Here is a 57438-nt window from a genome sequence, read left to right as displayed (position 1 = left end):
TCGCGAGTCGCGCCGGAAAGCGCGATCACCGGCGTCGAAAGCGCGGTATCGTCGAGGTATTTCGGCCCGGTTTCCGGCTGCTTCTCCTCCGGAACAAGCTTTTCCATAAGGAGTGACAGTGGGCTGGAAAGCGGCCAGAGCACCAGTGCGACGGCGATGTTGAAGACGAGATGCACGTCGACCGGCAGTTTTGCGGCGGGGACCGGCAGCATCGCCAGCAGCCCGGCTACCTCTCCCGCGAAGGGAAGCACGACAAGACACCCCACGCCGCGAACCAGAAGATTGCCAAGCGTGACCCGGCGCGCGGAGGCTGCGGCCTTCAGCGTCGCGATGACCGGCGGCACGGCGCCGCCGAGATTGGCGCCGAGCACGAGGATGACGGTCAAGGCGGGGGAAAGGATGCCCATGGATGCGAGCGACAGGATCAGCACGACGACCGCAAGGCTCGACGAGGAAATGATGGCCAGCACGGTAGAGAAGGCGAGCGCTGCCGGCCAGGCGCCGTCGAGAAGCTTCAGGAATGCGGCGAGCGCTGGCGACTGGCGCATCGGCTCCGTGGCAAGGCCAAGTAGATGCAGGGAGAGCAGCATCAGGCCAATGCCGACAAGCGCCGAACCAAGGCCCTGCCGCGCGGTGGAGCTGCTCGATTTATAAAGCACGACGCCGACCAGGATGATCAGCGGTGAAATCGATTCGATGCCCGTCGCCACCAGCCAGGCGGTGACGGCCGTGCCGACATTGGCACCGAGCAGCACGATCTGCGCCATCCGCGCCCGCACCAGATTGCGCTCGACGAAAGAGGCGATCATCAGGGCCGTTGCCGTAGAACTCTGCAGGGCGACCGTCGCGACGAAACCGGCAAAAAAGGAGCGGAACGGCCCGCGCGTGCCAAGCGCCAGCCCGGAGCGCAGTTTGACGCCGAAGGCCCGCGTCATGCCGTCCTTCACCTGCGCGAGACCGAACAGGAGCAGCGCGACCGCGCCGAAAAGGTTGATCATGACGATTGTAGATTCCACCTTTGTTATCCTCCTCCACACCCCGGTCGCGAACGGACTCACGGCGGTGATCACGCATCCGAGCATGAATTTTCAAATTATGACAGTGGAATTCGTCGGAAATCTGCCAATAATTTCAAAAAAATTTGGTTTGCCGGCAAAGGAAATCGAAGCAAAGCCCGCTTGTGTGCGAGCGGTTATTTTGCGCAGCATTGCAAGCACGTTGCGCACTTCAATTCCCGTGAACTTTCCTTTAAGAGACGATTTCCGGCCGCATGGCCGCGTTCATGAGGAAATTTAGACGATGCTCGAAGCCCTGAGACGCGCCTCCCAGACCTGGGTGGCAAAAGCCCTGCTGATCGTACTGGTCGGTTCCTTCGCGGTTTGGGGCGTTTCGAGCTCGCTTGTCACGGGCGCGTCCAACTCCGTCGTCACGGTCGGCGACGTCAAGGTTTCGCCGACGGACTTCCGTCTGGCCTATGAGCGCCAGATCGCGACGATGTCACAGCGCATCGGCATGCGGATCAACGCCGAACAGGCTCGCGCCTTCGGTATCGAGAACCAGGTTTTTGCCGAACTCGTTGCCGGCGCCGCCCTCGACCAGCTTTCGCGCGACATGAACCTGGGTCTTTCCGAAGGCCGCCTCGCCCAGCTGATCGCCGACGATCCGGCCTTCCGCGGCGTCAACGGCCAGTTCGACCGCATGGCCTTCTCGTCCGTGCTTCGCAATGCGGGCCTGCGCGAGAACGACTATATCAACAACCGCAGCCAGGTGGCGATCCGCACCCAGGTGGTGGAAGCCGTTTCCGACGGCTACAAGGCCCCGGTCGTGCTGACCGAAGCGCTCCGCCAGTACCGCAACGAAGCGCGCACCATCGACTATCTGCTGCTGAGCAACGCCAATATCGACCCCGTGAAAGCGCCGGGCGACGACGTGCTCGCGCCCTGGTTCGAACAGAACAAGGCGAAGTACCGCGCACCGGAATACCGTAAGTTCATCTATCTCGCGCTTGAGCCGAAGGACATCCTGGACACGGCCGCCATCACCGACGAGGCGCTTCAGGCCGACTACGAGAAGAACAAGGAAAAGTACCGCACGCCGGCGACCCGCACGATCGAGCAGCTGACGTTTGCCGACCGCGCCGCAGCCGATGCCGCCGCCGCAAAACTCGCCGCCGGCACGACCTTCGACGCGATCATCACGGAACAGGGCAAGACCCCGGCTGACGTGCTGCTCGGCGATTTCACGAAGGCGAGCGTACCGGACCAGAAGTTCGCCGAACCCGCTTTCGCCGTTGCTGCCGACGGCGGCACGACGCCGGTCATCGACGGCACCTTCGGTCCGATCATCCTGCGTGTGACGAATATCCGCCCGGAAGTGCTGAAGTCCTTCGATGACGTGAAGGAAGAGCTTCGCAACGAGCTGGCGCTTTCCGAGGCCGCCGACGGCATTCTCGCCGTGCATGACCGCATCGAGGACAGCCGCGCCGAGGGCCTCAGCCTTGCCGAGGCTGCAGAAAAGAACAACCTGAAGGCCGTGACGATCGATGCGATCGACGCCCAGGGCAACGACCAGAAGGGTGAGGAAATCAACGGCCTGCCGGAAGAAGCCGCGCTTGTCGGTGAAATCTTCAAGACCGAAATCGGCACAGAAACCCAGCCGGTCAATGTCGGCCGTGAAGGTTATGCCTGGTTCGAAGTGCTCGACGTCATCCCGGATCGTGACCGCACACTGGATGAAGTGCGCGATCGCGTTGTCGCCGACTGGACGGCCGAGCAGCAGCGCCAGGCGCTTGCCAAGAAGGCAGACGAACTGGCTGAGCGTGTCCGCAAGGGCGGCGACCTCGCCGCTATTGCCGGCGAACTCGGCATTGCCGTTGAAAACAAGATCGGCCTGCATCGCGGCGCCCAGGATCCGGTGCTCGGCCCGGCGGCCGTTGCCGCGGCCTTTGCTGGTCCGGTCGGCCATGTCGCCAACACGCCAGGCGTTGATGGCGAAGGCCAGATCCTGCTGAAGGTTACGGAAGCAAACGCGGATACGGCAACCGACGCGCTCTCCAACGACGAGCAGCAGATCGCCGCCGTTGCCCGCGCCAGCGGGGACGACATTCTCGACCAGATGGTCAGCGCGCTGCAGACGGCCTACGGCGTCTCCATCAACCGCACGCTCGCCGAACAAAGCATCGCGCGGTAAGGGAGACGGGAAATCCATGTCCGACCTGAAACCCTATATTGCCAAAGTCGCGGCGGGAAACCATCTCGACCGCGAGGAGGCGAGAGGCGCTTTCGAGATCATCATGTCCGGCGCCGCCACACCCTCGCAGATCGGCGGTTTCCTGATGGCGCTGCGCGTGCGCGGCGAGACGGTGGACGAGATCTACGGTGCCGTCGGCTCGATGCGCGCCCGCATGCTGCCGGTCACCGTGCCGGCGGATGCGATGGATATCGTCGGCACTGGCGGTGATGGCGCCGGCACCTACAACATCTCGACACTCGCCGCGATCATCGTTGCTGGCGCCGGCGTCCCCGTCGCCAAACATGGCAACCGTGCGCTCAGCTCCAAGTCGGGCACGGCCGATGCCCTCTCCTGCCTCGGCGTTAAGCTCGATATCGGCCCGGCCGAGATTGCCCGCTGCGTCCACGATGCCGGCCTCGGCTTCATGTTCGCCCAGTTGCACCATCCGGCCATGAAGCATGTCGGCCCGTCGCGCGTCGAACTCGGCACGCGCACCATCTTCAACCTGCTTGGCCCGCTGTCCAATCCCGGTGGCGTCAAGCGCCAGCTCCTCGGCGTCTTCTCGCCGCATTGGCTGGTGCCGATTGCCGAAGTGATGCGTGACCTCGGATCGGAAAGCATCTGGGTCGTGCACGGCGAAGGTCTCGATGAGATCACCACGACCGGTACCACGCAGGTCGCAGCGCTCGAAGACGGAAAGATCCGCACCTTTGAACTGACGCCGGCCGATTTCGGCCTTCCGCAGGTGAAACTCGACGACATCCGCGGCGGTGACGGTGCGCACAACGCCGCCGCCCTCCTCTCGGTGCTCGGCGGCGCGCACATGCCCTACCGTGACATCTCACTTGCCAATGCCGCAGCCTCCCTCGTCGTAGCCGGCAAGGCAGAAACGCTGAAAGACGGTATGACGCGCGCAACCGAAGCGCTCGAAAGCGGCCGCGCCCGCGCTGCATTGGAGCGTCTTGTCGCGGTTTCCAATGAAGGCCAGGCGGAGTAGGATTGGCCATGACCGACATTCTGAAGAAGATCGAAGCCTACAAGCTGGACGAAATCGCCGCCGCCAAGGCGCGCATCGCACCCGCCGAGCTTCGTGCCCGTATCCGCGACCAGCAGCCGCCACGCGGCTTCTTCGCGAGCCTCAAGGACAAAAAGGCAGCAGGTCACTTCGGCCTGATCGCCGAGATCAAGAAGGCAAGTCCCTCGAAGGGCCTTATCCGCCCGGATTTCGACCCGCCGGCACTCGCCAAGGCCTATGAGGCCGGTGGTGCCGCCTGCCTTTCCGTGCTCACCGATACGCCGAGTTTTCAGGGCGCACCGGAATTCCTGATCGCCGCCCGCGAAGCCTGCGCCTTGCCCGCCCTGCGCAAGGATTTCATGTTCGACAGCTACCAGGTGCTGGAAGCCCGCGCCTGGGGTGCGGACTGCATCCTGCTCATCATGGCTTCGCTCAGCGACGACACCGCGAAAATGCTGGAAGATTCGGCCTTCTCGCTCGGCATGGATGTGCTGATCGAGGTGCACGACGAGGAAGAGATGGAGCGCGCGCTGAGGCTGAAATCCAAGCTCGTCGGCGTCAACAACCGTAACCTGCGCACATTCGAGGTCGATCTCGCCGTTTCGGAAAAGCTCGCCGGCATGGTGCCGGACGACCGGCTGCTCGTCGGCGAAAGCGGCATCTTCACCCATGCGGATTGCGAACGCCTCGGCAAGGTCGGCATTTCGACCTTCCTCGTTGGCGAAAGCCTGATGCGCAAGGATGACGTGGCGGCAGCGACGCGCGAACTCCTCACCGGTTCGGCCGGCATGCTGGCGGCGGAATGATGGCCGAGACGGCTGACACGCTCACCCATATCGACGCGTCAGGCGAAGCCAACATGGTCGATGTCGGCGACAAGGCGGAGACCGTGCGCATCGCCATCGCCGAGGGTTTCATCCGCATGGCGCCGGCGACGCTCGACCTGATCCTCAAGGGTGACGCCAAGAAGGGCGACGTGATCGGCACGGCGCGCCTTGCCGGCATCATGGCCGCCAAGCAGACGTCGAGCCTCATCCCGCTCTGCCATCCGCTGATGCTGACGAAGGTCGCAGTGGACATCCGCGAGGATCGCGCCCTGCCCGGCCTGCGCATCGAGGCCATGGCGAAATTGACCGGCCGCACCGGCGTCGAAATGGAGGCGCTAACCGCCGTCAGCGTCGCCTGCCTCACCATCTACGACATGGCAAAGGCCGCGGACCGCGAGATGGAAATCGGTGGCGTCCGGCTGCGCGAAAAATCCGGCGGCCGCTCCGGCGATTACAAACGCAGAGACAGCTGATGTCCCTTCTTCCTGTTGCCGATGCCCTCGATCGCCTGCTCTCCGGTGCAAGGCCACCCCATCGGACGGAACAGGTTTCGCTGCACGACGCCCAGGGTCGCGTGCTCGCTGAAGATATCGCAGCACGGCTCACCCAGCCTCCCTTCGACAATTCGGCCATGGATGGCTATGCCGTCCGTCATGAAGACATCGCCGAACTCGGCTCCGTCCTCAAGGTCGTCGGTACCTCCGCCGCCGGGCACGCTTTCGGAGGTTCGGCCGGTCGTGGCGAGGCCGTGCGTATCTTTACTGGCGCGCCGCTTCCCGCTTTCGCCGATACCGTTCTCCTGCAGGAAGACGCCGAGGTGCTGGAGGGTGGCCGCATCCGCACGACCTTCCTCACGCCGAAAGGCCGCCATATCCGTCCACGCGGCCAGGATTTTTCCGAAGGCGACGTCGTGCTCAAAACGGGCGATCTGCTCGACGCCGGCCGGCTGACGGTCGCCGCGGCGATGAACCATCCGCAACTGACCGTCTACGCTCGCCCGCGCATCGCCGTACTTGCCACCGGCGACGAACTCGTGCCGCCCGGCACACCGCCCGGTGCCAGCCAGATCATCGCCTCCAACACCTACGGTGTCTCCGCGCTCGCCCGCGAGGCCGGCGCGGAGGTGATCGACCTCGGCATCGTCCGGGACGACAAACAGGCGATCCTCGACGCCGTGCGCAACGCTTTGTCGCTCGACATCGACGTGCTCGTCACGCTCGGTGGCGCGTCCGTTGGAGATTTCGATCTCGTTCAGCCCGTGCTTGGCGAAGCCGGCATGGAACTCGACTTCTGGCGCATCGCCATGCGCCCCGGAAAGCCGCTGATGGTGGGCCGCCTCGGTGCCATCCATGTTGTCGGCCTGCCTGGCAACCCCGTCTCCAGCCTGGTTTGCTCGCTGCTCTTCCTGGAACCCCTTGTCCGCCATCTCGCCCGTCTGCCCGCAAAGAACCGGCAGCGCCCGGCCCTTGCCGCTGTCGCGCTCAAGGAGAACGACCAGAGACAGGATTATGTGCGTGCGCGCATCCACCGTGCCGCCGACGGGACGTATCGCGTGACGCCGTTTGCGAAACAGGATTCCTCGATGATGAAGGTCTTCGCCGAATCAGAAGGCCTGCTCATCCGTCCGCCGCATGCGCCGGCAGTGCCGGAAGGTGCTGCTTGCGAAATCCTACTGATTCGAGAGCCGCAAGACTGAGCAGTCGCCTACAGGTGACTTCAGCGCCACCGCTCGTTCAATAGACCGTATATTTCAGCAGCCCGAGCGACCAGTTTACGCCACGGTTTTCCGTATCGCGCGTCCAGGTCTGCTTCAGCGTGCCGGCAATCTCGGCGATCGTGGTGCGCGCATCCAGTTCCTTGGTCAGCCCATAGTCGTTGGGCGCAACCTTGGTGAGGTCCACGTCGTCGGCGACGACGATCGCCACCAGCACGTTTTCGCTTGGGCCGTCGGCCTCGAATTCAAAGCCGTAGTAGTCATCGGGAATGGTGAGCGGCATGTTCGGCGTCAGTGGGGTGATCTTCTGCGCCGCTTCGTTCGGGAAAATCTGCGTCGCCTTGCCGTCCTTGTCGACGTCGTAGAGGATGAGATGCCCGCCCGTGCTGCTCGTCACGCTGATCTTGAAGGCGTCGCCACCCTTCAGGTGGTCGGAGGAGAGCGCCACCTTGACGTCACCCGTCTGCGGCTTGCCGAGAATGTCGCCAACAGCATCCATCGGGTCCGCGGCCACATAGGCCGTCTGTTGCGTGTTCTCGACCTTGACCTCCTCGACCTTGCCATAGTCGGGGTTCTGCTGCGTTTCGCCGCCGGTCTGCGGCTGCTGGTACTGCTGCCCGCCCTCGGCGGTCGGCGTGACGGCGCTGGCGCCGAGCAGGGCGTAATTGACCTCCAGCTGCGGATCGAGGCCCTGGCACTGTGTTTGCGCCGAGCAATAGGTCTGCGACTGCTTCTTCACATATTCGAGCAGTTCGGCATTGGAGACGATGCCGTTGCCATTGCTGTCGGCTGCGGAAATCTCATGGCCATTGACATAGGAAAGGGTGAAAACGCCGTGCCGCTCTTCCGGCGGCAGGCGCGTATCATCCCAGGCAACCTGATAGGAGGAGGCAGCACTCCAGGCCTCCACGCCGTTCTGCTTGGCGATCTCCGGCTTGTCGACCACAGCGACGTCGATGCGCAGCCCGCGCATCTTCACCGCATCGGCCGGCTTGGCGAAGGGGCGCGGCAGGAAGCGCGCGCTTTCCAGCGCTTCGCCGACATCCGTCGAGAGCGAGCGTGAAATCGTACCGGAATGGCAGGCGTCGATGACGATGGACACGGCGCGGTCCTTCAACTTCGCCAGCATCGCGTCGATCTCGTCGTCCAGAATGACATTCGACCAGTCGCCATCGCCGGCGGCGATGTCATAGGTCGAGAGCGCTTCGTCCAATCCGTCCTCCTCGTCACCGCTCGCATCCTTCACCTGAAGGCCGTGACCGGAGAAATAGAAATAGACCCGGTCGCCCGGCTGCGTGCCGTTGACCAGCCATTCGTCGATGCTGGCGAGGATCGAGGCGCGGCTCGCATCCTTGTCGAGCAGGACCCGGATCTGGTCCGCCGCATAGCCCTGCTTTTCCTTCAGCAGCTTTTCGATCAGCGGCACATCGTTCTTCGGCCCTTCGAGGAACATTTTTTCAGGCAGCGACGCATAGGTACCGATGCCGATCAGGAGCGCCCGGTCGGCGGCCTCCGCGGCTGAAAACATCCCGAGCGACAACAGAAGAGCGGCGGCGTAACGGATCATCAGAGCGTTTCCCGCGTGTAGAGAGGTTGGATAGCGACACTGGCTTCCTTGCCGTCGAGACGGGTCGTGAGGGCCTGCAGCACGGCTTCGGCGGTCACGTTCTTGCCGGCCAGCACCGCGCCGATGGCATCGACCGGCTCGGCGGTCCAGATCGTGATGAGGTGATCGGCCCCAAAAGGTTTGACGACCTCCACATCCGACAGCTTGAATTCGGAACTGTTCGTGCCCGCCGCCTGCATATCGAGGAACTGTACCTCGCCCGTATTGGCGAGGTTGAAGACGAGCATGTTCGGATAGCGGCCAGGGGGCGCATCGAAGCGCAGGCGATCACCGGCGGCATAGATATCCTTGGTGGGCGTCAGCGAAACGGAGCCCGGGTTCTGGCTTGCCATGGCCTTCAGGAAGTCGAGCAGCACATATTTGTCCACCACCGACTGGATACTGTCCGCGCTGACACTTTCGGCCGCGACATCGCCGTTTGGCGTGTAGAAGACGCCGGTCGCCACATCCCAGCGATAGGGCGTTCCGGTGCCGTCGGTGTTCTTCGGCTTGTCGGCCGTGCCGTCGATCTGAAGGGCGATGTTGCCGGTCCAGCCGAGATCCTTCGCCGTTTTGATCGCCTTGCCGGTGTCGGCTGCACCATTGTCGCTGGTGTCCGTTGTCGTGGTATTGTTGCTTGCGACCGGGATACCGCGCGTCAAGGTGACGACGACCTCGCCATCCGAACGCGCCACCTGCGGCGTGAAATTCGGCACTTGCAGGGCTTCCGAGCGGTTCTTCACATTGCTGAAGACGTAGTCCTCAAGCTCGATGCGGGTAATGATGCCATTGCCGTCGCGGTCGGCGCTGCCTTCCACGGCGCGGGCGAAACTCCAGCTCAGCGCACCGCGCGGCTCGCCATCGATGATGACCTCCGGCGTCGGCTGGCTTTCCAGCGAGGCGGCCAGCACCGTCACTTGCTTGAAGCTGATTTCCTTGAGATTGGCGCCCGCAATAGCCTCCTGCGAAGGCGGCGCAAGCTTGACCTTGACGGCCGGAGCCAGGCGGCTCTTGCCCTTGATCGACCGGCTCATGCCACCGGAAAAGCAGCTGTCCGAAACGAAAAGCACATGCACGCCCTTGCCCTCGGCCTCGGCAAACCAGGCATTCATCTCGTTGTCGACGATGATCTCGTTGGATGTTTCCTCGTGGCGGTTGCGGTCAAAACCCGGCAGCTGGAGAAACTCGTCGAGGCCATCCGCCTCATCGCCGGCGACAAGCTCGGGCATCTGCGCCCCGTGGCCAGCATAGGTGAAGATGATCGTATCGCCGGCGGCGGCCTGCGCCACCATGTCGGTCCAAGCCTTGCGGATATCGTCTTTGCGTGCCTGCTCGTTGGTGAATTTGGTGGGGGTGAAGCCCGCTGCACTCATCGAGCGATAGACGTCTTCCGCGTCGCGCACTGCGCCGTCGAGACTGACATCGTTGGGATATTGATCGACGCCGACGACGAGCGCATAGGTCTGCGCCGCGAAAACCGGCGCCGGCAGCGCGACGGCAAGAGAAAGGGCCAGGAGGCGGGGCAGCGTCTTCATCATTATTGCACGTCCACTTCCACGCGGCGGTGCAACTGGTTCAGCGTTTCCGTATCATAGGCGCTGGCATCATCCGGCTTGAAGGGTTGGTCTTCACCCTTGCCCTCGGTGGTGATGGTGCCGGCATAACCGGCATCGTAGAGATAGGTCTTCAGCGTTTCGGCGCGTGCAAGCGAGAGCTTGTAATTCGCATCCGCGGAGCCGACGGGATCGGTGTGGCCGATCAGCTTGATCGAACCGGGTTTGACGGTCTTCAGGCACTCCGCCAGGTCCTTCGCCGCCTCGATGCCCTCCGGCGCGAAATCCGCCGTGCCGAAGACGTAGCGTATCGGCGTCGACTTCTTCTTGATCGTCACGCCACGGAACGAGACCTTGCACCCGCCGCGCATGGCAAGTTTCACGGGGCGCGGTGCGGCAAGCCGCATTTCGCTGGCCATCTTGTCGAGGCGCAGGATGTATTGTTCGTCCGGCGCCATCCAGTCGGGCGTCAGCGTCTCGTTCGATCCGTCTTCCAGCGCAATCTGGTAGAACCGCGCCGCCTGCTCATAATCCTTGCGCTCACGGGCAAGATCGCCGAGCGCATCGAAAACCTGCCAGGGACCGCCATACTGCCGCTGGAGGTCTTCCAGTTCCTGCTGATGGTCGGACAGCTTGCCGCCATTGCCCACCGCCGTCGAGATGCGGTTGAAGGCCGTCAGAGCCGCGACGCGACCGACCAGCGTGCGCTCGTTTGCACTGCAATTGGCCGTGCCGGCGGTTTCCGCAAGGGCGCGTGCCTTCTGCTCGTCGCCGGCATTGAACGCCTCGATGACGCCGGTGAAGGCATCGCAGGCCGCTGCGGCCGGGGCGGCTCCGGCCAGGACGAAGAGTGTTGCTGCCAGGGATCGCATCAGCATTGTCGGTTCAGCCCTCGTGTCGTTTGGCAAAAAATAGGCAGGGGCCTGAAAGCCCCTGCCCTTGTTATCATTTGATCTCGAAAGTCACCATCTGAAGACCGGCCGCGCCATTGTCCTTCTCGGCCTGCTTGGCGAGGTTGACGGCAATGCCGCGCGTGGTCGGCTGCTTCGAACTGACGGCCAGCTGCTTGGCCTGCTCGGCCGTCAGTTTCTGGTCGCCGAGGCCGCCGATCTTGCAGTAGGCGATCATCGTTTCGCCGGGTGACGGCGAATCGAAGGTCAGGTTGCCCGTGCCCGGCTGCGGGATCAGGCGGCGTTCACCGGTGTTCAGCGTGGTGTTGCCGATCATGACGTCCGGAATGATTTCCACATTGCCGGTGTCCTCCACATACATCACCTGAAGCTCGCAGGCGTGGTTCGTGCTGAGCTCGAAGCTCAGGTAATCCCCCACCTTCGCGCTTGTCGACGGGACATGCAGGGCAAGCTTGACCTTTTCAGCCTGCGCCTTGTCGTCCTGCTTGTAGGCCGGCGTGACATAGGTGTTGTCGACGGCCTGCTCCTGCTTCTGCTCCGGCTGCTGATAGCCCGTGTTGTCCACGGCCGGCTTGGTGTAGGAGGCATCGCCGGTATTGTTGACGGCCACGTCCGGATTGACGCCGCGCTTCAGCGGTTCGAGCTGCAGCAGCGGTTCCAGCATGAAGGCATACTGCTCTTCAACCTCGGTGCGCGGGATCGTGGCGCCCGATTCGAGCGTCGCAACCCAATCGATGCCGATGCGCAGTGCATTCACGTCGGTGAGGCGGCGGATGTCGGAGGAGAACTCCTCCGGCGTCATGTCGAACTCGGCAGCCAGCTGTTCGAAGTTCAACTCATCCTCGTACTTGTCGGCGAAGTAGGTGAAGATTTCCGCGCCGCCGGGTGCCTTCAGGCTGGTCTTGCCACCGCCGGAAGTCGCTTCGGTGATGCCGAGACGATCGAGCGCAGCGACGAAACGATCCGTGTCGCGCTTGTAGACCTCGTTCAACTCCTCCTGCGGCACATAGACGGCGAGCAGCTCGTCCTGCTGGTCCTTGGAGAACAGCGTGGAGGTTTCGATATGCTCACGCAACTGGTCGCGCTTGGAGAGAATGCCGTCGAAGTGGCAGTCGAAGCACGAGCGGGCATTGATGATCTCGACACCCTTGCCGATCGGTCGCTTGCGGAAGGAGACGATCGCCGTCGGGCCGATATCGAGCTGGTCGCCCTTGTCGGTCGAGAGATAGTAGCCCTGCATGCCGTTCGGAAGCGAGAAGATCATTTCGCCGCCGTCATGGTCGAAGGCTTCGAGACCGGCTTTCAGGCGAACGCCTTCCGGACCCGCCGGGAAGCGCTTCAGCACCTGCTTGCCGACATCGCCGGCGAAGTCATAGGACTTCCAGTAATAGCCGCCGAACGGCATGTCGTGGCGCTCCAGCATGCGATTGTGATCGGAAACACCCGAAGAGCCATCGGCAAAGCCCGCACGGACGATACGGCGACGCTCGATGTTTTGATCGACAGGCACCTGGAAGCGCTTTTCAAGCTCGGAAATATTGGTCGGCAGCTTCATGAGACGGTTATAGACCTTCGGCCGCGCGCCGTTGCTCATGAACCAGTCGACACGCATGATGGGAAGCTGCGACTGCGTCGCCTTGGCAAGCGAATGCAGCTGGGCATCGCTCGTCGGTTCCACGCCATAGAAGTATTCGTTGATCAGGAAGTCGTAGTCTTCCTGGCTCCATTCGAGGTCACGCAGGTCGACGCGAACGAGCAGGCCGTCGGAGCCCTCCACTTCCTTGGGCAGCACCAGTTCCGGGCCATAGGACAGCGAATTCAAGAGCTTCTTGAAGCCGCCGGCGAGAACTCGCATGCGCTTCAGGAAGGTTTCATGCGTCTCGCAGCTCATCATGCCGTTATACTGGTCGCGATAGCTGAAATAGCGCATGAACGGCTGGTCGTGCTCGTCCACCTTGGAGATATCGCGCAGCGCCAGCTCGACGAAATCGAGATATTTCAGCATCGGCCGCGAGCGCTTGGTCTGCGTTGCGGAGACCGCGGTTGGAATATCAGACTGGTTCAGCGAATTGATCCAGTCGGCAAGGCCCTGCACTTCGGCATCGTCCGGGCGTTTGCCGAGCGGCATGCGGCCGCTGGTAACGCTGGTGTAGAGCAGCGACTTGGCGGCATCGCCGGGCGTCACGAAGGCCGGGTTTGCAGCAATCGAGGCAAGGTCACCCGATGGGAAGGACCCTTGCGAGCTTTCGCCCGGGCCATGGCAATTGCGGCAGTATTTGCCGATGAAGGCATCGGCCGCAGAGGCCAAATCCGCACTGCCCCCGGCAGCACCGAGGGCGCTTTCGGCGGTCGCCTCGCTGCAGACCGGCGCGGTGCTGGTCTCGACGGGCGTTACCTTCACCTCGCGATCGGCAAGGAAGGCGTACATCGCCTGCTTGTCCTCATCGGAAAGCGTCGAAAGGCCCTGCGCGATCCGGCGCATGACCGGATCGGACAGCGGTGAACCGGAGAGCTTCTTGCCCTCGTCGATCAGGCCCTTGGTGAAGACTTCATGCGAAGCAAGACCGCTCATGCGCGCCTTGGTGATATCCGGCGCGACGGCGCCGGTGAGGCCCTTCTCGCCTTCATAGGCGCGGGCGAGATCGAGGCCGTAGGTCGTGGTGCGCGGCGTATGGCAATCGCCGCAGCCGCCGACATTCTCGATGAGGTAGCGGCCACGCTCCATCTGCGTTTCCTCGCGCGGCTGATAGGCCTGCACGGTGAAATGGCTGCGCTTCCAAAGCGTCAGCGTGGTCTGCCGATTGAACGGGAAGGCAATCTCATGCTCGTGCGAGGCGGCATCCGATTGCGGCAGCGTGTCGATATAGGCTTTGATATCCAGCACATCCTCCGGCTTCATGCCGCCATAGGACGTATAGGGCATGACCGGGTAGAGGTTGTTGCCCTCCTTGTCGAGGCCGACCATCACGGCGTTCAGGAAGTCCGCATTCGACCAGCCGCCGATGCCGTTCGGATGGGCGGAAATGTTCGGCGCGAAGAACTTGCCGATCGCCGTCTGCATCTCCATGCCGCCGGACAGCAGCTCCGTGTTGTCACCCGAGCCATGGCAGGCGCCGCAGCCGGCCGCACCGAACATGACCTTGCCGTTGTCGACATTCGGCTGGTAGGTGCCGAAGGCATCCGGCGCGAACTGGTCGATCGCCAATGCCCCGGTGGGACAGATAGCCAGCATGGCGAGGCCAAGCGTTGCGGCAATGCCCGAGCTTCGGCGGGAAAATGATGTCTTGAACATGCGCATGGCTTGTTCCCTCGCTCCAAGAGGCCGGCGGACCGGCTGGAAATTCAATCTCTCTCACACAATTCCGGATGCAAAACCGCTTCGCAGTTTCTTCGGGAACTGTCCTATCGAAACTCGAAACGCTCGAACTCGACGCGGCGCGGTGCCTTGCCGAGTTCCTTCAATCCCTTTTCGATGGCCAGCCGCAAAGGCGGCGGGCCGCAGAACCACAGGTCGGCCTCGGCCGGATTCATCGTCGTGCCGGAGACGAGCTTCGTTGCATCGAAGCGCCCGTCGGTCGCCGAATTGTGCAGAACGAAGTTGAAATTCTCGAGCTTTTCCGCCTGCGCCCGGAATGTCTCGAGGCCGATCGCCTCCGCTCCGTCGCGCACACAGTAGACCATGTGGATATCCTGCCCCTCGTCGCCCTTCAGCCGGCTCGCCATGGCGAGAAACGGCGTGACTCCGATGCCGCCGGCAAGCCAGATCTGCTTCTTGCCGCCGCGCTTATGATTGAAATGCCCGTATCCGCCCTCGAGCGTCAGCGCATCACCAACCGCAACCGTCTCGCGCAGCGCCTTGGTATAATCGCCGAGCGGCTTGATGGCGAAGCGCACCGAACCATCGTCCTCTATCCCGGCGATGGTGAAGGGATGCGGCTCGCGAAGGCCCGTCTTGTTGACGCGGAAAAAGCCGAACTGGCCAGGTTTCGCCCGAAGCTTGCCGCCGATCGGCCTTGCCGAAATGATCGTCGCTCCGTCATGGCGCTCGACATTCACAACCTCGTATCTGCGCGTGCGAAGCCATGGCAGGAGCTGCGTATAGGCGTAGCTGACGATGCCGATGAGAGCGAAAAGATTGAGATAGGTCGCCAGCAGCGCCGTGCCGTCATAGGGGCGCTTGATGAACATCTGATGGAACGCCACCATGACGAAGAGCAGGCCGATGAAGCGGTGCGTGATGCGCCAATACTGATAGGGGATCTGGAACCGCGTCTTCGGGATCACCTTGACGAGGCTGAGGATCAACAGGAAGACGAAGGCGTAGAACGCCCATTCGCCCGCCGTCTTGGCGAGTTGGTTGAGCCCGCTCGTTACGGAAAGCCCCTGGAAATCCGGTGCAATGAAATAGTGCACCAGGATAAGACAGAGCACCGCAATCCCGATCTTGCGATGGAACTGGTAGATGCGGTCGAGCCCGCCAAACAGCCGTTCGATGAAAGGCGGACGCGTCGCCATGAACTGGGCGATCCCCATGGCGACGAAGGCCATCGAAGAGGCCATCAGCGAAAACGTGGTTCCCGCATTGGTATGGCTGACGGCCGGCACGGCCAGAAGGCCGGCAAAGACGATCAGAAGCGTCGCGATGATGGAACCCGCAGTCAATGTATGCCCCCACAAATTCAACTGGCCGGTCAGAATTCCGGGGGTATGCTGGCAAGCCCCATGACATTCGTCAACCGCAATCCTCTAATCGACGGACGGGCCTGCGGCTTTATTCGGGTGTATCTGCCGTGTGGGGAAAACAGAGGTGGGCTAGGTTGTATCAGGGCCTAATATTGCAACGGAAATAGGTACATAGAAACGCTCTCTATCCGCTTCCGGCCGTCGGCCCCAACTGTTCGATCCGTCATTTTCCGAGGTGGCGAATATCTTCCCGCGCCTGTTCGGCGAGCGGATGGTCAGGATGGCGCGCGATGAACAGTTCAAGAGCTTCGCGCGTACCCTTCGCCTTGAAGTTCTTGTATTCGGCCTCGATGACGATCTCGGGGTCGGTCGGCAGTATCATGGTGCCACCCGTACCCGGAGGGCCGTCGCCTGCTGCCGCAAGCACGAAGCCGGTTGTCGCAATCATGGACATTTTAGAGATCAATTTCATTCTCCACCCGAATAGCATGTCTCGATCATCCGTTTATGTTAGGACGTTTTCAATTGCATAACGAGTTGCTGCATTACGATTCTCGAAGCAGATTGCGGCCTATCCATGGCAGGATGCCATCCGAACCGAACGCCACCAAGCCGGAGATCACGACGTGACAGGTACAAGTAAAACCATCAAAACCATAACGGCAACCGGAACGTCGGTCGATGGGCTGTTTTCTGGCTACGCCTGGTCCGGTCCGATCACCTATGCGTTTCCCACGACATCGGACGATTACACCTATACGGGCGAGCCCACGAACAATTTCGGCACGATTTCGACCCAACAGCAGACGGCAGCGCGCTTTGCGCTGGACGCGGCTGCGGGTACTTCCGCGAATGATGGGTTCTCCGTCGAGGGCTTCACCGCCGTAAACATTTCGGTGGGGTCGACCGCAACCTCGACGCTCCGCTTTGCCGAGACGGATGGTTCAGGAACGGCTCATGCCTATTACCCGACCACGGCAGATGTCGGTGGCGATGTCTGGTTCGGTCGTGCCTTCAATTACCGCTCACCTGTCGCTGGCAACTACGCCTGGGCGACCATGCTGCACGAGATCGGCCATGCACTCGGCCTGAAACACGGACACGAAGTGGAAGACGGCTTCCCGGCATTACCCGCCTCGAAGGACTCGATGGAATATTCCATCATGACCTATCGCTCCAACATCGGCGGCCCGACCGATGGCTACATGAACGAAGAATTCGGCTACGCACAAAGCTACATGATGTACGACATCGCCGCGCTGCAGCGAATGTATGGCGCCGACTTCACAACAAATGCCGGTGCAACAGTCTACAAGTGGAATCCAAATAGCGGCGATACCTTGGTCAACGGCAAGGTTGCCATCGATGCCGGCGGCAATCGCATTTTCGCAACAATCTGGGACGGCGGCGGCAACGATACCTATGACCTTTCGTCCTATAAGACGGCCCTCTCGGTCGATCTGCGCCCTGGCTACCATTCCAAGTTCAGCGACGTGCAACTTGCGTTGTTGAACTTCGACACGGATGCTTTTGCCCGTGGCAACATCTTCAACGCACTTCTGTTCAAGGGCGATCTGCGATCCCTTATCGAAAATGCGAAAGGCGGCAGCGGTAACGACGCGATTCGCGGCAATCAGGCGGCCAACGTACTGCAGGGCAACAACGGCAACGACGTCCTTTATGGCTTCGACGGCAATGACAAGCTCTATGGTGGAGCGGGCCGCGACGTGCTCTCCGGCGGCAACGGAAACGACGCGCTGACTGGTGGTGCAGGTGCTGACAAGCTGATTGGCGGCAGCGGAGTGGACACGGCCTCCTATGCCGACGCGATAGCATCCGTGCGGGCCAGCCTAGCGAATCCGTCAATCAATACTGGGGATGCGGGAGGAGACACCTATTCGTCCATCGAAAATCTGTTGGGCAGCGCCTTCAACGACAGGTTGATCGGCAACAGCGGCATCAACAAGATTGCCGGCGGCAAAGGCAACGATACGCTGACCGGCGGCGGCGGCGCCGATGCCTTCTATTTTGCCACGGGCTATGGCAGGGACATAATTTCCGACTTCCAGAACAACGTCGATGATATCGATTTGAGTTCGTACAACTTCTCATCGATCAGCTCGGTCCTGAGCAAATCTACTCAGGTCGGCGCTGACGTGCAAATCAAACTCGCCAGCACGGACATTATCGTTCTCAGTAACTTCAAGTTGAGCGACCTCAACGCGAGTGACTTTATCCTCTAGGCGCGAGGGCAGCCGAGCTGCAACGCTCCCGCTTTCCGGAGGGGATCGTTTTGCAATCGACATAAAAAGGCTCGGCTTCGCCGAGCCTTTTGTCTGCGTAGGTCGTTGGTTTATTTACAGCAACTTTCACAAACCTTGGTAAGGCATCGGTTTTTCAGAGACCGTGCAACCGCGCCTGTGCAATATCGGCGACGATCGAGAGGGCGAGCGTGCGTGCATCCCTCGCCTTGTCGAAGATTCCGATGGGGGCCTTTATCCGGGCGAGGTCGGCGTCACAGTAACCACGCTGCCGCAAGGCTGCGCAGCGCGTCCCGTGCGTGCGGCGGCTTCCGAGTGCGCCGATGTAGAAAGCCCTCGATGCCAGAACGCGTTCGAGCAATACCAGTTCCCGGTCGACGTCGTGGAACAGAAGTGCCACGGCGGTATCGCGATCCAATTGGTCGTCTGTTGGCACCTGGCCTCGTTCTAGCAGCAAGACCTCGTAGCCGGACGCGGACGCAATCTGCGCCACCGCACTGGCTTCCATTCCGGTGCCGCCAAGCACAAGCCTTTCCCTTGGCCGGTAGGCGCGGACGAAAGCATCCCCATCCCAACCGGCCTTCCCCTCACCCGCCTCCAGATCAAGTGCCTGGGCGCCAGCATGATAGCGCAGGCACACGGGGATACGGCGCTGCAGAGCCGTCAGCGCACGATGCAGTACGGCGGTGTCACGAAGAACGTGAATGGCGAGCGTGATGCCGCCGCCGCACGGCAGGACGATATCGAAGAAAGGTGATCCCTCGCCGAGGCAAAGATTGCGGTCCAAGCCTTTTTGAAGGGCAATCACGGCTTCGGCGGCAACAGCTGCCTCCGTACAACCACCGGAAACGAAACCGCAATAGCGGCCGTCTGCACACACCGCCATCTGCGCGCCGATCGCGCGGGCCGCGCCGCCACGGATTTCGACGAGCGTGACGAGGGCCACTGCATGGCCATCGGTCATGGATTGCGCGGCGAAGGCAAGGATCTCGATCGCATCGTCCGAAAGGAAGGCGGCGCGAGGCTCCAGCGTTTCCGGTTCGGGGGCGATGCGGCCGGCCATGTCACGCCACCCCGTCTTGCGTACCTTGCCAGCGGCGCACGATGCCGGGGTCCAGATCAAAGAGGTCGAGCACGCGACCGACGGTGTGGTCGACCATGTCGGCGAGGCTTTGCGGCTTGGCGTAGAAGGCCGGCACGGGCGGGTAGATTATGCCGCCCATTTCCGTCACCTGCGCCATGTTGCGGATGTGGCCGAGATGGAGCGGCGTTTCGCGCAGCATCAGCACCAGACGGCGGCGCTCCTTCAGCACCACGTCGGCGGCGCGCGACAGCAGGTTGTCGGTCGTGCCGGTGGCGATTTCCGCCATGGTCTTCACCGAACAGGGGGCAACGATCATGCCGAGAGTCTTGTAGGAGCCGGAGGAACAGACCGCGCCGATATCCTTGTTGGAATGCGTGGTCGTCGCCAGCGCTTCAAGGTCCTGCTTGGTAAAATCCGCCTCGGCCGCGAGCGTGATGCAGGCGGCGCGAGACATGATGAGATGCGTCTCGATCTCCAGGTCGCGCAGCACTTCGAGGATGCGCTTGCCGTAGACCACGCCGGAAGCACCTGAAATGCCGACAATCATGCGTCTTGGCCGCGTCGTCATGACCTATCCCACGCTTTTGAGAAGGGCTACAGCGCGGGCCGAAGCCTCATCGCTGATGCGGGCGCGCACGCCGTGGAAATTCGGCCCGCGCGTGGCATCGAGGCCCATGCGAGAGGTCGTGCCGATACCGCTTGCCGACGGGTCGAGCGCATTCCCCGGCAGGCCCTCGATGATGACGACATCCTTATGCGGCTGGAAGTGGGTGGCGAGCGCCCAGAGCACCTCGCTGTCGCGGGTAATGTCCACGTCGGCATCCACCACGACGACGGTCTTCAGATACTGGTCCCAGCCGAGCAGGCCGAGCATGATCTGACGGGCCTCGCCCTCGCGCGTTTGGTTCATCGCGATGTAGGCGTGGAAATGGGTGCCGGAGGACGGGTAGTGCACGGCGGTGATGGAGGGGAAGCGCGCCTTCAGCTTCTCCACGACCTCCGCTTCGCGCGGCACGCGGCCGAGGTTCAGGTGTTCGGCCGAATTGCCACCCGCCACGGAGACGAGGATGGCATCGCGCCGACGCATGATCGTCTCGACGGTGAAGAGGTTGTTGGTCGAGCGGTCGGAGGAATAGCCAGTGAATTCACCGAACGGCCCCTCCTCCACATGGGCCTCGGGATCCAGCACGCCCTCGAGCACGATCTCGGCATGGGCGGGAACGCGAATGCCATATTTTGGCGTGCGCACGACCTGCAAGGGCTCGCCCATCAGGCCACCCGCCACATCCCGCTCGTCCTCGCCGAAGGCTAGGCGGGCGGAGGCAGCGATCATGAACAGCGGATGGCCGCCGATCACCATGGCGACCGGCATCGGCTCGCCCTTCTCCTTCGCCATGTTCATCAGGCGCCAGAGATGGCCGCGCGAATGCAGCGAGGTGGCCAGCGAATTCTTCGAGTGGATCATCGCGCGGTGGTAGCTGAGATTGCCGGCCCCGGTTTCGGGGTGCTCGCCGATGATGATGCCGCTGGTGATGTATTTCGCTCGGTCGGTATCGAAGTGCTTCAGCATCGGTAGCGCGTGAAGATCGACAGCGTCGCCGGAGATGATTTCCTCGGTGATCGGGCCGCTTTCCAGAATCTCCGGCGTGAATGGCCGGTTGGAGCGGGCCTGATAGGCCTCATGCAGGTTTTCCGCCGTCGAGCCGAGCAGCCGCGCAATACGATCACGCGAGGCAAAGATGTTGCAGATCACCGGACTGTCGATGCCGCTGACATCCTTGAGATGCAGCATCGGATGCTGGCCCTTCTCCGCAAGGTTCCAGATCAGCGCCGTGGCGTCCTGATCGTCCGAGACCGGCCGGTCGATGGTGATAACGTCCTCGGGATGGTCGGCCTTGTAGTCGGCCAGGAAGCGGCGGACGTCTTGCTTGTGGTACTGGGTCATGTCTCGGCCTCGATGCTGCGGGTAGATAGCGGCGCCCCGAAAGGCGCCGCCATTGTTAAATCAGGCGAATTCCAGATGCCTGCCGGTGGCGCGGTCGACGCCGGCGTAGGAATCCGTCAGGCGCGCCTGGGCGTCCTTCACGTCGCGCGGTGGTGGTGACGGGTCGATGCCGACGAGCTTGGCGATGTTGTTGCCGAGATAGCCTTCCAGATCGTCCTCGGAGAGGTTGATGCCGTGCGGCGGGTCCTTGCAGAGCACTTCCAATTCGCGCAGCCACATGCCCGGATCGTTCGGTGGGCTGTCCGTGCCGAAGACGATCTTGTTCTTCGGCAGCTGCTGGGCGAACTCCACGATGCGCGACTGGAAGCACCAGCCGGATTCGCAGTAGACGTTCGGCGTATCCATCGCCATCCAGAAGGATTCGAACGAGTAGTTGCCGCCCGTCTGGATGCCGAAATGGCCGATGATGAAGTTGACCATCGGGAACTCGCGGATGATCGGGTAGAACATCGTCGGGATCGTGTACGGACCGTCGCCGGTGTGGATCAAAACGACCACGCCGAGTTCGGCGCACTTCTTCATCGCCGGGCGCAGCCAGTCGAGTGCACGGTCGGGGCGGTAGCCGTGCATGTTGGCATGCAGCTTCAGCATCTTGAAGCCGTACTCCTTGACGTGGAATTCCAGCTCCGCCGCGCCGTTTTCAGGGCCCCAGCGCGGGTTGTAGTTGAAGTTGCCGATGAAGCGGTCCGGATAGGTCTGGCACAGCTCGGCGCAATAGGCCATGTAGTCGCGAATGCCCTCGCGGCCCTTGCGGTTGCCGTCGCGGTAGCCGGTGTTACCCGGCGGCGGCTGGATGAAGCCCATGTCGATCCGGCGCGGCTTGCCATTGATCATATAGGGGCCGTCCATCAGCTTCAGCATGCGCTCGCCGGTGAAGGGCGAACCCGTATGACGCCATGCCTCGTCCACGAGGTTCGTCGGGTGAAGATGGGTATCGATAATCATTGTTCACTCCGTTCAGTTTACGCGGCGAGCGAGACGCCGTGCTGGCGCAGATACGCCTCGGCTTCTTCGACGCTTGCCGGCGGCTTGGTCGGCTCGAGACCGATCATGCGGGCGGTGTTGTTGCCGAGGTAATCCTCCAGCGTATCCTCATCGAGGTTGAGGCCCTGCGGCGGCTCATGGCAGAGGACTTCGAGAAGATTGATCCACATGCCCGGCTCGTTCGGCGGCGTATCGGAGCCGAAGAGGATCTTGTGCTTGGGCAGCACCTTGGCGAATTCGACAATGCGCGACTGGAGGCACCAGCCGGATTCGACGTAGACGCTCGGCGTGTCCAGGGCCATCTGCATCGGCTCGAACACGTAGACGCCACCGGTCTGCACGCCGAAATGCGCAAGGATGAAGTTCACTTCCGGGAACTCGCGGATGATCGGGTAGAATTCCGTCGGGATCGAGTACGGACCGTCACCGGTGTGCACCTTCACCATCAGGCCGAGCTCGGCGCACTTCTTCAGGGCCGGACGCAGCCAGTCGAGCGCGCGGTCTGGGCGGTAGGCGTGCATGTTCGCCTGCAGCTGCACCATCTTGAAATCGAATTCCTTGGCGTAGCGTTCGATTTCTTCGGCGCCGTTCTGCGTGCCGTAGCGCGGGTTGTAGACGAAGCAGCCGAGGAAACGGTCGGGATGCTCCGTCACCATCTTTTCCGTATAGGCCATGTACTGACGGATGGCGGCCTTGCCTTCCAGGTCCATGACTTCATGGGTGTAGATGGTGTTGCCCTGCGGCGGCTGGATGAAAGCCTTGTCGATGCGGCGCGGCTTGCCGTTCACGTAGTACGGGCCGTCCATCATCTTCAAAAGCTTGTCGCCGGTGAACGGCGGTCCGTCGTGGCGCCAAGCCAGGTCCACCAGATCGGTGGGGTAGCAGCTTAGGTCAATGATCATTCTTGTTCTCCTGTCGTAGAGGGTCCGGTCGATGCGGGGCCGCGCGATAAACGCCAGGCCGGCGAAAAGCCGGCATGGATGCGCGATCTCAGGAATGCCGATGACAGGAAAGGAAAATTGGTGCGGACGCCGCAGGGCAACCACAACCAACAGGTGTTCCTTTTACAGTGAGCATCGACATCGCGGCCTCATCTTCCAACAGACGGTGAGCAATTGTCGGTGCTTCTACTCGACGTCGAAAAAACCACGCGGCAGGCTTTATGTCAATTAAAAAATCAATCTAAGCTATTATTTTTAAATGATTATTTATGAAAACAGAAAAGCCCGCCCGCGCGCTGGAGGGTGCGCGGGCGGTTCAGACAGGGACTTGAGCAAGCGATCTACGAGGGGAGAAGCCCCGCTAGGCCGCAAGGCATGCGCGCAAGTTCCGGTCTATGCCGTCACGGTCGAGATTGCGGCCGATGAAGACGAACTTCGACTTCCGCGTGTCCTCGCCCCAGGCGTGGTCCGGGCGAAAATCGACCAGCTTGTGCACCGCCTGGAGCACGAAGAAGCGCTCGTCATTGGCCACAGAGACGATCCCCTTGGTGCGGAAGATGTCGTCGCCGCGCTCGCCGAGATAGTCCTTCAGGAAGGTGGCAAGCTTGTCGCCGTCGAAGGAATGCGGATAGACGAAGGAGTGGGATTTTACCGTCGCATCGTGGCTGTGCGGGCGCAGGGCGGATGTGGGCGGGTGGCCGTGGTCATGATCGTGATGGTGCGCATGGTCATGGTCCGGGTGGTCACAGGCCGCGTCGTGGCATTCATGGTGATGATGGCCATGCGTGTCGTGGTCATTATCCATGTCGATATCCAGGATTTCTGCCCGCTCGCGCACATAGGACGGCCGGAAGCCGTTGACGCCGAGGATGTTGGACAGATCCACCTTGCCATAGGTGGAACGCAGGATCGGCGCCGTCTGGTTGAGCTTGCGCAGCGACGTTTCGAGCGAGCCGAGGGCTTCTTCTGACGCGAGGTCGATCTTGTTGACGAGAATGCGGTCGGCCGCGACGATCTGGTTGACCGCCTGGTTGTCGCTGCCGTCGAGCACCGGATCGTAGAGGTGCTGGTCGATATGCATGGCGTCGACAAGCGTGACGATAGCGTCAAGATCGACCTCGTCAGCGACGCTGCGGTCGACGAAAAAGGCGGTGGCGACGGGGGTTGGGTCAGCCAGGCCCGACGTCTCGACGATGATGTGGTCGAACTTGTCCTTGTGGCTGAGCAGCTTTTTCATCACGTCGATGAGGTCGTTGCGCACGTCGACGAAGCAGCAGATGCAGCCGTTCTGCATCTGGAAGATTTCCTCGTCGGAGGCGAGCACCAGGTCGCTGTCGACATCCACTTCGCCGAACTCGTTCTCGATCACCGCGATGCGGTGGCCGTGCCGTTCGGTGAGGATGTAGTTGAGCAGCGTCGTCTTTCCCGATCCCAGGAAGCCGGTGAGGATCGTGATCGGGAGCTTCTTGTTGGCCGGTTCGATATGCATGTTCATGCGCCCTTCTCCCTCAGTGCTTTCAGGATGTCTTCCGGAGTGATCGGATAGTGGTGGAAACGGACGCCGATGGCGTCGTGGATGGCGTTGGCGATGGCCGGGCCGATGGCGATGATCGGGTCCTCGCCGACACCCTTGGCGCCCCAGGGGCCGCCCGGATCGGGTGCAGCTTCGAGGATGATCGTCTCGATGTCCGGCATGTCCATGGAGAGCGGCATCTTGTAGTCGACGAGGCCGGCATTGAGCGACCGGCCGGTCTTCTTGTCGATGACGTAGTCCTCGGTCAGCGTGTGACCGATACCCTGCTGGATGCCGCCCTCGATCTGGCCCTGCGCCGCGATCGGGTGGATGACCCGGCCGATATCGTGCACCGGTATGACGCGCTTGACCTCGACGATGCCGGTTTCCGTATCGACATGCACCTCGGTAAAATGCGCGGCGAAGGAATAGGATTTCGTCGGCTCGTAGGTACCGTTCGCGACGATGTTGGCGGCGGGAATGCCACGCGAAGGACCCATCGCCTCGGCGACAGTCATGAAGCGACCAGGCTCAGCCTTGACGAAGATTTTTCCCTCGGAAAGGTCAAGTTCGTCGGCCTTAACCTGAACCTTCATTGCAGCCCGTTCGAGAACGGACGTACGCACCTTGGTGGCAGCCATCTTGGCGGCGGTGCCGACGAGATAGGTCGTGTGGCTGGCAAAGGCGCCGATATCCCATGGCACCACGTCCGTATCGCCATGGATCGTGCCGACATCCTCGAAGCGCACGCCGAGTTCTTCGGCAACGATCTGTGCCAGCGCAGTGTGCGCGCCGGTGCCGAGGCCGGCCGCCCCCGTCAGCAGCGTCACCGTGCCGTCCTCATTGACCTTCACGGTGGCGTTGCCCTGTTCCTTGATGCCGGGATAGGCGGAAGAACCGTGCATTTCACAACCGACGCCCCAGCCGGTGCGGATGTGCGGCTGCTTGGGATCCGGCGTGCGGTCGCGGTTGCGCAGCTTCTTCCAGTCGAGCACGTCGATGCCGTGCTGAAGGCAGATTTCCAGCCCGTGGCCGAGGATCGGATGACCTGACGGCGCGATGTCGCCTTCCCGCACGACGTTCTTCAGCTTCAGCTCCGCCGGGTCCATGCCCAGCCGTTCGGCCGCCTCGTCCATCTGGATGTCGAGCGCATAATAGCTCTGCACCACGCCATAGCCGCGGAAAGCACCGTTGATCGGCGTATTGGTGTAGACGCAGCGCCCTTCCAGCCGCACGTTCTCGCAGCGATAGAGCGAGGTGGCGGCGGTGGTGCCGACGATCGTCACGCCCGGGCCGTGCGAGCCGTAGGCGCCCGAATCGTAGACCAGCTTCATGTCACGGGCGACGAGGGTGCCGTCGTTCTTGAAGCCTTGCTTCAGCCAGATCTTGCAGGGGTGGCGCGCACGGCCCGCAATGAAGGTCTCGTGACGGGTGAATTCCATCTTCACCGGACGACGCGTCTCTTTCGCAAGCAGCGCACACAGGAATTCGTGCTGGAAACAGTCCTGCTTGGCACCGAAGCCGCCGCCCATATGGTCGACGAGCACGCGCACCTTGGTGAGCGGCAGGCCGAGCACTTCGGCAAGGATGCCGCGCACCATGAAGGAGGACTGTGTGGAGGTCCAGAAGGTCAGCTTGTTCGAGCCGTCCCAGTCCGCGATACAGACATTCGGCTCCATATAGGCAGGATGCGGACGACCGCCGGAAAACGTGCCTTCAAGCACGAAATCCGCCTCGGCAAAACCGGCCTCGACGTTCCCGCGATTGACGCGTACCGGATCGAGCACCAGGTTGCCGCCCGGCCCGACTTCGTGGATCAGCGGGGCACCCGGCTGAGCCGCGTCTTCCGGCTCGAAGACGGCCGGCAAGGCTTCGTATTCGACGTCGATCAGGTCGAGCGCCTCGTCGGCGATCTCCTCGCTGATGGCAGCAACGACGGCGACGCCCTCTCCCCAGAATCGCACCTTGTCGTCAAGGATATACTGGTCCTTGGTGCAGGAAGCCGAGCGCGGATGCGGCGAGCCGTAATGCAGCACGCGCGGCACATTTTCGTGCGTCAGCACCGCCTTGACGCCCGGATAGGCGAGCGCCTTGCTGACATCGATGCTCTTGATACGCGCATGGGCGACGGTCGCGCGCTTGGTCTTGCCGTACAGCATGCCGGCAAGCTTGACGTCACCGGTATATTCGGCCTCGCCCGTCACCTTTTCCAGCACGTCGTCGCGGCGCACGCTCTTGCCGACGATCTTGAATTCGCGCTCTTCGATAGGGGTGTTGATGTTCATGATCTTGCAGCCTCCATCTCACGCGCGGCGGATTTGATCGCGTCGAAAATCTTGGTGTAGCCGGTGCAGCGGCAGATGTTGCCGCTGAGGCCGAAGCGAATGTCTTCATCGGTCGGGCGCGGATTGTCGGCAAGCAGCTTCTTGGCCATCATCAGGATGCCCGGCGTGCAGAAGCCGCATTGCGAGGCACCGTGCTGCATGAAGGCATCCTGCAACGGATGCAGCGTATCGACGCTGGGCTGGAGCCCCTCGACGGTCTCGACCGAGCGGCCTTCAGCCTCGACGGCGAGCATCAGGCAGGCATTGACCGGCTCGCCATCGACCAGCACGGTGCAGGCCCCGCAATCGCCGACGTCGCACCCCTTCTTGGTGCCGGTAAGGCCGACATCGTCGCGCAGCGCGTCGAGCAGCGAGCAGCAGGTCTCCACCGCCATGTCGCGCGCCTCGCCATTAATGGTGAGTTCGACGATCCGTTTCATGCAAAAGCCTCCAGTGCCTGTTTGATGGCGCGACCAGTCAGCACGCCCACCATGTCGCGACGATAATCGGCGCTGGCGCGCACGTTGCTGATCGGCGTGCACTCTTCCATCGCCTTGTTCGCGGCATTCTTGATCGTCGCCGCATCGAGCGCCGTGCCGCGCAGCATGGCTTCTGCCTCCGGGGCCCGCAGCACGGTCGCGCCAACCGCGCCGAGTGCGATGCGGATGTCGTTGCAGAGGCCGTCCTCCATGGTGAGGCTGACGGCGACGCCGACGGTGGACAGTTCCATTGCCTTGCGGCGTCCATGTTTCAGATAGGCCTTGCCGCTGTTGTCCAGCGCCGGCGGCACGGTGATGCCGGTGACGATCTCGCCCTTGGCGAGCACGCTCTTGCCAGGTCCGGTGAAGAATTCGGCAAGCGGCACCACCCGCATGTTGGTGCGGCTGTAGATGTGCACGAAGGCGCCATCGGCGATCAGCGGCGGGATCGTGTCCGCCGACGGCGAGGCACGACAGATGTTGCCGACAACCGTGGCGCGGTTGCGCACCTGGATGGAGCCGAGCGACGCGAAGGCCGCGCGCAGGTTCGGATAGCGCTGGCACACCAGTGGCAGGCGCTCGAGCCTTCCCACAGTCACCAGCGCGCCAAATGTCAGGCCGCGCGCTTCGTCATAGGTAATATCGGAAAGGCCGGGGATCGGCTTGATGTCGATGACATTGCGCACGCGGCGCAGCCGCTCCCGGATTTCGACCAACAGGTCCGTTCCGCCGGCAAACAGGAAGCTGTCGTCGCCAAGCTCGACAAGAAGGCGCGAGGCATGCTCCAGCGTTTCCGCCCGATGGTATTCAAAGCGTCTCATGGGATTTCCCTTGGTTCGGGGCTCCGGCGGCTCAGCGCCGCCGGACTATTGTCGGTTGCGCGTCAGGCCGGATCGGCCGCCGGTGCACCGTTCTTGAGGTTCGTCTCCTCGGTCTCTTTCGCGGGGATGCCGTTGAAGAGGATATTGAGGAGCGCTGCGGCAAAGGTGCCGACGAGCACGCCGCTGTGCAGGAACTTCTCCATTGCCTCGGGCAGCTGGTCGAAGATCCTGTCCGCGACGACCGGCACCATGGCGAGGCCGACGCTGACGGCCACGATGTAGAGATTGCGCCGGTTGTTGGTGAAATCCACCTTGGCGAGGATCTTGACGCCGGTGGCCGAGACCATGCCGAACATCACAATCGCTGCGCCACCCACCACATAGCTCGGGATGGATGCGCTGATGAAGGCGACCTTCGGCAGCAAGCCAAGCAGGATCAGGATGACGCCACCCGTTGCCACCACCCAGCGGCTCATGACGCCGGTGATCTGCAGCAGGCCGACATTCTGCGCATAAGTGGTGTAGGTGAAGGTGTTGAGGATGCCGCCGATGATGTTGCCGACGCCGTCGGTACGAAGGCCGCGAGCGAGGTCCGCCTGGGAAATCTTGCGGCCCGCCATGTCGCCGACAGCAAGGATCTGCCCGGTCGACTCGACCATCATCACCGTCATGACGGCACAGAGCGAGAAGATCGACCAGAACTCGAAGATCGGCCAGCCGAAGGCGAGCGGGTGGATGATCTGCACCCAATTGGCATCCCCCACGCCGCTGAAGCTCACCTTGCCGGCCACAACCGCGATGGCGAAGCCGATACAGATGCCGAGCAACACGGCGAGATTGGCCAGGAAGCCCTTCAGGAACCGCGTCAAAAGCAGGATCGAGACGAGCACGATCGAGGCCACGGCGAGCGCGAAGGGCGCACCATAGGCCGGGTTGGGGATCATGCCTTCCGGCCCCCTAATCATCGGCTGCCCGCCGGCCGCCCAGTTCACGCCGACACGCATCAGCGAGAGGCCGATGATCAGCATGACCGTGCCTGTGACGATCGGTGGGAAGAACCGCACCCATCGGCCGAAATACGGCGCGGCGAGAAGCGTAAAGATGCCGGAGCCTATGACAGCGCCGATGACGCCGGGCATTCCAAGTTCCGGGTTGGTGCCGGTCGCGATGATCGAGGGGACGGCCGTGAAGGCGATGCCCATCATAATCGGCAGGCGAATGCCGACATTACCGATGCCGAGCGCCTGGATGATAGTGACGATGCCACAACAGAACAGGTCCGCACTGACCAGCATGGCGATCTGTTCTTTCGGCAGGTGAAGCGCGCTGCCGATAATAAGTGGCACGGCGACCGCGCCGGCATACATGACGAGAACGTGTTGCAGGCCCAGAGCCACGAGGCTCGGGACCGGATACATTTTTTCGACGGGATCCGTCGTTACAGGTTTGGTCATTCGCTTTCCTCCCAGCGAATAGCGTTCCGGCGCGGTGCGGGCTTCTTGGCCTCGTGGTTTTGTCACCGCACGCCGTACAATGCGGATCATGCGGCTGGCCAAATCAGTAAACAATCGGCATAATTATATTTATTCATCCAACAATTGAATGAATTGGCGGCCATGGACATCACGCTTAAGCAACTTCGGGCCTTCGTCACGGTGGCCAATCTCGGACAGTTCACACTGGCCGCCGACAAGCTCGGCTCGTCGCAATCGGCCGTCAGCACGCTGGTGCGGCAGTTGGAAACGAACCTCAATCTGCGCCTCTTCGACCGGCACACGCGACTGCTGCGCCTCACGCAGGCGGGCATGGACATCCTGCCGATCGCCGCGCGCGCCGTCTCGGACATCGAGGGCATGGTGGAAAGCTCGCGGGAGCTGAATGCACTCCGGCGCGGCAAGGTCTCCGTTGCGGCCGGCACGGTTCAGGCGGCCCTGATGCTGCCGCAGCTCGTCTTCGGCTTCACCAAGCTGTACCCGGAAATCGAGGTCGCGCTGCATGATGTGGCGGAAAAGGCCGTGCTGGAGCAGGTCGCCAACGGCTCGGTGGATGTCGGCATCGGTACGGTGCCGGATGACGACACCGAGCTTATGGGCACGCGCCTCACCACGGACGAATTCCTGGTGGTCCTCCACCCCGAAGACCCGCTAGTAAAGCTGTCGGAGCTTCGCTGGACCGATCTTGCCGACTGCAAACTGATCGGCCCGCAACGCGGCAACCCCATACGCGACCGGCTGGAAAGCGAACTGGTGCGCAACGGCATCGTGCTGCCGCTCGACAAGGCGATGCAGGAGGTTGCGCTGCCGCTGACGATCATCGGCATGGTCGAGGGTGGCCTCGGCGTTGCGATCATGACCTCGGCAGTCACGCGGCTGGCGACCTCGATGGGGCTCATCGTGCGCACACCCACCGAGCCGCATATCAAGCGCGAGGTCAGCCTGATCCAGAAGCGGACACGCTCGCTGTCTCCCGCCGCGCGGCGGTTTCGCGATTTCCTGCTGAAGTCGGTGCATTAGCCGACCGTCGCACGATTGACCGCACGAAAATTCACGCGTTATCCTGATGGCGCTGCTGGACCGCGCGAGGCACGGGCAGGCAGGGCGCAGCGGCCATTGGCTTTTGCTGCGCGCGGAGGCTGGCGCCGATAGGTGCTCCGGCCAGCCGCCGCTCCCACGCCAGACCAGGAGCACCCATGGCTCACTCCCTCAAGGGCAACGCCGCCCCTTCCGATGCCCCCACGCAGCCCAATCGTCCCGACCTTTCCTCCGACGCCATCCGTGCCGCGAGGGAAGACCTTGCCGCCTGTTTCCGCATGGCGGCGCGCAACGGGTTCGAAGAAGGCATCTGCAACCATTTTTCGGCGGTCGTGCCGGGGCACGACGATCTCTTCATCGTCAATCCCTATGGCCATGCCTTCCGCGAGCTGACGGCTTCCAAACTTCTAATCTGTGATTTCGACGGCACCGTCATCGACGGTGACGGCGCACCAGAGGCGACCGCCTTCTACATCCACGCCGAAATCCACCGGCGCCTGCCGCGCGCCAGGGTGGCCTTCCACACGCACATGCCCTACGCCACCGCTCTCTCCATGACGGACGGTCCGCCGCTGATCTGGGCCGGACAGACGGCGCTCAAATTCTACGGCCGCACCGCGGTGGACGAGAATTACAATGGCCTGGCGCTCGATCACCGCGAAGGTGCGCGCATTGCCGCGGCAGCCGGCGATGCGGACATCGTCTTCCTGAAGCACCACGGCGTGCTCGTTCTGGCGCCAACCATCGCCGAGGCGTGGGACGATCTCTACTATCTCGAGCGGGCGGCCGAGGTGCAGGTTCTCGCCATGTCGACGGGACGCACGGTATCCCCAGTCGATCCGGCGATCGCGGAAGCCGCCTACAGGCAGATGCGCGAGGGCGACGCCGCCTCCGCGAGCGCCCATCTCAGCGCCATCCGCCGGCAACTCGACGCGGAAGAACCGCAATATCGGCATTGAATTTTCGAGGAGATGGCGCCGCCGGCCGTGCCATCGGCGCTGCTCCGGAGAATTTCCAATCCCTTGATTGCGCTTGTCTTTCCAGAGGAAATTTCGCGATTGCGAGAAACCTTAGCACCTGCGATTGTTACTGTTTTTTCATTAAATAATTGAAATAATGAATTTGTTTTAACTAATCGCCCGTGCTTTGTTTTCTGCCATAACAAGAAGGTGGGGACGAATGGTACGTGATACTCAAACTCCGTCGCTTGCAAATCTGGCATCTGGCCAGTCCTTTGCGCTCACGGGCGGAACCGTCATTCACGACGATGGTTCGCAATCGCTCAGCGACATCATCGTTGGAGCAGATGGGCGCATCGTCGCCGTCGAGCCCTACCTCGACACTGGAAGCTGCGGCGCCTGCGTGGACATCACCGGCATGCTGGTTTCGTCCGGCTTCCTCGATGCGCACCAGCACCTCGACAAGACGGGCGTGCTGCGCTTCACGCCCAACCCCTCCGGCACGCTGCAGGGGGCCCGCGAAGCCTTCGCCAAATATGCCCGCACCGCCGGCCCCGATGACATTCTCAAGCGTGCCACGCACACCGTCGAGCGATGTCTGTCACGCGGCACGACGGCCATCCGAAGCCACATCAACGTCGACAAGGATGCCGGCTTCCACGGCATCGAGACGCTGGCCGGTGTCCGTAATGCCGAAAGAGACCGCATCATCCTCCAGCTCGTTGCCTTCATGACGCCGCATCCCGGCCAGGACTTCGACTGGCTGGCGAAGAATATCGACGGCGCGGTGGCGCTGGCCGATGCCGTGGGCGGCACGCCCGCCGTCTCGGAGGATCCGCCGCGCTACCTCGACATGCTGTTCTCCGCCGCCGTGAAGGCCGCAAAGCCGGTCGACCTGCATCTCGACGAGCACCTCAAGGCCGACGTCCACCTGCTGGACGCCGCCCTCGAACGGGTCGAGCGCTTCGGCATGCAGGGTCGCACCGTGTTCAGCCACGTCTCCGTGCTGAGCGCCCTGCCCCGCGCGGATTTCCAACGCATCGCCGAGCGCATGCTCGCCCTCGATGTCGGCGTCGTGACGCTGCCGGCGGCAAACCTCTACCTGCAGGGCCGCGACGCCGAGATGCTGCCGCCGCGCGGCCTGACCCGTGTCGCCGAATTGTACCGGGCCGGCGTCACTATCGCCACCGCCTCCGACAATATCCAGGACCCGTTCGTGCCGACCGGCTCCGGCGACATGTTGGAAATCGCCCGCTGGACATTGCTGGCCGGACATCTGCGCGGCGACGAACTTGCCGCCGCCCACCGCATGATCACTACCGCGCCGGCCCGCCTGATGGGCCTTGGCAAGGACTATGGCTTCAAGGCCGGTGCGCGCGCCGACTTCATCGTCACCGACTGCATCGACACCGACACATTGGTGGCCGGTGGGCCGGACCGTGCCTTCGTCTTCTCGAAGGGGCGGCTGGTCTCGCACAGCGCCACAGAAAATATCCGCTCGCAGGAGGATGCATAGAGAACGACCACTCCGGGGGGATTGATACGCAATCTAATGGGAGGAACAGAATGAAGAAGACTTCAGTTTCACGTCGTTCGCTGCTTGCATCCACCTTCGCATTCGCCCTCGCCGGCTTGATCTGGCAGGAGCCGGCCCATGCCGGCGACTTCAAGATGGGCTTGCTTGTGCCCGGCAGCGTCGCGGAAGAATCACCGACGCCAGCGCTGCCAAGGAAGCCGCCGTTAGCATGATGTCGCAGGGCGCCGACTTCGTCGTTCCCAATGCGAACGCTGCGGGACTGGGCGTCATCCAGGCCACGCAGGAATCGGGCGCGCAATCCGGCACGTTCAGCGTCTACAGCGACTACACGGAGGTCGCCCCCAAGAACATCCTCGGCACGTTCATCGCCGATTACGGTCAAGGCATCGTGCGCATCGTCTCGGACATTCGGGACGGCACCGTGCCGCAAAGCAATGTCGACTTCGGCCTGAAGGATAAGGACGTCATCAAGTTCACCTTCAACGACGAAGCCGCCAGATCGATACCGCAGGACCTGCGCAAACACCTGGAGGAGGTGAGCGCGAAGATCGTTGCGGGCGAGATCCAGACACGCGCGAAATAAGCGCGGTTTATGGGAACTTATCAAATGGGAGGAAGATCAATGAAACTTTCAAGAAGAACATTCCTGGAAGGCGTGGCCGCATTGTCCATCGCCATGTCCACGCCGGCAATGGCCTATGCCGAAGACCTGAAAATGGGCCTTCTCGTGCCCGGCAGCGTTTCGGAAGAAGGCTGGAACCGCATTGGTTACAACGCGCTGAAGGGCGTGGAAGACCAGCTCGGCGCCAAGATCAGCTATGTCGAACTGCAACAGAACCCCGCTTCGTTCGAAAAGGCGTTTCGCGACTATGCCAGCCAGGGTTACAAGGTCATCCTCGGCCATGGCTTTGAATTCCAGGATGCCGCGCTTGAGGTCGCCCTCGACTATCCGGACACCTACTTCCTGATCTCGTCGAGCAGCATTCATGAAGGCAATGTCATCGGCCTCAACACCGATACCAGCCAGCCCTTCTATCTGATGGGCGTCATCGCCGCGAAGATGGGCCGCAAGGCCGGCCTCGTCGGCGGCATGGAAATTCCGCCGATCCAGCAGGCCTTTGCCGGTTTCAAGAATGGCGCGAAGAGCATCAACCCGGACTTCCCGATCAGCGAAGCCTATATCGGCAACTTCACCGATACGACGGCGGCCAAGGAAGCGGCGCTCAGCATGATCGCCCAGGGTGCCGACTTCGTCGTGCCGAACGCCTCGGGCGCCACGGTCGGCGGCTATCAGGCAATCTCCGAATCCGGTCCGGACGTGCGCTCCTTCTCGATCTTCAGCGACTTCACCCCGGTCGCGCCCAACAACATTCTCGGCCTTTATGTCGCCGACTATGCACAGGGCGTGGTGGAAGTGGTGCGCTCGATCAAGGATGGCAGCCCGCCGACGGAAAACGTCATCTTCGGCCTCAAGGACCCGAAGGTCATGTCCTTCACCTTCCGCGATGACGGCCCGGTCTCCGTGCCGGAAGACATCCGCGCCGAAGTGAAGGCGATCAGCGACAAGATCGTGGCTGGCGAAATCAAGACCGGCGAGTAACCGGACCCCGCGCTGCGGCCGACCATCCGGCCGCAGCGCATCCTTGCGCGCCACACCAACATCCGGACCAATCCATGGCACAGATAAACCAGGGAGTGCGTGAGAACGTGTATCCTCAGACCGTCAACGCCCTCTACCGCACGCTCTCGCAGGCCGCGATCAGCCTCGTGACACCCCTCGCCGCAGTCCTCGTCGCCCTTGCCTGCGGCGCCGTCCTGCTCTGGCTCAACGGCTTCAATGGAAGCGACGTCGTCACGGTGATGATTTTCGGGTCGTTCCAGGACATGCGCTCGGTCGGCGAAATCCTGCTGAAGGCAACCCCGCTCATCCTGATCGGCGCGGGGCTCTGCGTCGCCTTCCGATGCAGCATCTGGAACATCGGCGCGGAGGGCCAGCTCTATGTCGGGGCGATCGCCGCAACGCTGGTCGGCACCAGCATCGATGGCCTTTCTGTCTGGGTACATGCGCCACTCGTCATGCTGGCCGGCGCCGTCGCGGGTGCGGCCTGGGCCGGGATTGCCGGTTATCTCAAGGTGCGCTTCCAGGCGAGCGAAATCGTCACGACGATCATGCTCAACTACATCGCCATCATCCTGACGAGCTACCTCGTCACCGGGCCAATGAAAGATGCCAGTGCTGCCTATCCGCAGTCCGCCCGCCTTGTGCGCGAGGCCTGGACGCCGCGCATCGTCTCCGACATGCGTCTCCATATCGGCATTCTCGTCGCCGTGGTGCTGGCGGTCGCGCTCTACATCTTCCTGCAAAGAAGCAGCCGCGGATTTGCCCTGCGCGTCGTCGGCCTCAACCCGCATGCGGCGCGCTATGCCGGCATGAATGTCGGCCGCAACATCATGATCGCCATCTGTATCAGCGGCGCGATGGCTGGCCTTGCAGGCGCCTTCGAGGTCGCCGGTGTCACGCATCGGCTCTACCAGAACATTTCGCCCGGCTACGGCTTCGAGGGCATCGCCGTGGCGCTGCTGGCCAGCAACAATCCGCTGGCAGCAATCCTCTCGGGCGGGCTGTTTGCGACGCTCCGCTCCGGCTCGGAAGTCCTCCAGATCTCCTCGCAGGTGCCTCAGGTCCTCGTGCTGGTCATCCAGGGAATCGTCATCCTGTCTGTCGTCGCCTTTGCCAAGTTGCGCGACATCATAAGGATCGTGGCCTGAAAGAATGGAAACTCCCGCAAGGAATTTACCTTGCGTGAAAACAAAAACTTAGGCGACACTCCTGAAGGGTTTTCTTAATGGACGACATGATGTTCCTCACCTTCCTCGCGACGCTCGCCGGCGCCGCCTGGAGGCTTGCGACACCCCTCATCTTCGCCTCGATCGGTGAGGTCTTTTCCGAGCGGGCGGGCGTGCTCAATATCGGCCTGGAAGGCACCATGCTTGTCGGCGCCTTCTGCGGCTTCGCGGCGGCCTTTGCCACCGGCAGCGTTCTTCTCGGTCTTCTCACCGGGGTCGCGGGTGGTATGCTGTTCGGCCTCATCTTCGCCTTCTTCACGATCACCATCAAGGCGGACCAGATCGTGGTTGGCGCAGCACTCAACCTGCTCGGCATGGGCCTCACGGCCTTCCTCTTCCGCACCTACTATGTCTCGACCGGCAAAGGCATCGAGATCGCCCAGCCAGTCCGTATTCCCTGGCTCAGTGACCTGCCCTTTCTCGGCGAGGCTTTTTTCCAGCAGAACCTTATCGTCTATTCGACGATCCTCGTCGCCGTCCTCGCCACCCTCATTCTCTACCGCACCTCGTTCGGCCTGACGCTGCGCGCCGTCGGCGAACATCCGAAAGCCGTCGATGTCGCCGGCCGCAATGTCGCGGCCTACCGCTACGGCGCAGTCCTGGTCGGCACGGGGCTTGCGGGGCTCGGCGGCGCGTTCCTGACACTCGGCCATTCCAACCAGTTCGTCGAAGGCATCACCTCCGGTCGCGGCTTCATCGTGCTGGCCGTGGTCGTGTTCGCAAGGTGGTCGCCGATCGGCGCCTTCTTCGTCTCGCTGCTCTTCGGCCTGTTCTATGCCTTGCAGCTCATGCTTCAGGCCCAGGCATCCATCGTCGTGCCCTACCAGGTTCTGCAGGCGCTTCCCTACATCATGACGATCATCACGCTCGTCGTGGTCCGCGGCAAGGGTGCAGCACCGAGCAAGCTCGGCCAGCCCTACGAGATGAGGTAACGGATATGTCCAAAAAACCCTTCCTGCGCATCGACAATATCCGCAAGCGCTTCGGCCCGATCATCGCCAGCGACGGCGTATCCCTGGAAATCCAAGAGGGCGAGATCCATTCACTGCTCGGTGAGAACGGCGCCGGCAAGAGCGTGCTGATGAGCATGATCTGCGGCATGGTGCGGCCCGACGAGGGCGAGATCGTCTACAAGGGCGAGACCGTGCGCTTCAACAGCCCGCGCGAGGCGATCCGCCAGCATATCGGCATGGTGCACCAGCATTTCATGCTCGTGCCGAACCTCACGGTCGCGGAAAACTACATCCTCGGACAGGGTTCGGGGCTGCGCGTCATCAACGACATGGACAAGGTGCACGGAAAAATCCGCGAACTCAGCGACCGCTATGCGCTCGACGTGCGCCCGGATGCGCTCATTGAGGATCTTTCCGTCGGCGAACAGCAGCGCGTGGAAATCCTGAAAACCCTGTTCCACGGCATCGACCTCTTGATCCTCGACGAGCCGACCGCCGTGCTCACCCCCCAGGAAACAGACCGCCTGCTCGCCCTGATGCGCGACCTCGTCAAGGATGGGAAGACCGTCGTCTTCATCTCCCACAAGCTGGACGAGGTGATGCGCGTCAGCGACCGCATCAGCGTCATGCGCGACGGGCGTGTGGTCAACACCGTCAATGTTGCCGATACGGATGCGCGCGGACTTGCGCGCATGATGGTGGGCCGCGACGTCGGCATGGAACTGCCTCGCAACCCCGCCGCTCCCGGCCCGCTCGTGCTGTCAGTCGAAAATCTCACCTGTCGCAGCGAGGCCGGGCTTCCGGCGGTGCGGGGTGTGAGCCTTCACGTGCGCGCCGGCGAGATCGTCGGCATCGCCGGCGTTTCCGGCAATGGCCAGACCGAACTGTCGCTAGCACTGTCCGGCCTGCTACCGGTCGATTCCGGCCGCGTCGTGCTCAACGGCAAGGACATCACGGGCCTCGATCCCGCCCGCATCAATGCCTGCGGCTTTTCCCACATCCCGGAAGACCGGCACAAACACGGTATCGTCATGTCGCTGTCGCTCAGCGAGAACACCATCCTCCAGCGCTACGACCAGCCGCCCTTTGCCGCGCGCGGCATGCTGAACCGCAACGTGATCGGCGAACACACCCGCGATCTCATCAAGCGTTTCCGCGTCAAATCCCGCAACGAGGACCAGCGTATCGGCGACCTTTCCGGCGGCAACCAGCAGAAGCTGGTCGTCGCGCGGGAACTCGCCCGTAATCCGGATTTCATCCTCGTCAATCAGCTCGCCCGCGGCATCGATATCGGCGCAATGGAGTTCGTCATGGAGGAGATGCTGAAGCAGCGCGACAACGGGCGCGCCATCCTGCTCATCTCCACGGAGCTGGAAGAACTCTTCGCAATCTGCGACCGCATCCTCGTGATGTTCCACGGCGAAATCCTCGGCGAGCTGCCGCCGGACCGCACCCGTCTCGAGGAACTCGGTTTGCTGATGGCGGGCAAAACGGAACAACCGGCGCTTGCGGGCTAGACAGGGATGGCTGCGGCAGGGTTTGATGGCGGTCGCATAAACAGGAGGGCAGTACGCCCATGAACATAACCCTGCGGCAACTCAGGGCCTTCATCGCGGTGGCCGAGCTTGGCCAGTTCAATCTCGCCGCCCGGCACCTCCACCTCACCCAGTCGGCAGTCAGCATCCTCGTCCGCGACCTGGAAACGGAGATCGGCGTGCGCCTCTTCGACCGGCACACCCGGATGGTCTCGCTCACCCTCGTCGGCCAGGAATTCCTGCCGCAGGCGCGAAAGATCCTGAAGGACCTGGAGCTGGCCGTCGGTGACGTGCGCGACAATGCCTCGTTGAAACGCGGCCAGGTGACGATCGCAGCCGCAATCGTGCTCGCCGCCACCGTCGTTCCGCCGATCCTCGCGCGGTTCCTGCGCATGTATCCGGAGATCACCGTCAACATCCGCGACATGCCGGAGGAGCAGATCACGCCCGCCCTCAAGCGCAACGAGGTCGACATCGCGATCGGCACGCTTTCGGAAGACGATCCCGAGATTGCCGCTACGCCGCTGCTGCGCGACAAGCTGATGCTCGTCTGCCGGGAGGATCACCGCTTCGCCAAGCGAAAATCCGTGCGCTGGGCCGAGTTGAAGGACGAAACCCTCATCACGCTTGCCGCGTCCAATCCGCTGCGCAACATCGTCGAGCACAATCTCATCCGTGTCGTGCCGAGCTACCGGCCGAAATACGAGGTGCGCTTCTCGACCACCGCGATCAGCATGATTGCCGCCGGCATGGGGGTCGCCGTCTTGCCGGAAAATTCAAGCCAGCTCGCCTCAGCCGTGCGGGTGATGACGGTCGATCTCATCGAGCCGCATGTTATGCGCGACGTCTCCGTGCTGCAACGGCGTCATCATAGCCTCTCGCCCGCCGCCGAACATTTGAAGGCTGTGTTCGTTGCCTGGGCTGCCGAGAAGACGGGACCCGCCATTCGCAGTTGAGGGCGCCTCGTTTTCACGGAGCGCCCTGCCCTTTGTTTTCGAAGGTCCGGGTTGCGCTACACCGTCTGCGGCACGCTCGTGTCCTGTCCTATCAGGTTGATGACCCGCTCCACAGCCGAAGGGATCGGCCCGATCACAGGTGTATCGAAAATCTGCCGCAGCTGATCGGCGGCCTGGCCGAGCGGGCCGCCGCCGATGATCACGGCTTCCGCACCGTCCAGCTCGATACAGGCGCGCACCGCGCCCGCCAGCGCTCCAGTCAGAAGGCCGGTATTGGATGCAAGTGCGATCGGATCGCCCTGCGTACAGCGCACGCCCGTATAGAGATGGGCAAGGCCGAGGTCATGGGCGCGCTGGTCGATGGCTTCGATGAGATCCGGCGTCGAGGTTGCGACGCCGAACTTCTTGCCGCCCTGCGAGGCCTCGATCATCGAGGCCTCGCAGATGCCGACCACGGGAACAGTGACCTTGCGGCGAAGCTCGGCAAGGCCGGGATCGCCGAAGGCGCTGACGATGATCCCCGCACAATCCCGACCGTGCGCGGTGCCCAACTCGACCACCTGCGCGGCCGAGGCTGTCAACTGCTGGGGCGTGACGATCATGGCCGGGCTGCGGCTGGCCGTCACGGCCTTCACGTCCAGCCTCTCGGCTGCGGACCTCAGCGCGATGGCCTGCATCATGTCGCTGGTGGTCTCGGAACTGTTGGGATTGATCAACAGTATGTGCGGGGTCATTACGCTTATGCTCCTGCCTTGAGGGGTTCGACTGCGATGTCGTCGCTCTTGCCGATGACATCCGCACGCTGCGTGAGGTCTTCCATCGACATGCCGTAGGTTTCCGGCCCGAGGCGGATGCAGACGGCGAAGACCGCATACATGGCAGCCGCGAGACCGAAGACGCCGCCCATGCCGTAGCTATCGAAGAGGGCGCCCGAAATGGTCGGCACGAAGGAACCGGCAGCCGAACCCGTCGCCAGGATGAAGGCGACGCCGAAGGCGCGGATGCGGGTCGGGAAGAGTTCCGGCGCATAGATCCAGATCGAGGTGTTCAGCAGAAGCACGAAGAATTGGAAGAGCGCGCCGAAGAACAGCACCAGGTAGATGGTGGTGCCGAGATACATGATGGCGAGTGCGGCAAGGCAGGCGCAGATTGCACCGGTCGTCAGCACCCGTTTGCGCGGGAAGTAGTAGCCGAACATCGAGGCCGCAATGGCGCCGAGAACGCTGCCGCTCTGGATGATCATGCTGTAGAGCAGGCTGCCCTGCAGCGTGTAGCCCATCTCGATGAAGATGATCGGCATCAGCGTGAGCACGGAAAGCTGTGCGCCATAGCTCATGAGGATGGCGATCGATACCGGAATGATACGGCCAAGGAACGGCGCGCGGAAAAGCTCCTGCCAGGCACCCTTGGCGGCTGGCGCTTCGCTCTCCTTGTCCTTCGTCAGATATTCCTTCACCACGAGGTTGTTCGGCCGGAGTGATCCGGATTCCAGCACCGAGAGCACCTTGTTCGCCTCGTCGATGCGCCCTTGAGATGCAAGGAACCGTGGCGTTTCCGGCACGTAGCGGCGGTAGAACACGACCAGCAGGGCCGGCAGTGCAAGCGAGGCAAACAGCCAGCGCCAGCTATCCTCACCCGGGAAGATGCTGAAGATCATCAGTCCGTAGACGGGTGCCAGGAAGTTGCCAAAACCGCCCGCGCCCACATTGACGAGGCCGGCCGCCGTTCCTCGGAATTTCGGCGAGCAGAATTCCGAGAGCATGGTGACGGCTGTCGAGATTTCCCCGCCGACGCCAAAGCCGACGATTGCCCGGGCGATGCAGAGGAACATGAAGTCCGGTGCCAGCGCGCAGGCTGCCGAGCCGAGCGAAAACAGCAAGAGATTGAAGGTCAGCATGACGCGGCGGCCGTAGCGATCGCCGAGGATGCCCGAAAGCAGGCGCCCGATGGCCGCACTGCCGAACGTGATCGTATTTAGGAAGCCGATATCCGTGCCGGTCAGACCCCAATGCTCCTTCAGGAGCGGCCCGGACACGCCGATCGTATTCTGCTCGAAACTGTCGAACAGGCACCCGATCAGCACCAGCACGATGATCTGCTTATGCGCACCGGTGACCCCGATGCGGGTGAGCGCCCCCTCCAATTGACGGATTGCCGGCGATGATTTGCCGGACTGCACCATACCTTCTGCTGCCATAGTCTCCTCCTCCTTCTGGCATCAATAAGAAAATTGATTTTCATACAATACATTAATGAAATCAATTTTTCAACAAACTTGATGACAGTTTCGCCACACACGCTTGCGAAGTCCTGCCAGTCCGTTACAACCTTGATTTAATGAAAGAAGGCGATGAATGAGATGAGTTCCACGGATCGTTCGTTCCTGTTTCGCGTGCGCGACGCGCTCAACGAACTGCATCCCGCCGAGCGGCGACTCGGTGACTTCGTCTGCGACTTTCCAGGAGAGCTTGCGAGCTATTCCGCGTCCGAACTTGCCAAGCTCGCCCAGGTCTCGAACGCCACGGTTACCCGCTTCGTCCGCCGGCTCGGCTATGAAAGCTACGAGGAAGCGCGCCGCCATGCGCGCGAGGAAAAACAGACGGGCTCGCGCCTGTTCCTCGCCGCCTCCACCGATGCCGCGGCGGCCCAGTCGGTGGCTGCCCATGTCGCCCAGGGCATCGCCAATCTGGAGGGCACCTTCGCGACGATCACCGATACGCAGGTGGACGCGGTCGCCGATGCGATCCTCAATGCGCGCAAGACCTGGGTCCTGGGTTTTCGCAGCAGCCACGCCTTCGCCGATTATCTGCAATGGCAGATGACGCAGGTGGTGGAAAACATCGTCGCCATTCCGGGCGCCGGGCAAACGCTTGGCGAACACCTCGTCAGCGTCACCGACAAGGATGTCGCGATCGTCTTCGGCCTGCGCCGGCGCGTGGCACAGATGGAGACCATCCTATCCGCCATCGAGAAAAGCGGCGCCAAGCTCCTCTATCTGACGGACGAAGGGGTCGCGCACCGCGCGACGGCGACATGGCATTTCCGTTGCCAGACACTGGCGCCGGGCCCACTCTTCAACCATGTCTCGGTCATGGCCATCTGTCACCTGATCGCAACGCGCGCCATCGAACGCGCCGGCGCTGCCGGTCGCACGCGCCTGCGCGGCATCGAGCGCTTCGGCGACACGCTGGAGGAACTATAGCCGTTCCCTCACATCCGCATCAGGGCCGGCCGTCGGTGAACTCGATGAGATCCCAGAGATTGCCGTAGAGGTCCTTGAACACCGCGACGATCCCGTATTCAGCGGTCTTCGGTTCCCGCTCGAAGGCCACACCCTTTTCGACAAGAGCATGATAGTCGCGCCAGAAATCGTCGGTGCGCAGGAAGAGAAAAACCCGCCCACCCGCCTGGTCGCCGACATAGCGCTCCTGGTCGGGCGACGACGCGCGGGCAAGCAGGATCGAGCACGTACCCGTTCCCCTCGGTCGCACCACAACCCATCGCTTGTCCTGCTCCGCCTGGTAACTGTCGTCGACCAGTTCGAAGCCCAGCGTGTTCACGTAGAAGTCGATGGCTTCGTCATAGTCGCGGACGATGAGGGCGATATGGGCGAGGCTCTGATTCATGAAACGTTTCCTCATGACGACTGGGGGCTGGTTGGCTGGGTGGCTGCCCATTCTCGGGCTGTCCGCACAACGCCCGTCATCCTGCATAAGGCCCGGTATCTGCCGCCGTCAACGTGAATGCTATTGTCGAGAGAATGGCTGCGGCATCGACTTTCAAAGCGAAAGATCGAGTAGAACGACATTACGGAATTAGCACACCCCCCTTTCCGAACTGTCCCTGATATATCAGTCGACTTGCCAGTCGAATTGCGACATGCCAGTATGTGATATATCAGCGGAGCACCAGAACGTGGATAACGCGGCGTCGCAAGCCCACCTCGCCTATCTCGCCCTCGAAGGGCTGATCGTCACGCTCAAACTGAAGCCGGGCTCGCTGGTGACCGAGCGCCAGCTCATCGAGCTTGCCGGTCATGGGCGCACGCCGGTGCGCGAGGCGATCCAGAAGCTCGAATGGCAGGGATTGATCGCGGTGCGTCCGCGCGCCGGCTTGCAGATTACGGCAATCCGGCCGGACGACCATGCCAATGTCATGACGACGCGCCGGCAGCTAGAACCCCTCGCCGCCGCCCTGGTTGCCGAGCATGCCGAAGACCATCACCGGGAGCAGCTCGTCGCCTGCGCGCAGGCCATGACGGCGTGCTCGATCCACTCCGATCTGGAGGGCTTTCTGGCAGCAGACAAAACCTTCGACGAGATCATGGAGGAAGCCTGCCCCAACCGCTATCTGACGGCGGCGCTCGCCCCCCTGCAAACCCATTCACGCCGTCTCTGGTTTACCCGCGCGGACAACCGGCACATGGATGGCTCGGTCGATCGGCATGTGAAAGTCATTCGCGCCATCCGCAACGGCGACAGGCTCGCTGCCGAAACGGCGATGACCGCTCTGATCGGCTATCTCTCCGCCTGAGGACAAACGAAAAGGGCGCCCCGAAGGCCGCCCCGCTTTTCATCCTGCCCGTCGACTAATCGACGAAGGCGCGTTCGATGACGAATTCGCCGGGCTTGTTGTTGGAGCCTTCGACGAGGCCCGACTCTTCCAGCAGCGCCTTGGTTTCCTTCAGCATCGCGGAAGAACCGCAGATCATGCCACGATCGACCGCCGGGTCGAAATGCGGCACGCCGAGATCGGCGAACATCTTGCCATCGCGGATAAGATCGGTGATGCGGCCCTTGAGTGAATAGTCCTCGCGGGTCACCGTCGCATAGTGGCGCAGCTTGTTGCCGACCACTTCGGCCAGGAATTCGTGGTTGCGGATTTCCTCGACGAGGTCGAAACCGTATTTCAGTTCGGCGACCTCGCGGCAGGTGTGCGTGAGGATGACTTCGTCGAACTTTTCATAGGTTTCCGGATCACGCATCAGGCTTGCGAAAGGCGCAATGCCGGTGCCGGTCGAGAACATGTACAAGCGCTTCCCGGGCGTCAGCGCATCGAGGACGAGCGTGCCGGTCGGCTTCTTGCGCATCAGCACGGTATCACCCGGCTGGATCTGCTGGAGATGCGACGTCAGCGGGCCGTCCGGCACCTTGATCGAGAAGAATTCGAGTTCCTCGTCCCAGGACGGGCTTGCGATCGAGTACGCGCGGTAGACCGGCTTTTCACCGACCATCAGGCCGATCATGGCGAATTCGCCGGAGCGGAAACGGAAGCTTTCCGGGCGCGTCATGCGGAAGCTGAACAGGCGATCCGTATAATGCTGCACGCTCGTCACCGTCTCGGCAAAAACACCGGCGGGAATGGCGGGCACGAAATCTTCGGTCTTGGCAGGTGCGTTCATTTCGGGATCGATCCTGGCTGCGTCTAAAATCTTGACGATAGGCAGATATTACATGTTGAGCGACAAAGGAAGGTATCCCGTTCCAATGCGCTGATTGGCCGCGCAATAGTTCTCTCTTTCGCGCTGCCCGGCTTTGATCTCGCGCAAGCCTAATACGCGATTGCGGCCTTTCACCGGCCCAACCGGCAATCGGACCTGAAAATTCAGGCCCGACGACGCCAGCTGTAGGAACCGACATCTTCCGAGGGGCGGGCCGTCGGCTGGTAGTGGTTGTCGATGCCCGGCAGCCGGTTTTCCGCAAGCCGCTTCAGCGCGGTCGCGTTGGTCACGGCAAAGCTGTCGATGCCACAGCGCAGCATCAGCGGGATCTGGTCGATCAGCACGTCGCCAACCGCCCGAACCTCACGCGAGAAACCGAGGCGTGCGCGCAGCAGCGACGCATGGCTAAAGGCGCGACCATCGTTGAAGGCCGGGAAAGCGACAGCCACGAGCGCCAGCCGGTCGAGATGACCTTCCAGCTTGCGCACGTCGTCCGCCGGATTGATCAGCACGCCGAGTTCCGTTTCCTCGGTCTCTGCTGCCTTCACCAGGAAGTCCTCGAGGCCGAGAATGACCTTTTCGTTCGAGCCGGCCTTGGTCTCTTCCGTCTCGATGATCCAGGGATCGTCGGTCACGAAGCCGGCTTCGTTCCAGATTTTCGTCATCATCGCTCCCCTCAAGCTGCCGCAGCCGCTGCCTTATCACCGTAGAGCGCATCCTTGAAGGGCTGCGGTCCGACGCGACGGTAGGCGGCGAGGAAGATTTCGGAGGGATCGAGACGAAGACCCAGATAGGTATCGACGATGACCTCGATGGCATCCGTCACCTTTTCCGGCTCGAAGCCACGGCCGATGATCTCGCCGATAGACGTGTTCTCGTCACCGGAACCGCCGAGCGTGATCTGGTAGAGCTCTTCGCCTTTTTTCTCCACGCCAAGCAGGCCGATATGGCCGACATGGTGATGGCCGCAGGCATTGATGCAGCCCGAAATCTTGATCTTCAGCTCGCCGATTTCGGCCTGACGTTCCGGTGAGCCGAAGCGGTTCGAAATTTCCTGCGAAACCGGGATCGAGCGGGCATTCGCCAGCGCGCAATAGTCCAGCCCGGGACAGGCAATGATATCCGTGATGAGGCCGGCATTGGCGGTCGCGAGACCGGCGGCGACGAGGCCACGGTAGATCGGTTCAAGATCGGCCAACGCCACATGCGGCAGGATCAGGTTCTGCTCATGGCTGACGCGGATTTCGTCGAAGGCATATTCTTCCGCGATGTCGGCAACCGCCTCCATCTGCACGTCGGTAGCGTCGCCCGGAATGCCGCCGATCGGCTTCAGCGAAATCGTCACCATGCCGTAGTCGGGATGCTTGTGCGGCTGCACGTTGTTCTGCACCCAGCGGGCAAGATCCGTATCCGCCTTCTTCCACTGCGCCAGGCTCGCCCAGCCCTCGGCGCGGGGCGCCAGTTCCGGCGGCGCGAAATAGGCGGAGATGGCGGCCACGTCCTTTTCCGGCAGCTTCAGTTCGGTATCCCTGAGTTCAGCGAACTCCACTTCCACCTGCCGTGCCAATTCCTCGGCGCCCGTCTCGTGCACGAGGATCTTGATGCGCGCCTTGTACTTGTTGTCGCGACGGCCATGGAGATTGTACACGCGCATGACGGCGGTCGTGTAGGACAACAGGTCTTCTTCCGGCAGGAAGTCGCGGATCTTCTTGGCGATCATCGGCGTGCGGCCCTGCCCGCCGCCGACATAGACGGCAAAGCCGATCTCGCCCTTTTCGTTCTTCTTCAGGTGCAGGCCGATGTCATGCACCTGGATCGCCGCGCGGTCGCGCTCGGCCCCGGTGACGGCGATCTTGAACTTGCGCGGCAGGAAGGAGAATTCCGGATGCACGGACGACCACTGGCGCAGGATTTCCGCATAGGGCCGCGGATCGGCGACCTCATCGGCGGCTGCCCCCGCGAAATGGTCGGCCGTCACGTTGCGAATGCAATTGCCCGAGGTCTGGAGCGCATGCATCTCGACTGTCGCGAGATCGGCGAGTGCGTCCGGCAGCTCGTTCAGCTTCGGCCAGTTGTACTGGATGTTCTGGCGCGTGGTGAAATGGCCATAGCCGCGGTCATATTTGCGCGCGATATAGGCCAGCATGCGCATCTGGCGCGCGTTCAGCGTGCCATAGGGAATGGCGACGCGCAGCATGTAGGCATGCAGCTGCAGATAGACGCCGTTCATCAGGCGCAGCGGCTTGAAGGCATCCTCCGCCAGTTCGCCGGACAGCCGGCGACCGACCTGATCGCGGAACTGCTCAACGCGGTCGGAGACAAAGGCGTGGTCGAATTCGTCGTAGCGATACATGGAAAAGTCCTCAGGCGGCCGAATTGACCGTCGCAGTCAAGCCGGCATAACCGGCGGCGTAAACAATCGAAGGGCCTTCGGCGCGGATGCGTTCACGCATGCGCAGCGGCCGAAGCACACCATCCACTTCTTCGACATCGACAACGTTGACGTCAACCACCTTGTTGTCGGCATAGGCCTGCTTGCCGGTCGCTTCCAGCGCATCGACGGCCTCCTTGTGGCGCGCCACGAAGGCGGACTGAAGGTGCTCGTTCCAGGTGCCGGCGGCATCCAGCCAGACGGAGATACCGTCGGAAAGGCGATTGGCTGTCAGAACCTTGTCGGTCATGTCATGCTCCCAATGCTACTGTATCACGAACCGTCTCGCGCAGGGCAAGCGGCGTGGAATGTTCGAAGTTGGCGCCGGCAACGGCCTCGCCGATGATCACCATGACCGGGCCGGACAGTTCGTCGCGATGCTCCAGGCCCGGAAGGTCCTTGAGCGTGCCGTGCAGCAGCCGCTTGTCGCGGCGGCTGGCATTCTCCACGACGGCGACCGTCGTTTCCGCCGGCAGGCCGGCATCCATCAGCCGCGCGGCGACGGAGGCGGCCACGGTGCGCCCCATATAGACGGCAACGGTCGCGCCGGAAATCGCAAGCCGTGCCCAATCCGGCAGGACAGCGCCCGTGAGATCGTGGCCCGTCGTGAAGACGAGCGATGAGGCAACGCCGCGCAGTGTCAGCGGCAGTTCGAAATCGGCGGCCGCCGCAAAAGCGGAGGTGATGCCGGGCACGACCTCATAGGTCACGCCCGCCTGGCGCAGCGCTGCCATTTCCTCACCGGCACGACCGTAGACGAGCGGATCGCCGGATTTCAGGCGAACGACACGTTTTCCAGCCTTGCCAAGCTCGACAAGCAGGTCGTTGATCTCTTCCTGTGACTTGGAGTGACAGCCCTTGCGCTTGCCGACAGACAGGCGCTCGGCGTCGCGACGCCCCATGTCGACGATCGCCTGCGGCACGAGTGCGTCAAAGACGATCACATCGGCTTCCATCATCACGCGCTGGGCGCGCAGCGTCAGCAGGTCTTCGGCACCCGGGCCGGCGCCAACGAGCCAGACATGACCTGCGGCCTTGCCCTGCGAGTTCAAAAGTGCCGTGGCGGAGCGGCGTGCCAGCTCGATATCGCCATTGTTGACGGCATCGGCAACGGCGCCCTGGAAGAAACGCCGCCAGAAGACGCGGCGCGTCACGCCGCGCGGCAGAATGTTATCAACGGCCTGCCGATAACCATTGGCCAGGCTTGCAAGACGGCCAAGCGACGGCGACAGGATCTGGTCGACCTGCGCGCGGATCATCTGCGCCAGCACCGGGCCGGCGCCCTCCGTGCCGATGGCGACGGCGACCGGTGCGCGGTTGACGAGGGCGGGCGTGAAGAAATCGCAATGATCCGGCTGGTCGACGGCATTGACGGGGATGCGCAGCTCGCGGGCAGCCGCGGAGATGGCGCGGTCGGCCGCCGCATCGCCCGTCGCCGCGAAGACGAGCGTCGCATCCACGATCGTCTGCTTCGAGAAGGGCGCACGAGCGAGCACGAGGCCCTTGTCGGCGATGAACCGTGCAAAATCTGCTTCAGGCTCTTCCGCCAGAATGACGATCCGGGCATCCGTGTTGAACAGCAGGCGGGCCTTGGCAAAAGCCTCGTCGCCTTCGCCCACGACAACGACCGTTCTGCCGGTGGTACGGAAGAACGCCGGGAATGTCGAAAGCTTCTGCTGCGATTCAGTCATGGTCTGGTCCGGTTGAAGTGTGCGCACTATCGCGAAAAATGGCCACAAACAAAAGAAACAGAAATTCCAATGCCCAAGGAGGGGCGTATTGTTTTGCTCTGAGGTCCGGCATTTTGAGCATAAGTCACCGGGCCCCCTTGCCCGTCCGCCCGGGCGCCCGCTAAGGATGCCACCATACGCCAATCGGGGATCCCATCATGGACCAGGCCGCCCTCGCAAAACGTCTGCTCGACGTCATGGAGTTCGACATCCTGCCGCTGACACGCGACGGCGTCGCGGCCGGCAACAAGATTTTTGGCGCGGCCATTCTCCGCAAGGCCGACCTCTCGATCGTTCTGGCCGAAACCAACAACGAGACTGAAAACCCGCTCTGGCACGGCGAAATTCACACGCTGAAACGCCTTTACGAGCGCGTGGAGAAGCCGGACACCAAGGACTACCTCTTCCTCTCGACGCACGAGCCCTGCTCCATGTGCCTTTCCGCCATCACCTGGGCCGGCTTCGACAATTTCTACTATTTCTTCAGCCATGAAGATTCGCGCGACAGCTTTGCCATCCCGCACGACCTGCGCATCCTGAAGGAAGTCTTCCGGCTCGATCCGAGCGGCTACGCGAAGACCAACGCCTTCTGGCATTCCGCCGCCATTTCCGACCTCATTGCCACCGCCGACGAGACTGCGAAAGCAGACCTCCGAAAGCAGGATGCCGAAATCCGCGCCGCCTATGACGCCCTGTCCGAGACCTACCAGTCCGGCAAGGCTGACAACAGCATTCCGCTCAACTGAGACGCACCATGGAATCGAGCCGCGACATCGAGCGCCTGATCGACATCATGGCCGCCCTGCGCCAGCCGGAAACCGGCTGCCCCTGGGACATCGTCCAGACCTTCGAGACCATCAAGCCCTACACGATCGAAGAAGCCTACGAGGTTGCCGACGCGATCGAGCGGAACGACATGGACGACCTCTGCGAGGAGCTGGGCGACCTTCTCCTGCAAGTGGTCTTCCACGCCCGCATGGCAGAGGAGCGCGGCGAATTCGATTTCGGCAGTGTCGTCGAGGCCGTCACGCGCAAGATGATCCGCCGCCATCCGCATGTCTTCGCCCGCTCGGATGCCGACACGCCGGCAGCCGTGAAGCTGCAGTGGGACGAAATCAAGCAAGCGGAAAAACGCGAGCGCAAGGCGCGTCGCACCCGACGCGGCCTGCCGGACGACCCGTTGCGTGGTCATCTCGGCTCCGTGCAGCGGTCTTTCCCAGCCCTTGTCGAAGCCCTGAAGCTTCAGGAACGCGCCGCCAAGGTGGGTTTCGACTGGTCGGAGCCAGCACCGATCCTCGACAAGATCGAGGAGGAAATCGGCGAGTTGCGCGAGGCGCTTCGCAGCGACGACCAGAAGGCGGTCGCCGACGAACTCGGCGACCTGATCTTCGCGTTGGTCAATATCGGCCGCCATGTCGGCGCCGATCCGGAAATGGCGCTGCGGGGCACGAACACCAAGTTCCGCAACCGATTCTCCCATATCGAGGACAGCCTCGCCGCCAACGGCGAAAGCCTGGAGGCGGCGACACTGGAGCGCATGGAAGAACTGTGGCAGGCCGCCAAGCAGATCGAGCGCAGCCTGGGTAACGCAACGTCAGCAGAATGACGTTGCGTTAGAGGAATTCCAGCAAAAGTGCGCAGCGGTTTTGCGTCCGGAATTGCATGAAAACAAGGAGGTGGAGCGTTTTCGCGATTCGAAGAAAAGCGGAAATGCTCTAGCGCTCCCAATCCTCGCGCTGGGCCTTCTGCCCGATGCCGAGCCGGCGGTCGAGTTCGGCGGCTTCGGTTTCCGTCAGCCGCAGTTCCAGCCGCACATTGCCGTCTTCCATATCCTCGCGCAGATCGATGATCGAATGATCGTAGATCCATGGCAGAAGCTGCAACTGTCTCACCGGCACGATGACGTCGCGATCGACGAGCACGCCGGAGAGCCGCCGATTGATTTCGGCCAGCAGCGTATCGACACCCTCGCCCGAAATCGCGGAAACGGCGATCACGTTCGGCTGGTTCTCGGACTTCTGCACAAGCGCCTCGCGGGCCTCCGGCTCCAGCCGGTCGATCTTGTTCCAGACTTCGAGGATACGCTCCGCGCCGTCCTTCTCGTCGATGCCGAGATCGCCCAGAATACGCAGCACATCCGTCGATTGCGCACCATTGTCCGGGTCGGACATGTCGCGCACATGGAGAATCAAATCGGCTTCGAGCACCTCTTCCAGCGTTGCGCGGAACGCGGCGACAAGGTGGGTAGGCAGGTTCGAAATGAAACCAACGGTATCCGACAGGATGACGGTGCGGCCCTGCGGCAGCTTCATGCGGCGCAGCGTCGGGTCGAGCGTCGCAAACAGCATGTCCTCGGCAAGAACCCCTGCCCCGGTAATCAGGTTGAACAGCGTCGACTTGCCGGCATTGGTATAGCCGACGAGCGCCACGATCGGGTGCGGCACCTTCTTGCGCTTGGAACGGTGCAGCTGGCGGGTGCGGCGCACCTGCTCCAACTCGCGTTCCAGCTTGATGATCTTGTCCTGCAACAGCCGGCGGTCGGCTTCGATCTGCGTTTCACCCGGACCGCCCATGAAACCCGCGCCACCGCGCTGGCGTTCAAGGTGGGTCCAGCTGCGGACCAGACGGCCCTTCTGGTAGTTGAGATGCGCAAGCTCGACCTGCAGCGTGCCTTCCTTGGTGGAGGCGCGCCGGCCGAAAATTTCAAGAATGAGGCCCGTCCGGTCGATGACCTTGGCGTTCCATTCCTTCTCGAGATTGCGCTGCTGCACGGGCGTCAGCGGATGATCGACGATGACGAGACCGGCATCGTGTTCATCGAGCGCGGCCTTGATCTCCGCGATCTTGCCGGTGCCGAGCAGTGTGCCGGGTTTCGGCTGGCTGACGGGCACGACAGCAGCGTGAACGATCGTCAGATCGATGGCGCGGGCGAGGCCGACAGCCTCTTCCAGGCGCGCCTCGTCGGAGCGCGTGACAACGGTCGGGTTGGATTTTGCGCGCGCCGCCTTCAAGACGGGTGCAATGACGACAGCGCGCATATCGTCCCGGCGCTTTTCAACGTCCGGGACGACGGAATCCTTGTTTACATCGGATTTGCTAATTTTCGTGGGTCCTGTCAGGAGCCGCTTTCCTCGGTCTCGAACATCTGCAGCGGCTGGCCCGGCATGATGGTCGAGATCGCGTGTTTGTACACGAGCTGCGAGTGACCGTCGCGACGGAGAAGCACGCAGAAGTTGTCAAAAGAGGTGACAACCCCGGTCAGCTTGACCCCGTTGATGAGAAAGATTGTGAGAGAAATCTTTTGCTTGCGAACGGTATTAAGAAAAAGATCCTGCAGGTTTTGAGAACGTTCCGCCATCGCGCCGCTTCTTTCTGATTGCCGGCCCTTGAGACCGGTTGCCTAAAAATAAATGTCCCCAGCCCGGCAAGAAATTCCGGGACCGTCGATTTTGGTATCAAATCGCGGTCTTCTCCGCAACGGCGAAAAAGGCCTCCCGGATTTTCTGCGCCGTCATGCCCGGATGGCCGTTGGCGATCGTCTGTCCATCAATGGAAACGACCGGCAGACAGATCGTCGTCGCCCCGGTGATGAAAACTTCCCGCGCCTCCAGCATATCCGCAACCGAAAAGCGGCGCTCCTCGACGACAATCCCTAATTTTTCCGCCACGTCCAGCAGCGTCGTGCGCGTGATGCCACGCAGAATGGCGTGATCGGCCGGGCGCGTGACGAGTTTTCCGTCGCGGTCGACGATCCACAGGTTCGTCGCGCCGCCCTCGGTGACGTTGCCGTCGGCATCGACGAAAATCGCCTCCTGCGCGCCCGCCTCCTTAGCCTGCTGGCGCGCCAGCACATTCGGCAGGAGACCGACCGTCTTGATGTCCACCCGGCCCCAGCGATTGTCGGCAACCGTGACAGCCTTGATGCCTGCCGCATATTTCGCGGCATTCACGGCGGGGTTCAGGGCCTTGGCCGTCACGATCAGCGTTGCCCGCACCTCCGGCGAGGGGAAAACATGGTCGCGCTTTGCGCGCCCGCGTGTCACCTGGAGGTAGACCATGCCGTTGACGACGCGGTTGCGGCGCAGCACCTCCCGCATGATGCCGGTCAGGGCAGCGCGCGGCATGGGCGGGCGAATGCGGATTTCGCCGAGCGACCGGTCCAGCCGGTCGAGATGGCGCGTCATGTCGATGATGAGGCCCTGCTGTACCTGACAGACCTCATAGATCGCATCCGCAAAGACGAGGCCGCGGTCATCGATATGCACCGCTGCATCGGCATGGCGGACATAGCGGCCGTTGACATAGGCAAAACGCGGCATGGACAACCCTAAAAATACTGAATGCTGACGCGGAACAGTTGCTCGACATGGCGCACGGCGGCAGCGGCGGCAAAGAGCACCACGCGATCCTTCGCCTTGATCTTCGTGTCGCCATCCGGCCGAATCACCATCTTGTCCCGGTAGATCGCGCCGATGCGGATGCCCGGCGGCAATTCGATGTCGCGCAGCGGCTTGCCGACGAGCGGTGACGTTTCCAGGGCTTCCGCCTCGACAACCTCGGCCGAGCCCTTCTGCACCGCATAGACCGAGCGGATACGGCCCTTGCGCACGTGTTGCAGAATGCCGGAGATCGTTACGGCGCGCGGATTGATATGGGCGTCGATGCCGAGCGTCTTGGTGAAATCCTGGTACATCGGATCGTTGATCAGAACGAGGTTCTGCTTGCAGCCGAGGCGCTTGGCCATCACGCTGCCGAGAATGTTGATCTGGTCGTTGTTGGTCAGCGCCACGATCAGGTCGGCATCCTGGATATCGGCCTGCAGCAGCATCTTCTGGTCGAGTGCCGAACCGTGCAGCACGACGGCATTGCGCAGCTTGTCGGCAACGGAAACCGCGCGCTCCCGATCGTTCTCGATGATCTTCAGCCGGGTCTTCGGCTGATAGTCCTCGATCGCCTTGGCGACAAAGTAGCCGATATTCCCCCCGCCGGCGATGACGATGCGCGCCGCCTCCTGCTCCTCGTGGCCGAACAGCGCAAGCGTACGGCGCACATGCCCCTTGTCGCAGACCACATAGGCGAGATCGCCCGAATGCAGCTGATCGGTGGAGGTCGGCACGAAGAGCTTGCCGTTCGAGAAGATGCCGGTGACGGTGGCGTTCAAATCCGGAAAGAGTTCGCTCAACTGCTTCAGCGGCGTCTCGACGACCGGGCAATCCTCCATGCATTCGATCGCCACCATGACGATGCGGTCGTCGGCAAAGCGTACGACATCGGTCGCCCCCGGGAAGGAGATGCGCCGCAGCACCATCTTGCCGACCTCCACCTCCGGCGAGATCGTGACGTCGATCGGCATGTCGTCGCGCGAAAAGAGGTCGGAGTACTCCGGCACAAGGTAGCTCTGCGAGCGAATGCGGGCGATCTTGGTCGGCACGTTGAACAACGAATGCGCCACCTGGCAGGCGACCATGTTGATCTCGTCGAACAGCGTGACGGCAATCAGCATGTCCGCCTGGTCGGCGCCCGCCTTGGCCAGCACTTCCGGATGGGCGCCATGGCCGACGATGCCGCGGACATCGAGCGTCTCGGTGATGGCGGCGATCAGCGACGGCTGCGTGTCGATCACCGAAACGTCGTTACCCTCTTCCGAGAGCCGTTCTGCGATACCGTAGCCGACGCGTCCGGCGCCACAGATGATGACCTTCATACCCTAAAACCCCGCAGTCCCCGGACGGCCTTATACGCCAAGCGACTTCAGTTTGCGATGGAGCGCGGAGCGTTCCATGCCGACAAATTCGGCGGTACGGGAAATGTTGCCGCCGAAGCGGTTGATCTGGGCGATGAGATAGTCACGCTCGAACATTTCACGCGCTTCGCGCAGCGGCAGCGTCATGATGTGCTGGTCGCCCTGGGTCGAAATCTTCGGCAGCATGTCGCCCACTTCCGTCGGCAGCATGTCGGCAGTGATCGGCGTGTCCGGGCCGTCGCTGCGCGCGAGAATCATCAGGCGCTCGATATTGTTGCGCAGCTGGCGGATGTTGCCCGGCCAGTCGTGGGCCTGCAGCACGGCGAGTGCGTCGTCGCCGATTTTCCGCGCGCGGATGCCCGCCTGCTCGCTGACCTGTCGCATGAACATGTCGACGAGGAACGGAATATCCTCACGGCGTTCTGCGAGCGGCGGTACACGCACCGGCACGACGGCAAGGCGGTGATAAAGGTCCTCGCGAAAGCCGCCTTCGGCGATCAGGCTTTCGAGATTGTAGGCCGTGGAGGAGATGATGCGCACATCCACCCTCACCCGCTTGGAACCGCCGACGCGCTCGAACTGCTGGTCGACCAGCACGCGAAGAATCTTGTTCTGCGTCTCGCGCGGCATTTCGCCGATCTCGTCGAGATAGAGGATGCCGCCATGCGCCTCTTCCAGCGCACCCGTCTTGCGCGACTGGCCGGGCGTGCCTTCCGTCCCGAACAGCGCGACTTCCATGCGTTCCGGCGTGATTGCCGCGGCGTTGAGCACGACGAACGGTCCAGTCGCACGGGTCGATTTGCGGTGAATCATGCGCGCCACCAGTTCCTTGCCGGAACCGGAGGGGCCGAGAATCATGATGCGGCTGTTGGTCGGCGAGACCTTGTCGATGTTCTGGCGCAGCTGCGAGACGGCAACGGAGGTGCCGATCAACTCGGCCGGATCACCGGACCGCTTCTTGAGTTCCGTCACCTCGCGGCGCAGCTTGGAATTCTCCAGTGCCCGCTCGGCGATGAGAATCAGCCGGTCCGCCTTGAACGGCTTCTCGATAAAATCGTAGGCGCCGCGGCGGATCGCCGAGACGGCCGTCTCGATATTGCCGTGGCCCGAGATCATCACGACCGGCAGATCCGGGTAACGGCTCTTGATTTCGTCGAGCAGCGCCAGCCCGTCGAGCTTGCTGCCCTGCATCCAGATATCGAGGAAGACGAGACGCGGCACGCGATCGCTGATCGCGGCCAGCGCGCTGTCGCTGTCATAGGCGGTGCGCGTTTCGTGACCCTCGTCCGAAAGGATGCCCGAGACGATCTCGCGAATGTCCTCTTCGTCGTCGACTACGAGAATATCAGACGCCATGGCTCATTTCCTTGCTCTTCTTTTCCGCACCGATGGCCACCGTTTCCTCGTAGGGCAGGATCACGCGGATCATCGCCCCATGGCCATTGTCGAAGTCCGCAGGGGCATCGTGCAGTTCCAGCTGCCCGCCATGGTCTTCGATGATCTTCTTCACGATGGCGAGGCCGAGCCCCGTGCCCTTCTCGCGCATCGTCATATAGGGTTCTAGAATACGATGCCGGTTCTCCGTCGGCAGACCTTTGCCGTTGTCAATGACATCGACGACGAACCGCCGTCCCGCATCGTCGGGCGTCGCGCGAACGAGAACCTTGCGTTCCTCACGCGAGCCATCCGGCGGCAGCGCCTCGATTGCTTCCACCGCATTCTTGATAAGATTGCCAAAAGCCTGGCCCAGCATGCGCGCATCGAACAGCCCCGTCAGCGGCACCTCGCCCAGGTCCTTATGGAACGTGACGTGGTTGTTGCCCATTTCGCGCAGGAACACCGCATCCTTCAGGATGTTCCGCAGGTCAGAACGCTCCTTGGTCGGCTTGGGCATGCGGGCGAAGGTCGAAAACTCGTCCACCATGCGGCCGATGTCTTCCACCTGCCGCACGATCGTGTCCGTACACTGGTCGAACACCGCCCGATCCTCGGGGTCGATCTGCTTGCCGTAGCGGCGGCGAAGGCGTTCTGCGGAGAGCTGGATCGGCGTCAGCGGGTTCTTGATCTCGTGCGCGATTCGCCGCGCCACATCCGCCCAAGCCGTCGAGCGCTGTGCGATGACCAGGTCGGTAATGTCGTCGATGGTGACGACATAGGACTCCTTCGCATCCTTGGCCTCCTCGCGCGTCACCTGCACGTTGAGCGTCCGCTCCTTGCCGCCATGCATGATATTGACCTGCTTGCGGTGGTCGTTGCGGTAGCGACCAGACCCTTCGGTGAGCACGGCTGCAATTTCCGGTGCCACCTCTGCCAGCGGCTTGCCGATGAGGTCGCTGACATTGCGCCCCAAAAGCAGTTCTGCCGAAAGGTTGGCGATCGTCACCCGCCCATCTTGCTCGACGCCAATGACCGCGGCAGTCACGCCGGAAAGCACGGCCTCGATAAACCGGCGGCGATGTTCGACCTCGTCCTTCGCGTCAAGGATCTGGTCCTGCTGCGCGCGGATTTCTGCAATCATCTTGTTGAAGGTGCGCGAAAGGTTACCAACGTCGCCGTCCACAGTGCGCACCGGAACGCTCACATCCAGATTGCCGGAGGCGACGCTGTCGGCCGCACCGATAAGCTGACGGATCGGGCGAACGATCCGGTCGGCGACGGCGATTGCCGTCCAGATCGCAGCGAGAAGCACGATGAGGGCGAAACCGAGATAAAGCACGCCGAAGGCAATCTGCAGCGTCGTGCGGCCTGCCTCAAGTGCGCGATACTCCGCCGTGTTCTCCTCCATCAGCCGCATCGAGCGCATGACTTCGGGGTCGACGGTGCG

52 protein-coding genes (2 of these 52 only partly in view) are annotated in these 57438 nt (G+C 62.3%); 21 read left to right on the top strand and 31 right to left on the bottom strand.

From position 1 onward, the window contains the following. Window positions 1-1016 carry the 5' portion of a Na/Pi cotransporter family protein gene (locus BSY16_RS05620; RefSeq protein ID WP_069058747.1) on the bottom strand. 634 nt of this gene lie to the left of the window's left edge, so the window shows 1016 of its 1650 coding nt (coding positions 1-1016); it begins with the start codon at window positions 1014-1016; its stop codon lies beyond the left edge, outside the window. On the opposite strand from BSY16_RS05620, the gene BSY16_RS31885 reads away from it, so the two are divergent. The 6 genes from BSY16_RS31885 to BSY16_RS05595 are packed head-to-tail and all read left to right on the top strand — an operon-like array spanning window position 997 to window position 6769. Next, entirely contained in the window at window positions 997-1296 is a 300-nt protein-coding gene (locus BSY16_RS31885) for a hypothetical protein (protein ID WP_150129881.1), read from the top strand. The two genes, BSY16_RS05620 and BSY16_RS31885, sit on opposite strands and share 20 nt — an antisense overlap. A gap of 3 nt (window positions 1297-1299) precedes the next feature. Beyond that, window positions 1300-3189: a peptidylprolyl isomerase gene (locus tag BSY16_RS05615; RefSeq protein ID WP_069058746.1), complete on the top strand. Its 1890-nt coding sequence runs from the start codon at window positions 1300-1302 to the stop codon at window positions 3187-3189. 16 nt (window positions 3190-3205) lie between these two features. Then, window positions 3206-4228 carry an anthranilate phosphoribosyltransferase gene (gene trpD / locus BSY16_RS05610; protein ID WP_069058745.1) on the top strand — a complete coding sequence of 341 codons (1023 nt, stop codon included), beginning with the start codon at window positions 3206-3208 and terminating at the stop codon, window positions 4226-4228. A gap of 8 nt (window positions 4229-4236) precedes the next feature. After that, a complete protein-coding gene (gene trpC, locus BSY16_RS05605) occupies window positions 4237-5052 on the top strand; it encodes an indole-3-glycerol phosphate synthase TrpC (RefSeq protein WP_069061397.1) in 816 nt (271 codons plus the stop codon). After that, window positions 5052-5546: a cyclic pyranopterin monophosphate synthase MoaC gene (gene moaC / locus BSY16_RS05600; RefSeq protein ID WP_069058744.1), complete on the top strand. Its 495-nt coding sequence runs from the start codon at window positions 5052-5054 to the stop codon at window positions 5544-5546. Before trpC ends, moaC begins: the two co-directional genes overlap by 1 nt. Then, window positions 5546-6769 (top strand): molybdopterin molybdotransferase MoeA, encoded by a 1224-nt coding sequence (locus tag BSY16_RS05595; protein ID WP_069058743.1) that lies wholly within the window; start codon window positions 5546-5548, stop codon window positions 6767-6769. The genes moaC and BSY16_RS05595 overlap by 1 nt, the downstream gene beginning before the upstream one ends. A gap of 37 nt (window positions 6770-6806) precedes the next feature. Here BSY16_RS05595 and BSY16_RS05590 read toward each other — a convergent pair whose 3' ends face one another. The 6 genes from BSY16_RS05590 to BSY16_RS05565 form a co-directional block, all read right to left on the bottom strand. After that, entirely contained in the window at window positions 6807-8354 is a 1548-nt protein-coding gene (locus BSY16_RS05590; protein WP_069058742.1) for a caspase family protein, read from the bottom strand. Next, window positions 8354-9931: a caspase family protein gene (locus tag BSY16_RS05585; RefSeq protein ID WP_069058741.1), complete on the bottom strand. Its 1578-nt coding sequence runs from the start codon at window positions 9929-9931 to the stop codon at window positions 8354-8356. The genes BSY16_RS05590 and BSY16_RS05585 overlap by 1 nt, the downstream gene beginning before the upstream one ends. Then, complete coding sequence (locus BSY16_RS05580; protein ID WP_069058740.1) at window positions 9931-10824, bottom strand: OmpA family protein; 894 nt, start codon at window positions 10822-10824, stop codon at window positions 9931-9933. Before BSY16_RS05580 ends, BSY16_RS05585 begins: the two co-directional genes overlap by 1 nt. A 67-nt stretch (window positions 10825-10891) precedes the next feature. Continuing rightward, window positions 10892-14155, bottom strand: coding sequence for a c-type cytochrome (locus BSY16_RS05575; RefSeq protein WP_069058739.1), 3264 nt, complete (start codon window positions 14153-14155; stop codon window positions 10892-10894). Window positions 14156-14259: 104 nt separating this feature from the next. Further along, window positions 14260-15519 carry a ferredoxin reductase family protein gene (locus tag BSY16_RS05570; RefSeq protein ID WP_069058738.1) on the bottom strand — a complete coding sequence of 420 codons (1260 nt, stop codon included), beginning with the start codon at window positions 15517-15519 and terminating at the stop codon, window positions 14260-14262. A gap of 244 nt (window positions 15520-15763) precedes the next feature. Next, entirely contained in the window at window positions 15764-15994 is a 231-nt protein-coding gene (locus BSY16_RS05565; RefSeq protein WP_069058737.1) for a hypothetical protein, read from the bottom strand. Between the two features lie 172 nt (window positions 15995-16166). On the opposite strand from BSY16_RS05565, the gene BSY16_RS05560 reads away from it, so the two are divergent. Continuing rightward, window positions 16167-17783, top strand: coding sequence for a M10 family metallopeptidase (locus BSY16_RS05560; RefSeq protein ID WP_083242834.1), 1617 nt, complete (start codon window positions 16167-16169; stop codon window positions 17781-17783). A 154-nt stretch (window positions 17784-17937) separates the two neighbouring features. Here BSY16_RS05560 and BSY16_RS05555 read toward each other — a convergent pair whose 3' ends face one another. The 10 genes from BSY16_RS05555 to BSY16_RS05510 all read right to left on the bottom strand — a co-directional run bounded on the left by BSY16_RS05555 (window position 17938) and on the right by BSY16_RS05510 (window position 29406). Then, complete coding sequence (locus tag BSY16_RS05555) at window positions 17938-18864, bottom strand: XdhC family protein (RefSeq protein ID WP_069058736.1); 927 nt, start codon at window positions 18862-18864, stop codon at window positions 17938-17940. A 1-nt stretch (window position 18865) separates the two neighbouring features. Beyond that, window positions 18866-19453, bottom strand: coding sequence for a UbiX family flavin prenyltransferase (locus BSY16_RS05550; protein ID WP_069058735.1), 588 nt, complete (start codon window positions 19451-19453; stop codon window positions 18866-18868). Window positions 19454-19456: 3 nt separating this feature from the next. Then, complete coding sequence (locus tag BSY16_RS05545; protein ID WP_069058734.1) at window positions 19457-20830, bottom strand: UbiD family decarboxylase; 1374 nt, start codon at window positions 20828-20830, stop codon at window positions 19457-19459. Window positions 20831-20890: 60 nt separating this feature from the next. Then, window positions 20891-21835 carry an amidohydrolase family protein gene (locus BSY16_RS05540; RefSeq protein WP_069058733.1) on the bottom strand — a complete coding sequence of 315 codons (945 nt, stop codon included), beginning with the start codon at window positions 21833-21835 and terminating at the stop codon, window positions 20891-20893. Between the two features lie 17 nt (window positions 21836-21852). After that, complete coding sequence (locus tag BSY16_RS05535) at window positions 21853-22776, bottom strand: amidohydrolase family protein (protein WP_069058732.1); 924 nt, start codon at window positions 22774-22776, stop codon at window positions 21853-21855. A gap of 400 nt (window positions 22777-23176) precedes the next feature. Then, window positions 23177-24310, bottom strand: a complete 1134-nt coding sequence (locus BSY16_RS05530; RefSeq protein WP_069058731.1) for a CobW family GTP-binding protein — start codon at window positions 24308-24310, stop codon at window positions 23177-23179. Next, window positions 24307-26613: a xanthine dehydrogenase family protein molybdopterin-binding subunit gene (locus tag BSY16_RS05525; RefSeq protein WP_069058730.1), complete on the bottom strand. Its 2307-nt coding sequence runs from the start codon at window positions 26611-26613 to the stop codon at window positions 24307-24309. The genes BSY16_RS05530 and BSY16_RS05525 overlap by 4 nt, the downstream gene beginning before the upstream one ends. Then, window positions 26610-27092: a (2Fe-2S)-binding protein gene (locus BSY16_RS05520; protein WP_069058729.1), complete on the bottom strand. Its 483-nt coding sequence runs from the start codon at window positions 27090-27092 to the stop codon at window positions 26610-26612. Before BSY16_RS05520 ends, BSY16_RS05525 begins: the two co-directional genes overlap by 4 nt. Continuing rightward, window positions 27089-27952: an FAD binding domain-containing protein gene (locus BSY16_RS05515; RefSeq protein WP_069058728.1), complete on the bottom strand. Its 864-nt coding sequence runs from the start codon at window positions 27950-27952 to the stop codon at window positions 27089-27091. The genes BSY16_RS05520 and BSY16_RS05515 overlap by 4 nt, the downstream gene beginning before the upstream one ends. Before the next feature lie 62 nt (window positions 27953-28014). Further along, window positions 28015-29406, bottom strand: coding sequence for a nucleobase:cation symporter-2 family protein (locus BSY16_RS05510; protein ID WP_069058727.1), 1392 nt, complete (start codon window positions 29404-29406; stop codon window positions 28015-28017). Between the two features lie 162 nt (window positions 29407-29568). Between BSY16_RS05510 and BSY16_RS05505 the strand changes: the two genes are divergently transcribed. The 10 genes from BSY16_RS05505 (at window position 29569) to BSY16_RS05460 (ending at window position 39270) form a co-directional block, all read left to right on the top strand. After that, window positions 29569-30465, top strand: coding sequence for a LysR family transcriptional regulator (locus BSY16_RS05505; RefSeq protein ID WP_069058726.1), 897 nt, complete (start codon window positions 29569-29571; stop codon window positions 30463-30465). 176 nt (window positions 30466-30641) lie between these two features. Then, window positions 30642-31442 carry an aldolase gene (locus BSY16_RS05500; RefSeq protein WP_069058725.1) on the top strand — a complete coding sequence of 267 codons (801 nt, stop codon included), beginning with the start codon at window positions 30642-30644 and terminating at the stop codon, window positions 31440-31442. A 220-nt stretch (window positions 31443-31662) separates the two neighbouring features. Continuing rightward, complete coding sequence (locus BSY16_RS05495; protein ID WP_083242833.1) at window positions 31663-32958, top strand: amidohydrolase family protein; 1296 nt, start codon at window positions 31663-31665, stop codon at window positions 32956-32958. Between the two features lie 50 nt (window positions 32959-33008). After that, window positions 33009-33191, top strand: a complete 183-nt coding sequence (locus tag BSY16_RS05490; protein ID WP_069058724.1) for a hypothetical protein — start codon at window positions 33009-33011, stop codon at window positions 33189-33191. Beyond that, the gene (locus BSY16_RS05485; RefSeq protein ID WP_069058723.1) at window positions 33188-33562 is read left to right on the top strand and encodes a BMP family lipoprotein; all 375 of its coding nucleotides are present in this window, start codon (window positions 33188-33190) and stop codon (window positions 33560-33562) included. Before BSY16_RS05490 ends, BSY16_RS05485 begins: the two co-directional genes overlap by 4 nt. Window positions 33563-33601: 39 nt before the next feature. Then, window positions 33602-34579: a BMP family protein gene (locus BSY16_RS05480; RefSeq protein ID WP_069058722.1), complete on the top strand. Its 978-nt coding sequence runs from the start codon at window positions 33602-33604 to the stop codon at window positions 34577-34579. A gap of 107 nt (window positions 34580-34686) precedes the next feature. Then, window positions 34687-35748, top strand: a complete 1062-nt coding sequence (locus tag BSY16_RS05475; RefSeq protein ID WP_286157184.1) for an ABC transporter permease — start codon at window positions 34687-34689, stop codon at window positions 35746-35748. Between the two features lie 77 nt (window positions 35749-35825). Further along, window positions 35826-36758, top strand: a complete 933-nt coding sequence (locus tag BSY16_RS05470; RefSeq protein WP_069058720.1) for an ABC transporter permease — start codon at window positions 35826-35828, stop codon at window positions 36756-36758. Between the two features lie 5 nt (window positions 36759-36763). Continuing rightward, the gene (locus BSY16_RS05465) at window positions 36764-38296 is read left to right on the top strand and encodes an ABC transporter ATP-binding protein (RefSeq protein ID WP_069058719.1); all 1533 of its coding nucleotides are present in this window, start codon (window positions 36764-36766) and stop codon (window positions 38294-38296) included. Window positions 38297-38355: 59 nt separating this feature from the next. Next, window positions 38356-39270 (top strand): LysR family transcriptional regulator, encoded by a 915-nt coding sequence (locus BSY16_RS05460; protein ID WP_069058718.1) that lies wholly within the window; start codon window positions 38356-38358, stop codon window positions 39268-39270. A gap of 56 nt (window positions 39271-39326) precedes the next feature. Here the strand turns inward: BSY16_RS05460 and BSY16_RS05455 are convergent, their stop codons facing one another. After that, window positions 39327-40004: an aspartate/glutamate racemase family protein gene (locus BSY16_RS05455; protein ID WP_069058717.1), complete on the bottom strand. Its 678-nt coding sequence runs from the start codon at window positions 40002-40004 to the stop codon at window positions 39327-39329. Window positions 40005-40009: 5 nt separating this feature from the next. Further along, a complete protein-coding gene (locus BSY16_RS05450; RefSeq protein WP_069058716.1) occupies window positions 40010-41467 on the bottom strand; it encodes an MFS transporter in 1458 nt (485 codons plus the stop codon). Window positions 41468-41629: 162 nt separating this feature from the next. Here BSY16_RS05450 and BSY16_RS05445 point away from each other — a divergent pair, with 162 nt between their 5' ends. Next, window positions 41630-42472, top strand: a complete 843-nt coding sequence (locus BSY16_RS05445; protein ID WP_069061394.1) for a MurR/RpiR family transcriptional regulator — start codon at window positions 41630-41632, stop codon at window positions 42470-42472. Between the two features lie 19 nt (window positions 42473-42491). On the opposite strand, the gene BSY16_RS05440 is transcribed toward BSY16_RS05445, so the two are convergent. Continuing rightward, a complete protein-coding gene (locus tag BSY16_RS05440) occupies window positions 42492-42896 on the bottom strand; it encodes a VOC family protein (protein WP_069058715.1) in 405 nt (134 codons plus the stop codon). 253 nt (window positions 42897-43149) lie between these two features. Here BSY16_RS05440 and BSY16_RS05435 point away from each other — a divergent pair, with 253 nt between their 5' ends. Next, a complete protein-coding gene (locus tag BSY16_RS05435) occupies window positions 43150-43803 on the top strand; it encodes a GntR family transcriptional regulator (RefSeq protein ID WP_069058714.1) in 654 nt (217 codons plus the stop codon). Window positions 43804-43858: 55 nt separating this feature from the next. On the opposite strand, the gene BSY16_RS05430 is transcribed toward BSY16_RS05435, so the two are convergent. The 5 genes from BSY16_RS05430 to cysG all read right to left on the bottom strand — a co-directional run bounded on the left by BSY16_RS05430 (window position 43859) and on the right by cysG (window position 48832). Next, window positions 43859-44671, bottom strand: a complete 813-nt coding sequence (locus tag BSY16_RS05430; protein ID WP_069058713.1) for a ferredoxin--NADP reductase — start codon at window positions 44669-44671, stop codon at window positions 43859-43861. 203 nt (window positions 44672-44874) lie between these two features. Next, window positions 44875-45375: a DUF934 domain-containing protein gene (locus BSY16_RS05425; RefSeq protein ID WP_069061393.1), complete on the bottom strand. Its 501-nt coding sequence runs from the start codon at window positions 45373-45375 to the stop codon at window positions 44875-44877. Window positions 45376-45386: 11 nt separating this feature from the next. Beyond that, window positions 45387-47063 (bottom strand): nitrite/sulfite reductase, encoded by a 1677-nt coding sequence (locus BSY16_RS05420; protein WP_069058712.1) that lies wholly within the window; start codon window positions 47061-47063, stop codon window positions 45387-45389. Window positions 47064-47073: 10 nt separating this feature from the next. Beyond that, window positions 47074-47391 carry a DUF2849 domain-containing protein gene (locus tag BSY16_RS05415; protein ID WP_069058711.1) on the bottom strand — a complete coding sequence of 106 codons (318 nt, stop codon included), beginning with the start codon at window positions 47389-47391 and terminating at the stop codon, window positions 47074-47076. Window position 47392: 1 nt separating this feature from the next. Beyond that, window positions 47393-48832, bottom strand: a complete 1440-nt coding sequence (gene cysG, locus BSY16_RS05410) for a siroheme synthase CysG (RefSeq protein WP_069058710.1) — start codon at window positions 48830-48832, stop codon at window positions 47393-47395. 197 nt (window positions 48833-49029) lie between these two features. Here cysG and BSY16_RS05405 point away from each other — a divergent pair, with 197 nt between their 5' ends. Then, the gene (locus tag BSY16_RS05405; RefSeq protein ID WP_069058709.1) at window positions 49030-49617 is read left to right on the top strand and encodes a deaminase; all 588 of its coding nucleotides are present in this window, start codon (window positions 49030-49032) and stop codon (window positions 49615-49617) included. Between the two features lie 8 nt (window positions 49618-49625). Further along, window positions 49626-50477, top strand: a complete 852-nt coding sequence (mazG, locus tag BSY16_RS05400; protein ID WP_069058708.1) for a nucleoside triphosphate pyrophosphohydrolase — start codon at window positions 49626-49628, stop codon at window positions 50475-50477. Window positions 50478-50586: 109 nt separating this feature from the next. Here the strand turns inward: mazG and hflX are convergent, their stop codons facing one another. The 6 genes from hflX to BSY16_RS05370 all read right to left on the bottom strand — a co-directional run. Continuing rightward, window positions 50587-51909: a GTPase HflX gene (hflX, locus tag BSY16_RS05395; protein WP_069058707.1), complete on the bottom strand. Its 1323-nt coding sequence runs from the start codon at window positions 51907-51909 to the stop codon at window positions 50587-50589. Window positions 51910-51986: 77 nt separating this feature from the next. Further along, entirely contained in the window at window positions 51987-52229 is a 243-nt protein-coding gene (gene hfq / locus BSY16_RS05390; RefSeq protein WP_023514954.1) for an RNA chaperone Hfq, read from the bottom strand. Window positions 52230-52326: 97 nt separating this feature from the next. After that, on the bottom strand, window positions 52327-53190 hold the full coding sequence (locus tag BSY16_RS05385) for a D-amino-acid transaminase (RefSeq protein WP_069061392.1): 864 nt from the start codon (window positions 53188-53190) through the stop codon (window positions 52327-52329). An 8-nt stretch (window positions 53191-53198) separates the two neighbouring features. Beyond that, complete coding sequence (gene trkA / locus BSY16_RS05380) at window positions 53199-54575, bottom strand: Trk system potassium transporter TrkA (RefSeq protein WP_069058706.1); 1377 nt, start codon at window positions 54573-54575, stop codon at window positions 53199-53201. Window positions 54576-54605: 30 nt separating this feature from the next. Continuing rightward, on the bottom strand, window positions 54606-55970 hold the full coding sequence (gene ntrX, locus BSY16_RS05375) for a nitrogen assimilation response regulator NtrX (protein WP_069058705.1): 1365 nt from the start codon (window positions 55968-55970) through the stop codon (window positions 54606-54608). Then, window positions 55960-57438: the 3' portion of a sensor histidine kinase NtrY-like gene (locus BSY16_RS05370; protein WP_069061391.1), read on the bottom strand. 792 nt of this gene lie beyond the right edge of the window; only the last 1479 of its 2271 coding nucleotides appear in the window; its start codon lies off the right edge, out of view; its stop codon occupies window positions 55960-55962. The genes ntrX and BSY16_RS05370 overlap by 11 nt, the downstream gene beginning before the upstream one ends.

Origin of the sequence: Sinorhizobium sp. RAC02, assembly GCF_001713395.1 — a bacterium.
In the GTDB taxonomy this organism is placed as follows: domain Bacteria; phylum Pseudomonadota; class Alphaproteobacteria; order Rhizobiales; family Rhizobiaceae; genus Shinella.
Note: the sequence above shows the minus strand (reverse complement) of the source record. Positions and strands in the feature narration are given on the sequence as shown.

Coding starts and splice junctions, on each gene's coding strand:
- BSY16_RS05515 (WP_069058728.1), bottom strand. CDS start 27,952: ATGAGACGCTTTGAATACCATCGGGCGGAAACGCTGGAGCATGCCTCG.
- BSY16_RS05470 (WP_069058720.1), top strand. CDS start 35,826: ATGGACGACATGATGTTCCTCACCTTCCTCGCGACGCTCGCCGGCGCC.
- BSY16_RS05415 (WP_069058711.1), bottom strand. CDS start 47,391: ATGACCGACAAGGTTCTGACAGCCAATCGCCTTTCCGACGGTATCTCC.
- BSY16_RS05480 (WP_069058722.1), top strand. CDS start 33,602: ATGAAACTTTCAAGAAGAACATTCCTGGAAGGCGTGGCCGCATTGTCC.
- hfq (WP_023514954.1), bottom strand. CDS start 52,229: ATGGCGGAACGTTCTCAAAACCTGCAGGATCTTTTTCTTAATACCGTT.
- BSY16_RS31885 (WP_150129881.1), top strand. CDS start 997: ATGACGATTGTAGATTCCACCTTTGTTATCCTCCTCCACACCCCGGTC.
- BSY16_RS05550 (WP_069058735.1), bottom strand. CDS start 19,453: ATGACGACGCGGCCAAGACGCATGATTGTCGGCATTTCAGGTGCTTCC.
- BSY16_RS05615 (WP_069058746.1), top strand. CDS start 1,300: ATGCTCGAAGCCCTGAGACGCGCCTCCCAGACCTGGGTGGCAAAAGCC.
- ntrX (WP_069058705.1), bottom strand. CDS start 55,970: ATGGCGTCTGATATTCTCGTAGTCGACGACGAAGAGGACATTCGCGAG.
- BSY16_RS05505 (WP_069058726.1), top strand. CDS start 29,569: ATGGACATCACGCTTAAGCAACTTCGGGCCTTCGTCACGGTGGCCAAT.
- mazG (WP_069058708.1), top strand. CDS start 49,626: ATGGAATCGAGCCGCGACATCGAGCGCCTGATCGACATCATGGCCGCC.
- BSY16_RS05545 (WP_069058734.1), bottom strand. CDS start 20,830: ATGACCCAGTACCACAAGCAAGACGTCCGCCGCTTCCTGGCCGACTAC.
- BSY16_RS05485 (WP_069058723.1), top strand. CDS start 33,188: ATGATGTCGCAGGGCGCCGACTTCGTCGTTCCCAATGCGAACGCTGCG.
- BSY16_RS05595 (WP_069058743.1), top strand. CDS start 5,546: ATGTCCCTTCTTCCTGTTGCCGATGCCCTCGATCGCCTGCTCTCCGGT.
- BSY16_RS05520 (WP_069058729.1), bottom strand. CDS start 27,092: ATGAAACGGATCGTCGAACTCACCATTAATGGCGAGGCGCGCGACATG.
- BSY16_RS05385 (WP_069061392.1), bottom strand. CDS start 53,190: ATGCCGCGTTTTGCCTATGTCAACGGCCGCTATGTCCGCCATGCCGAT.
- BSY16_RS05530 (WP_069058731.1), bottom strand. CDS start 24,310: ATGAACATGCATATCGAACCGGCCAACAAGAAGCTCCCGATCACGATC.
- BSY16_RS05500 (WP_069058725.1), top strand. CDS start 30,642: ATGGCTCACTCCCTCAAGGGCAACGCCGCCCCTTCCGATGCCCCCACG.
- BSY16_RS05445 (WP_069061394.1), top strand. CDS start 41,630: ATGAGTTCCACGGATCGTTCGTTCCTGTTTCGCGTGCGCGACGCGCTC.
- BSY16_RS05525 (WP_069058730.1), bottom strand. CDS start 26,613: ATGAACATCAACACCCCTATCGAAGAGCGCGAATTCAAGATCGTCGGC.
- BSY16_RS05540 (WP_069058733.1), bottom strand. CDS start 21,835: ATGATTATCGATACCCATCTTCACCCGACGAACCTCGTGGACGAGGCA.
- cysG (WP_069058710.1), bottom strand. CDS start 48,832: ATGACTGAATCGCAGCAGAAGCTTTCGACATTCCCGGCGTTCTTCCGT.
- BSY16_RS05455 (WP_069058717.1), bottom strand. CDS start 40,004: ATGACCCCGCACATACTGTTGATCAATCCCAACAGTTCCGAGACCACC.
- BSY16_RS05585 (WP_069058741.1), bottom strand. CDS start 9,931: ATGATGAAGACGCTGCCCCGCCTCCTGGCCCTTTCTCTTGCCGTCGCG.
- BSY16_RS05590 (WP_069058742.1), bottom strand. CDS start 8,354: ATGATCCGTTACGCCGCCGCTCTTCTGTTGTCGCTCGGGATGTTTTCA.
- BSY16_RS05565 (WP_069058737.1), bottom strand. CDS start 15,994: ATGTCCATGATTGCGACAACCGGCTTCGTGCTTGCGGCAGCAGGCGAC.
- trpD (WP_069058745.1), top strand. CDS start 3,206: ATGTCCGACCTGAAACCCTATATTGCCAAAGTCGCGGCGGGAAACCAT.
- BSY16_RS05450 (WP_069058716.1), bottom strand. CDS start 41,467: ATGGCAGCAGAAGGTATGGTGCAGTCCGGCAAATCATCGCCGGCAATC.
- BSY16_RS05440 (WP_069058715.1), bottom strand. CDS start 42,896: ATGAATCAGAGCCTCGCCCATATCGCCCTCATCGTCCGCGACTATGAC.
- BSY16_RS05405 (WP_069058709.1), top strand. CDS start 49,030: ATGGACCAGGCCGCCCTCGCAAAACGTCTGCTCGACGTCATGGAGTTC.
- BSY16_RS05425 (WP_069061393.1), bottom strand. CDS start 45,375: ATGACGAAAATCTGGAACGAAGCCGGCTTCGTGACCGACGATCCCTGG.
- trpC (WP_069061397.1), top strand. CDS start 4,237: ATGACCGACATTCTGAAGAAGATCGAAGCCTACAAGCTGGACGAAATC.
- BSY16_RS05575 (WP_069058739.1), bottom strand. CDS start 14,155: ATGCGCATGTTCAAGACATCATTTTCCCGCCGAAGCTCGGGCATTGCC.
- BSY16_RS05495 (WP_083242833.1), top strand. CDS start 31,663: ATGGTACGTGATACTCAAACTCCGTCGCTTGCAAATCTGGCATCTGGC.
- BSY16_RS05435 (WP_069058714.1), top strand. CDS start 43,150: ATGCCAGTATGTGATATATCAGCGGAGCACCAGAACGTGGATAACGCG.
- BSY16_RS05465 (WP_069058719.1), top strand. CDS start 36,764: ATGTCCAAAAAACCCTTCCTGCGCATCGACAATATCCGCAAGCGCTTC.
- BSY16_RS05580 (WP_069058740.1), bottom strand. CDS start 10,824: ATGCTGATGCGATCCCTGGCAGCAACACTCTTCGTCCTGGCCGGAGCC.
- BSY16_RS05430 (WP_069058713.1), bottom strand. CDS start 44,671: ATGAACGCACCTGCCAAGACCGAAGATTTCGTGCCCGCCATTCCCGCC.
- hflX (WP_069058707.1), bottom strand. CDS start 51,909: ATGCGCGCTGTCGTCATTGCACCCGTCTTGAAGGCGGCGCGCGCAAAA.
- moaC (WP_069058744.1), top strand. CDS start 5,052: ATGGCCGAGACGGCTGACACGCTCACCCATATCGACGCGTCAGGCGAA.
- trkA (WP_069058706.1), bottom strand. CDS start 54,575: ATGAAGGTCATCATCTGTGGCGCCGGACGCGTCGGCTACGGTATCGCA.
- BSY16_RS05555 (WP_069058736.1), bottom strand. CDS start 18,864: ATGGCCGGCCGCATCGCCCCCGAACCGGAAACGCTGGAGCCTCGCGCC.
- BSY16_RS05420 (WP_069058712.1), bottom strand. CDS start 47,063: ATGTATCGCTACGACGAATTCGACCACGCCTTTGTCTCCGACCGCGTT.
- BSY16_RS05490 (WP_069058724.1), top strand. CDS start 33,009: ATGAAGAAGACTTCAGTTTCACGTCGTTCGCTGCTTGCATCCACCTTC.
- BSY16_RS05510 (WP_069058727.1), bottom strand. CDS start 29,406: ATGACCAAACCTGTAACGACGGATCCCGTCGAAAAAATGTATCCGGTC.
- BSY16_RS05535 (WP_069058732.1), bottom strand. CDS start 22,776: ATGATCATTGACCTAAGCTGCTACCCCACCGATCTGGTGGACCTGGCT.
- BSY16_RS05460 (WP_069058718.1), top strand. CDS start 38,356: ATGAACATAACCCTGCGGCAACTCAGGGCCTTCATCGCGGTGGCCGAG.